General features: G+C 56.5%; 33 protein-coding genes (1 of these 33 cut by a window edge). 24 read left to right on the top strand and 9 right to left on the bottom strand.

The window, feature by feature from the left end; genetic code table 11:
* The 3 genes in view from CKX93_RS09180 to CKX93_RS09190 are tightly spaced (at most 43 nt apart) and all read right to left on the bottom strand, a layout consistent with a single transcriptional unit that may run on beyond the window.
* Positions 1 to 657 carry the 5' end (the start) of a TolC family protein gene (locus tag CKX93_RS09180; protein WP_234982751.1) on the bottom strand. The gene continues 891 nt to the left of window position 1, outside the view, so the window shows 657 of its 1,548 coding nt (coding positions 1-657); the start codon lies at positions 655 to 657; its stop codon lies beyond the left edge, outside the window.
* Positions 658 to 661: 4 nt separating this feature from the next.
* The gene (locus CKX93_RS09185; protein ID WP_076755133.1) at positions 662 to 3,766 is read right to left on the bottom strand and encodes an efflux RND transporter permease subunit; all 3,105 of its coding nucleotides are present in this window, start codon (positions 3,764 to 3,766) and stop codon (positions 662 to 664) included.
* Positions 3,767 to 3,809: 43 nt separating this feature from the next.
* On the bottom strand, positions 3,810 to 4,991 hold the full coding sequence (locus CKX93_RS09190) for an efflux RND transporter periplasmic adaptor subunit (protein WP_234982752.1): 1,182 nt from the start codon (positions 4,989 to 4,991) through the stop codon (positions 3,810 to 3,812).
* 13 nt (positions 4,992 to 5,004) lie between these two features.
* Between CKX93_RS09190 and pabB the strand changes: the two genes are divergently transcribed.
* Positions 5,005 to 6,462: an aminodeoxychorismate synthase component I gene (gene pabB, locus CKX93_RS09195; protein ID WP_076754066.1), complete on the top strand. Its 1,458-nt coding sequence runs from the start codon at positions 5,005 to 5,007 to the stop codon at positions 6,460 to 6,462.
* Between the two features lie 67 nt (positions 6,463 to 6,529).
* Here pabB and imuA read toward each other — a convergent pair whose 3' ends face one another.
* A complete protein-coding gene (gene imuA, locus CKX93_RS09200; protein WP_076754068.1) occupies positions 6,530 to 7,129 on the bottom strand; it encodes a translesion DNA synthesis-associated protein ImuA in 600 nt (199 codons plus the stop codon).
* Positions 7,130 to 7,138: 9 nt separating this feature from the next.
* The gene (gene lexA / locus CKX93_RS09205; protein WP_076755137.1) at positions 7,139 to 7,741 is read right to left on the bottom strand and encodes a transcriptional repressor LexA; all 603 of its coding nucleotides are present in this window, start codon (positions 7,739 to 7,741) and stop codon (positions 7,139 to 7,141) included.
* A 111-nt stretch (positions 7,742 to 7,852) separates the two neighbouring features.
* On the opposite strand from lexA, the gene CKX93_RS09210 reads away from it, so the two are divergent.
* The 4 genes from CKX93_RS09210 to ubiG are packed head-to-tail and all read left to right on the top strand — an operon-like array spanning position 7,853 to position 11,233.
* Complete coding sequence (locus CKX93_RS09210; RefSeq protein WP_076754070.1) at positions 7,853 to 8,623, top strand: ABC transporter ATP-binding protein; 771 nt, start codon at positions 7,853 to 7,855, stop codon at positions 8,621 to 8,623.
* Between the two features lie 5 nt (positions 8,624 to 8,628).
* Positions 8,629 to 9,465 carry an ABC transporter permease gene (locus CKX93_RS09215; RefSeq protein ID WP_076754071.1) on the top strand — a complete coding sequence of 279 codons (837 nt, stop codon included), beginning with the start codon at positions 8,629 to 8,631 and terminating at the stop codon, positions 9,463 to 9,465.
* Between the two features lie 54 nt (positions 9,466 to 9,519).
* Positions 9,520 to 10,410: an NAD(P)-dependent oxidoreductase gene (locus CKX93_RS09220; protein ID WP_234982753.1), complete on the top strand. Its 891-nt coding sequence runs from the start codon at positions 9,520 to 9,522 to the stop codon at positions 10,408 to 10,410.
* Between the two features lie 34 nt (positions 10,411 to 10,444).
* Entirely contained in the window at positions 10,445 to 11,233 is a 789-nt protein-coding gene (gene ubiG / locus CKX93_RS09225; RefSeq protein WP_076754075.1) for a bifunctional 2-polyprenyl-6-hydroxyphenol methylase/3-demethylubiquinol 3-O-methyltransferase UbiG, read from the top strand.
* Here ubiG and CKX93_RS09230 read toward each other — a convergent pair.
* The gene (locus CKX93_RS09230) at positions 11,205 to 12,041 is read right to left on the bottom strand and encodes an ion transporter (protein WP_076754077.1); all 837 of its coding nucleotides are present in this window, start codon (positions 12,039 to 12,041) and stop codon (positions 11,205 to 11,207) included. The genes ubiG and CKX93_RS09230 overlap by 29 nt on opposite strands.
* A 98-nt stretch (positions 12,042 to 12,139) precedes the next feature.
* Complete coding sequence (locus CKX93_RS09235) at positions 12,140 to 12,733, bottom strand: Maf family protein (protein ID WP_076754079.1); 594 nt, start codon at positions 12,731 to 12,733, stop codon at positions 12,140 to 12,142.
* Between the two features lie 158 nt (positions 12,734 to 12,891).
* On the opposite strand from CKX93_RS09235, the gene CKX93_RS09240 reads away from it, so the two are divergent.
* Genes CKX93_RS09240 through pgsA form a run of 8 tightly spaced genes read left to right on the top strand, consistent with a single transcriptional unit; the run spans position 12,892 to position 19,406 of the window.
* Positions 12,892 to 13,440 (top strand): YceD family protein, encoded by a 549-nt coding sequence (locus CKX93_RS09240; RefSeq protein WP_076754080.1) that lies wholly within the window; start codon positions 12,892 to 12,894, stop codon positions 13,438 to 13,440.
* Between the two features lie 20 nt (positions 13,441 to 13,460).
* Positions 13,461 to 13,655, top strand: a complete 195-nt coding sequence (rpmF, locus tag CKX93_RS09245) for a 50S ribosomal protein L32 (protein ID WP_076754082.1) — start codon at positions 13,461 to 13,463, stop codon at positions 13,653 to 13,655.
* Between the two features lie 10 nt (positions 13,656 to 13,665).
* A complete protein-coding gene (plsX, locus tag CKX93_RS09250) occupies positions 13,666 to 14,700 on the top strand; it encodes a phosphate acyltransferase PlsX (protein WP_076754084.1) in 1,035 nt (344 codons plus the stop codon).
* Complete coding sequence (locus CKX93_RS09255; protein ID WP_076754085.1) at positions 14,697 to 15,668, top strand: beta-ketoacyl-ACP synthase III; 972 nt, start codon at positions 14,697 to 14,699, stop codon at positions 15,666 to 15,668. Before plsX ends, CKX93_RS09255 begins: the two co-directional genes overlap by 4 nt.
* A 7-nt stretch (positions 15,669 to 15,675) precedes the next feature.
* Positions 15,676 to 16,332 carry a response regulator gene (locus CKX93_RS09260; protein ID WP_076754087.1) on the top strand — a complete coding sequence of 219 codons (657 nt, stop codon included), beginning with the start codon at positions 15,676 to 15,678 and terminating at the stop codon, positions 16,330 to 16,332.
* A 28-nt stretch (positions 16,333 to 16,360) separates the two neighbouring features.
* Positions 16,361 to 17,029 (top strand): uracil-DNA glycosylase, encoded by a 669-nt coding sequence (locus CKX93_RS09265; protein WP_076755139.1) that lies wholly within the window; start codon positions 16,361 to 16,363, stop codon positions 17,027 to 17,029.
* Positions 17,010 to 18,842 carry an excinuclease ABC subunit UvrC gene (gene uvrC / locus CKX93_RS09270; RefSeq protein WP_076754089.1) on the top strand — a complete coding sequence of 611 codons (1,833 nt, stop codon included), beginning with the start codon at positions 17,010 to 17,012 and terminating at the stop codon, positions 18,840 to 18,842. Before CKX93_RS09265 ends, uvrC begins: the two co-directional genes overlap by 20 nt.
* A gap of 3 nt (positions 18,843 to 18,845) precedes the next feature.
* Complete coding sequence (gene pgsA, locus CKX93_RS09275; RefSeq protein WP_076754091.1) at positions 18,846 to 19,406, top strand: CDP-diacylglycerol--glycerol-3-phosphate 3-phosphatidyltransferase; 561 nt, start codon at positions 18,846 to 18,848, stop codon at positions 19,404 to 19,406.
* Between the two features lie 28 nt (positions 19,407 to 19,434).
* Here pgsA and aceK read toward each other — a convergent pair whose 3' ends face one another.
* Complete coding sequence (gene aceK, locus CKX93_RS09280; RefSeq protein ID WP_076754092.1) at positions 19,435 to 21,192, bottom strand: bifunctional isocitrate dehydrogenase kinase/phosphatase; 1,758 nt, start codon at positions 21,190 to 21,192, stop codon at positions 19,435 to 19,437.
* A 162-nt stretch (positions 21,193 to 21,354) separates the two neighbouring features.
* Between aceK and aceA the strand changes: the two genes are divergently transcribed.
* The 10 genes from aceA to CKX93_RS09330 all read left to right on the top strand — a co-directional run bounded on the left by aceA (position 21,355) and on the right by CKX93_RS09330 (position 49,622).
* Complete coding sequence (aceA, locus tag CKX93_RS09285; RefSeq protein ID WP_076755141.1) at positions 21,355 to 22,668, top strand: isocitrate lyase; 1,314 nt, start codon at positions 21,355 to 21,357, stop codon at positions 22,666 to 22,668.
* Between the two features lie 92 nt (positions 22,669 to 22,760).
* The gene (gene rraA, locus CKX93_RS09290; protein WP_076754094.1) at positions 22,761 to 23,249 is read left to right on the top strand and encodes a ribonuclease E activity regulator RraA; all 489 of its coding nucleotides are present in this window, start codon (positions 22,761 to 22,763) and stop codon (positions 23,247 to 23,249) included.
* 74 nt (positions 23,250 to 23,323) lie between these two features.
* A complete protein-coding gene (gene purU / locus CKX93_RS09295; protein WP_076754096.1) occupies positions 23,324 to 24,181 on the top strand; it encodes a formyltetrahydrofolate deformylase in 858 nt (285 codons plus the stop codon).
* A gap of 111 nt (positions 24,182 to 24,292) precedes the next feature.
* Complete coding sequence (locus CKX93_RS09300) at positions 24,293 to 24,514, top strand: ribbon-helix-helix protein, CopG family (protein WP_076754097.1); 222 nt, start codon at positions 24,293 to 24,295, stop codon at positions 24,512 to 24,514.
* Positions 24,411 to 24,746: a type II toxin-antitoxin system RelE family toxin gene (locus CKX93_RS09305; protein ID WP_234982754.1), complete on the top strand. Its 336-nt coding sequence runs from the start codon at positions 24,411 to 24,413 to the stop codon at positions 24,744 to 24,746. The genes CKX93_RS09300 and CKX93_RS09305 overlap by 104 nt, the downstream gene beginning before the upstream one ends.
* Before the next feature lie 127 nt (positions 24,747 to 24,873).
* Complete coding sequence (locus tag CKX93_RS09310) at positions 24,874 to 26,661, top strand: sensor histidine kinase (protein WP_159435504.1); 1,788 nt, start codon at positions 24,874 to 24,876, stop codon at positions 26,659 to 26,661.
* A gap of 55 nt (positions 26,662 to 26,716) precedes the next feature.
* Positions 26,717 to 27,430 (top strand): response regulator transcription factor, encoded by a 714-nt coding sequence (locus tag CKX93_RS09315; protein ID WP_076754103.1) that lies wholly within the window; start codon positions 26,717 to 26,719, stop codon positions 27,428 to 27,430.
* A gap of 126 nt (positions 27,431 to 27,556) precedes the next feature.
* Positions 27,557 to 27,802, top strand: coding sequence for a type II toxin-antitoxin system ParD family antitoxin (locus tag CKX93_RS09320; RefSeq protein WP_076754104.1), 246 nt, complete (start codon positions 27,557 to 27,559; stop codon positions 27,800 to 27,802).
* Positions 27,795 to 28,085 (top strand): type II toxin-antitoxin system RelE/ParE family toxin, encoded by a 291-nt coding sequence (locus tag CKX93_RS09325; protein WP_076754106.1) that lies wholly within the window; start codon positions 27,795 to 27,797, stop codon positions 28,083 to 28,085. Before CKX93_RS09320 ends, CKX93_RS09325 begins: the two co-directional genes overlap by 8 nt.
* A 183-nt stretch (positions 28,086 to 28,268) precedes the next feature.
* Complete coding sequence (locus CKX93_RS09330) at positions 28,269 to 49,622, top strand: MBG domain-containing protein (RefSeq protein ID WP_076754108.1); 21,354 nt, start codon at positions 28,269 to 28,271, stop codon at positions 49,620 to 49,622.
* Between the two features lie 34 nt (positions 49,623 to 49,656).
* On the opposite strand, the gene CKX93_RS09335 is transcribed toward CKX93_RS09330, so the two are convergent.
* Complete coding sequence (locus CKX93_RS09335; RefSeq protein ID WP_084178563.1) at positions 49,657 to 50,349, bottom strand: response regulator transcription factor; 693 nt, start codon at positions 50,347 to 50,349, stop codon at positions 49,657 to 49,659.
* A 247-nt stretch (positions 50,350 to 50,596) separates the two neighbouring features.
* Between CKX93_RS09335 and CKX93_RS09340 the strand changes: the two genes are divergently transcribed.
* The coding region (locus CKX93_RS09340) for a two-partner secretion domain-containing protein (RefSeq protein WP_240076656.1) at positions 50,597 to 51,249 on the top strand (653 nt) is incomplete at its 3' end.

Below are 51,249 nucleotides of genomic sequence, written 5' to 3' on the forward strand. Positions count from 1 at the left end.
AATCCGCACCCGCTCGCTGGCCAGCACGTAATCCCAATAGGTGGCTTCGACATCGGCCACCAAGTTCTCCACGAAGCCGCGGAATTCATATTCCGATGCCTCAGTATCCAGACGCGCCTGTCTCAGCCGCGCCAGATTGGTGCCCAGTCCCGCACCCTGCAGCAAGGCCTGCGTTAGGCTTAGGCCGCCGCGCGCGGAGAATTGCTCATCGATGCGGGGTAGGGAAGAGTCACTGCGTTGTGTCCGAAAGACCAATTCCAGCTCAGTGCCCGTAGGCAAGGTTTGCCGCAGGCCCAGCTGCAGCTCATCACGTTCGGAACGCACAAAGGTTTGCTCCAAAGCAGCTTGATCAAATTGGCGCAATTCTTCGGTTTCACCAACGCGCAGTTCCCCAAATATCACTGGATCAAAAGCAGCACGCTCGATCGCCGCAAAGGTGCCGGTAATCTGCGGCTGCAGCATCTCCACCGCCAAAGCCCGATTGCGCTCCAACGCCATAAACACCGCATCCTCCACCGACAGCGCCAAAGATGACACAGATGGGGTCTGACCCCATTCGTCCGAAAGCGATGGGGCTATGCCCATGGCGAGGGTTAGGCCCAAGGCCAAGCCGAGGTGGGCGGCTGTGCGCATCGCCTTATCGCGCAACTGTCTCATTGGCTTAAGATGCAGCCGGCGCATGCGCAGCCTCCGTGAGCGGTTTTTGCCGGTGGAAGAGGGTGTACAACACCGGCATCAATAACAGGGTGATCATCGTCGAACTCACCAGTCCGCCAATCAAAGCGCGGGCCATCGGCGCCTGTGCCTCACCACCCTCGCCAAAACCTAAGGCCAGCGGGATCATCGCCAAAATGGTGGTCAGCGAGGTCATCAAAATCGGTCGCAAGCGCCGCCGCGCCGCCTCACGCACTGCGTCAAATACCGGCATTTGTTCACCGCGATGCAGGCGCGCACTTTGATCCACCAGCAAAATCGCGTTATTCACCGAGATCCCCACCAACATGATGGTGCCAATCAGCGATTGCACATTGATCGTTGTGTTCGATAAAAGCAGCATGACGATCACGCCAACAATGCCCAAAGGCACAGCGAACATGACGATAAAGGGATCTTTGAGCGACTCATAGAGACTGGCCATCACCATGTACACCAAGGCGATCGCCACCAGCAGCGCAAAACCGAGCTCAGTGAACGCTCGCTGCTGTTCTTCGACATCGCCGGCAAAGCGAATATCGATATCCCGGGGCAGGGCGATTTGTGCCAACTCAGCGCGCACATCAGCGACGATAGAACCCAAATCCCGACCGGAAATATTGGCATTCACGGTATTGACGCGCTGCTGTTCGATGCGCTGAATTTGCAGCGGCGCAATGCTCGGCTCAAAGCGCACGACATTACCCAGCATGACTGGCCCATCGCGCCCGGGCACGGTCAGCGTCAAAATCTCATCTAGGCTCATGAGCTCAGCATCACGCAGCTGCACCCAAATACGGCTTTCCGTGCTGCGATCTCGAAACTGCCCGGCACTACCGCCGCTGATTGTGGTCTCAAGGCTGCGCGCAATCAGGCTAACACTCACCCCCAAATCCGCCGCTCGGGCCCGATCGATGATCACCTCTTGCTGTTCACGGCCACCCTCACGACCTAGGCGCACATCGGTAATGCCCTCGATACCGGTAATGCGCTGCTGCACTTCCTCGGCGACGGCATCGATCATGCGTAAATCAAAGCCGCGAATCTCCATGGCCAGGCGCTCTTCACTGTCACCGCCGGCGCCCATGCCACCCATCATCATCCCCGAGCTGGCGCGAATCCGCACCGTGGCCCCGGGGATGGCGCCGACATGGCGCCGCAACTCACGCGCGATCTCCTCGGTCGAGCGGCTGCGCTGGGCTTGGGGTACGAGAGAAATGCGCATGCTGGCGGTCGAAGGCGAAGTCGCACGAAAACCTGAGGCGCCGATGCTGCTGATTAACGTGCGCAGCTCTGGCACCCGCTCATCCAAAATGGCTTCCACCTGGCGCACGGTGTCATCCAAGACTTCTAGCCGCGTACCAGGCTCCATCACCACCGTCAGGCGCAGCTCGCCTTCATCGGTGGCGGGCATAAACTCGGTCCCCAAACTGGGTATGAGCAAAAGCGAACCGAGGAAAATCGCCGCGGCACTTGCCACGGTTTTCTTGCGGTGCTCCAGCGCCCCATCCAAAGCCTTGAGGTAGCGCGCCTCGATCTGCGCCACGATTGAGCCGGCCCACTGTCCCACCGAGGCAATGCGCGCTGGGGCAGGGCGAGGCCGGATCATCACCTCACGCCCCATCAGCATCGGCACCAGGGTCAAGGCCACCAATAACGAACAAAAGAGCGCAAAGGCCACCACAAAAGCCAGCTGTTTAAACAACACCCCGGCCAGTTCCTGCGCGAAAAACAGCGGCAAGAAAATCGCTAATGTGGTTAAGGTGCTGGCGGTGATGGCCGCGGCCACATCAGCCGTGCCTTCACGCGCCGCATCTGCAATCTCCAGGCCATCTTGTTGGCGACGCCGGGCGATGTTCTCGATCACCACAATGGCGTTATCTACCATCAGGCCCACGCCCAGCGCTAGGCCGCCCAGAGTCATCAAGTTTAGAGTGAAGCCGCCAAAATAAATTAAACCAAAGGTGGCGATAATCGACACAGGAATCGCCGTGGCAGCCACCAGGGTAAAGCGCAAATGCCGCAAAAAGAACAACAATACCAACACCGCCAGACTGCCGCCATACATCAGTGCCCGGCCGATATTGCTGATGGAGCGTTCGATGAAGCGCGCTGAATCGATGCTGTCATCAATCCCCAGTTGCGGAAACTCCGCCCGCAGGCGTGTGACTTCCTCACGCACTGCCTGGGCCACGCGCACGGTATTGGCATCGGATTGTTTTTGGATCGCTAGGCGCACACCGGGCACGCCGTTAATGCGGATCAGGCGGGTCAGGCGTTGGTGGGTGTCGCGTACCTGCGCCACTTGATGCAGATAAATGGGCGCGCCATCACGCAGTGCAATCACGCTATTGCGCACGTCTTCGATGCGCGTGAATTCACCCGGCGTCTGCAGCCGCATATCCAAGCGCCCCCGCGCTAGCTCGCCCGCCGGCACGATGATGTTGGCTTCTCTGAGCGCTTGGCGAATATCTTCAAGACTCAGCTGCAAGGCCTGAAGCCGCTCAGCATCAACTTCAACGCGAATCTCGCGCTCCAGACCACCCCAGACATCCGCCGCGGCTACCCCAGGCACGCGCTCAAGCCGCGGCCTTAGGCGATCATCAATCAAGCGCCGCAGCTCAATAGGGTCCAGCTCGGCCGCGATGCCAATCAACATGATCGGCGCCGCCGCACTATCAAAACGCCTTACCCGCGGCCGGTCGATATCATCAGGCAGGGCATTGATGATGCGATCCAAGCGATCGCGAATATCGTTGGTCGCCTCATCCAGGTTCGTGCCCCACGTGAACGAGACGCGCACGCTGCTGGTGCCCTCAGACGAGGTGCTGGTCACCTGCTCGACGCCCGGTACCGCCGACACAGCTTCCTCGACGATGCGCGTCACCAGCTGCTCGATCTCCTCTGGTCCGGCGTTCTCATAGGTCGTGGTGATACTGATGGTGGGGAAGGTGAGATCCGGCAACAAATCAATGGGTAGTCGAAACAGCGACATCAGCCCCAAGGTCACGACAATCAGCGTCACCATGCTGGTGAACACCGGACGCGGCACCGTAAAGCGTGCCGGATTGATCATCGGCGCACCTCATCGCTCATGACGCTGCTGATGTAAGCGCTCATCGGCTGACCCTGACGCGGGTGCCGTCGCTCAACAGATGCTGCCCCAAAGTCACCACCCGCCCGGAGAGCTCAGGGCTAACCACCTGCAGCCGGCCAGCTTCTTCGATGCCCGGAGTGATGGCCACAAAACGCGCGCGCAGATCGTCATCATCATCACGCTCCAGCAGATAAACGCCTTGGCGCCCATCGCGGGTGATCAAAGCGTCGATCGGCACGGTCACGGCATCACTCACCGTACGTGTGGCAATACGCACCTCAACAAACATGCCGGGTCTTAGGCGGCCTTGGTCGTTGGGGACTTCAATTTCCACTCGCGCTTGTCTTGAAGCTTCGCGAAACTCCGGCGCAATGCGCTTTACCCGCCCCATGAAATCCTCGTCAGGCCAGGCGATCGTTACGATGCGCGCGCTTTGTCCGCTGCTTAAAAACGCATAATCGCGCTCGGTGACAAACACCTGGGCACGCAGCGGGTTTTGGGTCACCAAGGCCATGACCGGGGTATTGGCCTGCAAAATACTCCCTACATCGACAAAGCGATCCGCCACCTGCCATTCCTGCTCGGTATCGTCGCCATCGGCAATGAGGCGGGTATACGTTAAGCGCGTGCGAGCGTTTTCGAGTGCCGCCTCGCGCTGCGCAATTTGGGAGGCGGCCAGCTGCACGCGTGCCTCTTGCGCCGCCACATCGGTCTCGGCCGTTTCCAGCTCTAGCTGTGCGGCAATGCCTTGGGCTCTGAGCTCGCGCGTGCGCTCCAAAGCCCGTCGAGTCTGAGCCAAGGCGGCTTCCGCTTCCGCTAAATTGGCACGGCTGACATCGCGTTCAGCCTGCGCTTGAGAATATTCTTGGCGATAAATATCGTCTTCTAATTCCGCCAACAGATCGCCGCTGCGTACTGTATCGCCGATATCCACGGCTAGGTGATTCAGCCGTCCGGCCACCCGCGCCGGGATCTCCACGCGCTGCGCTGCCGCCAAAGTGCCGCTGACCCGTAGTTGTTGGGTGATGTCTTGCACCATGACATCGCTGGCCGTGACCGCGACGCTGGCGGCTGCGCGCGTTGGCGCGGTATCCGCCTCATCGCCGCTTTGCAGCCACAAAAATACCAATAATGCGCCGATCGCTCCCAGACCCAGGACCAGCGCTTTCTTTTTGTTTTCAGTGAGTGTCATTGCTTGCATTAGAATGCCGCTTATGTCGATTAGTTCTTATCCCCGCTGTGTCCGGCTCGATTGCCCGTCCGACAGTGCCGCTTTATTCGCCGCATTCGCCGATCGCGATTATGCCATCTGGTTGGACAGCGGTTCAGGCCGTGCACGTTGGGATGTCTTGTGTTTGGTGCCCTGGATCACGCTGGTTAGCCATGCCCACGGCACCGAAATCACTCACTGGGATGGTGGTTTGGATTCCGAGCTGGTGCGGCAAAGTGTCAGCACCTCCATTGAACCACCTTTACACGTGCTGCGGCGCAGCTTAGCCCCCCTGATGTGCCCTACCATTGACGCAAAGCAAGCGCTGCCGTTTTTCGGGGGCGCCGCTGGCTATTGGTCCTATGATCTCGGCCGCAGTCTCGAGTCGCTCCCCACCCAAGCTCGTGATGAACCCAGCATCCCCCTCATGACCCTCGGCATCTACGACTGGGCCATCCTCGTCGACCATCAAGAATCCGCCGTCTGGCTCGTCGGCCAAGGCCACACCCCCGCCACCCGCGACGCCTGGCCCACCCTTGTGGACTACTTCAACCAATGGGGTACGACCCCAACGAGCACCGCTAGTTGGGGTCGTACCCCATCTTTCGCTGAGTGGGGTCGTACCCCATTTCAATCTCGTTCAAAGTTGCGCAGCAACCTCACGGCTGAGCAATATGCTGGCGCTTTCGCGCGTCTGCAGGACTACATCCGCGATGGTGACTGCTATCAAGTGAATCTCGCACAGCGCTTTTGCGCCGAGGTCACCGGCGACCCCTTCGCCGCTTACCTCAAGCTGCGACACGACAGCCCCGCACCCTATGGCGCCTACCTCAAACTCCCGGAGTTCGAGATTCTGAGTAACTCACCAGAGTGTTTTCTGCGGCTAGAGCAGGGCACTGTCACCACCCGACCGATCAAAGGCACGCGGCCGCGTCACCCCGATGCAGAGCAAGATGCACAAGAGGCGAGATGCCTCCAAGAAAGCCTGAAAGACCGCGCCGAAAACCTCATGATCGTTGATCTATTGCGTAACGACCTCGGCCGCTGCTGCACGCCGGGCAGCATCCAAGTGCCGCAGCTGTTCACCTTAGAAAGCTACGCCAACGTGCATCATCTGGTGAGTACCGTCACCGGCCAGCTCGCCCCCGGCAAAGATGCCATAGATCTGCTCGCTGCCAGCTTCCCCGGTGGCTCCATCACTGGCGCCCCCAAACTGCGCGCCATGCAAATCATCGAGGAACTCGAGCCGCATCGCCGCGGCATCTACTGCGGCGCCATCGGCACCCTCGGCTTTGACGGCAACCTCAACACCAACATCGCCATCCGCACCGCGCTCCACAAAAGGGGACAGATTTATTTTGGCTCCGGCGGCGGCATCACCAGCGATTCGGATTGCGCCCAGGAATACCAAGAAACGCTCGACAAAGCCTCAGCCCTGCGCGCCATTCTCACCAATAGCTAATGCCCGCGCCACAACGGCCCGAGAAAAGCCATCCCACGAGCCAATTAACACGAGCCAATTAAGAAGCTCAAGCCACCCCGCGATTTTTCAACACCTCAATGCGTGGCCGACAAGGCTGATCCGGATAAAGCCGCAAGCGCAGCGCCGCCGTCGAAGCGCTTGCCGCCCAGCGACTGTGGCGATAAATAAAGCCGCAACATGCCCCTTGAGCCGCAGCCAGCTGCAAGCGCCGCAACTGCAAAGCCGTCACCCGCTCAGGCCAAAACAGCGCCGCCGCCACACTGCCATCGCGCAAAATCTGCTCACACGCCCACAGTGCCTGTTCCGCGGCGCGTGGTCGAATCACCAACACCCGTTCCAAAGCCAAGCCAGCCGCCACTAAGGCCGGCGCATAAGGAATATAGGGCGGCGCCACCAAAGCGATAATGCGTTGCTGTTGGGTGAGCTGCGCCAAACACGGCGCCAATAGACTGATCTCGCCGATGCCTGGTGCATCCAAGAGCAATTCTGTTAGCTGCCCCATAGGCCAGCCGCCGCCTAAACGCGCATCCAGCCGCGCATCTTCGGTTGATAGACGCGGCTGTTGTTGCCCGCCCGCACTCTCACCGGCCCGCCAGATATCGGAGCGTTGCTCCAGCAGTTGTTTCAGCGCCACCGGATCGCGCATCGCACACACCTACTGTGGCTGCGGGCGAATCACGCCAACGCTAATCCCTTCAATGCACAAAGAGGTCTTGTCCGGATCCAGATCGATAGGCGGGTAGGCGGGGTTCTCAGCGAGCAATTGTAGCCGCTGCCCCTGGCGATGCAGCCGCTTCACCGTCACCTCATCATCCAGGCGCGCCACGACGATTTGGCCAGGCTCTGCCACCTGCGTGCGATGCACCGCCAACAAATCGCCATCATGAATGCCGGCATTGATCATGCTGTCACCCTGCACCCGCAACAGATAATCCGGCGCCGGCTTAAACAAGCGCGCATCAATATGAAAATGATCCTCGATATGCTCCACCGCCAAAATCGGATGCCCGGCTGCCACCCGCCCAATCAGCGGCATACCGCCTGGCTGGGTCAGCTGGATGCCCCGCGAAACCCCCGAGGTCAGGCGCAGCACCCCCTTTTTCTGCAGCGCCCGCAAGTGACACTCCGCCGCATTGGGTGAGCGAAAGCCAAAAGCACGCATAATCTCATCACGCGTTGGCGGCATGCCCCGCTCATTCTGCGCGCTGCGAATAAAATCCAGAATCTGCTGTTGGCGGGGAGTGAGTGCTTTATCCATAATTTTACCTGTATTTATATACAGTACGCCAAAACCCCACCAAGAGACAACCTGCTTGAAACCCACCATCCGCTATGCCAGCATCCCTGCGTCCCCCGATCCGCGTGTGCCATGACCTCTGCTGCCGTCACCTCAAGCCCTCCCGAAGCGGCCATCGCCGAGGCCCGAGGTCTGCTCAAAACCTATGACGGGCGCATCGTCGTCGACCATATCGACCTCGCTGTGCGACCCGGCGAATTTTTCGGCCTGCTCGGGCCCAACGGCGCCGGCAAAACCACCACCTTGCGCATGCTCCTAGGCCACACCCCGCCCGATGCAGGGGAGCTCACGGTCCTGGGCTATCCCGTCCCGGCCATGGCCCGTGAAGCGCGCCAAAATTTAGGGGTCGTACCCCAATTTGATAATCTCGATCCTGACTTCACGGTTTGGGAGAACCTCTACACCTATGCGGAGTACTTTGGTCTGGGTGGGGCAGAGCGCTTGCGCCGCGTCGATGAGTTGCTCATCTTCGCCAACCTGAAAGAGCGCCAGACCGCGCGCATCAGCCAGCTCTCCGGCGGCATGCGTCGGCGCCTGATGCTCGCTCGCGCGCTCATCAATAACCCCGAACTGGTCATCCTCGACGAGCCTAGCACCGGTATGGATCCTCAGGCCCGCCATCACATCTGGCAGCGCCTCAAAGAACTGCAAAAACGGGGTACGACCCTCATTCTCACTACCCATTACATGGAAGAGGCTGAGCGCCTTTGCGATCGCCTGGCCATCATTGATCAGGGTCGAGTCGTTGCTTGCGGCAGCCCCCAAGCCCTGATTCAAGAGCATAAGGCTAAGGATCTGGAAACAGTATTCATCAAACTCACCGGCCACGAGCTGCGCGACTAGAGCCCATGCCCAACGCCCCCACCAAAGCCGCGCCCAAGGCCACAACCCAGTCTCGGCCTAACCCGTTGCGTACCACTCTGCCACGCTTGAGCCTGCGCGCATTGCCCGTTTGGCGGCGAAACCTACGCGTCTGGCGCAAAATCATGCTGCCCTCGATCATGGGTAACTTCGGCGAGCCGGTGCTGTACCTACTGGCCTTTGGCTTTGGCTTTGGCCTTTTGATTGGTGAGGTCGGCGACATCCCCTACATCGTGTTTCTCGCCTCCGGCATCATCTGCTCCAGCGCCATGAACACCTCCAGCTTCGAGGGCATGTACTCGGCCTACACCCGCATGTCCGAACAAAAAACCTGGGATGCCATGCTCGGTGCTCCGCTCAACCTAGACGACATCGTCTTTGGTGAAGTGCTCTGGGCCGCCACCAAAGCCTTATTTGCCGCTAGCGCCATGTTGGTGGTCGCATCAGTGCTTGGCCTAGTCGCCGATGCCCGTGCGTTACTCTCCCTGCCCGTCGTCTTTCTCGCTGGCTTCACCTTTGGTTCCATGGCGATGATCATGACCGCCGTATCGCGTAGCTACGATTTCTTTCTTTACTATTTCACATTAATTTTAACGCCTATGTTATTGCTATCTGGTGTATTTTTTCCCATGGATCAGCTGCCTCCCGTCGTCAGCCAAGTCATGGTCTGGCTGCCGCTGTATCATGTCATCGAGCTCGTACGCCCGCTGATCATCGGGCAATGGCCTACCCAAGTTCTGCTGCACCTTGGCGTTGTCTTGGCATACGGCCTCGCAGCTTTAAGTATCGCCACCGCCCTGTTAAAAAAGCGGCTGCTGTTCTAACGATGGAAACCTGCGCATGACCCCCAAGCGCACCTTAAACATAGGACCTCGCACATGAGCGAAAATCGCATGAAAGTTGGCTGCGTTGGACTGGGTATTATGGGTCGACCCATGAGCCTGCATGTGCAAAACGGTGGCCATGAACTTCATATCTGGGCCCGCCGTCCCGAGTCGCTGGAGCCGCTTAAAGCCGCTGGCGCCAACGCCCATAATAGCCTCACCGAGCTCATCCAAAGCGTCGATGTGCTCATTACCAACGTCTCAGACACCCCCGATGTTGAACAAATCCTGCTCGGACCTAGCGGCGTTAAAGAAACCGCCAGCTCCGGATTCACGGTCATTGACCACAGCACCATTTGTCCGGTGCGCACCCGTTATATGGCTGAGGCGCTGGCGGAAATGGGCATCGACTTTCTTGATGCCCCGGTCTCCGGCGGTGAAGCCGGCGCCATCGCCGGCACGCTCACGGTGATGGTCGGCGGTAAAGCCCCTGTGCTCGAAAAGCTGCGGCCGATCATCGACTGCGTCGCCGGCAAAATCACCCACGTCGGCGATCACGGCGCCGGGCAAATCACCAAGGCCTGCAACCAGCTCATCGTCGCCCAGTCATTGGTTGCCGTCTCCGAAGCTATTTCCTTGGCCGAAGCCGGCGGTGTGGATCCCGCAGCCATGCGCGAGGCGCTGCTCGGCGGTCTGGCTTATTCAAAAGTGCTGGAAGTCCATGGTCAGCGCATGCTCGATCGCGCCTACCCACCGGGCTTCAAAACCCGCTTGCACAGCAAAGACATGGGCATCGTCGTTCAAGCGGCTCAGCAACTCGGCGTGCCGCTGATGGGTGCCTCGCTGGCCGCCCAATGGCTGCACACCATGGCGGAGCAGGGGCGCGGCGAAGAGGATTCCGCTGTCGTCGCCGAACTTCAAAGGAAGCTCGCGGGTCAGAGCTAACGATGATCAGTCCAAAAGATGACGCGTCCCGGCAATGACAAGTCCTAACCGCCAGCAGAGCGCTGACATGGCCAGCTCCATCGATCCCCAAGAAGTCGAGCGCTATACCCAGCTGGCAAAAAGCTGGTGGGATCCCAGCGGGCCGTTCTGGCCATTACACACGCTCAACTGCGTGCGTACCGGCTACATTCGTGACCAGCTCTGCCACTATCTGGGCCGCGATCCGCAACAGCCCCAGCCGCTTACCGGCCTAGAGATTCTCGACATTGGCTGTGGCGGCGGTATTCTCAGCGAGGCGATGGCAGAACTCGGCGCCCGCGTCCATGGCGTTGATGTCACGCCACGCAACATCTTCATCGCCGAGCAGCATGCGCAAAACAGCGGGCTTGACCTGCGCTATGAATGCATCGCTGTCGAAGAGCTGGCCGCCACCGGTGCGCAATATGACGTCGTGCTGAATATGGAAGTGGTGGAGCATGTGGCGGATTTGCCCGGGTTCATGGCCGCCTGCAACCAGCTCGTCAAGCCCGGCGGCTTGGGCTTCATCGCCACCTTAAATCGCACTTGGATCGCCGGTTTCACCGCGATTTTTGGTGCTGAATATGTGCTCGGCTGGCTACCCAAAGGCACTCATCAGTGGCGCCGCTTCGTGCCGCCGAGAACACTAGAGGAGCTGCTCAATCGAGACAGTTTGGAGGTCATCGAGCGCACGGGTGTGCGGGTCAATCCCTTCACTCGCGGTATGTCGCTGACCCCATACATGGGCATCAATTACATGCTCATGTGGCGCCGCCTCAGTTCTGACCGGACTTCAGCTGCTTAATCTCTGCGCGTAAAGCGCTAATCTCCCGATGCAGCGCCTTGAGATCATCATGCAGCTGCTCGCTTTCGTTATGCACCACCTTCTCGATGGTCTCTTGCTCAAACTCCTGCTGTTCCACCGCTAGTGTCTGCATCGTGTTGACGATAATGGCGATAAATAAGTTCAAAATGGTAAAGGTCGCCACCAAAATAAAAGGCACGAAGAACACCCAAGCCCAAGGGAAGGTCTCCATCACTGGCCGCGAAATCCCCATCGACCAGCTCTCGAGCGTCATCACCTGGAATAGCGTGTACATCGAACGCCCCAGATGGCCAAACCACTCCGGGTATTGCTGGCCAAACAGGCCGGTGGCAATCACCGCAAACACGTAAAACAGCAAGATCAATAAACCGAAAATCGACAAAATGCCTGGCACAGCTTTGAGCAGCGCTTCGACGATAAAGCGCAACTTCGGCACCATCGACACCAAGCGCAGCAGCCTGAGGATTCGCAGCACCGCTAGCGGCCCGCTGGTGGGAATTAAGGCGATGCTCACCACCAGAAAATCAAACACATTCCAAGGTTGACGGAAAAACGCCGCGCGCTGCACGAACAGCTTGATTAATATCTCCACCACGAAAACGCTCAGAATCAAGCGATCCGCGCCGATCAGCCAAGGGCCCACCTGATCCATCAGGGCAGGGGAAGTCTCTAGCCCCAAAATCACCCCATTGATCAGAATCAGCGCGATAATCAGGCGCTGAGTTGTGCGGTTCTCGATGAAACCACCCAGCCGGCCCCGAAGACCAGAATCAACAGCAACCGACATAGCTCAGCCTTCCTCCAAAATAAAAATTGGGGACAATAAAAATTGGGGACAGACCCCTTTTTTTTCGAAAAAAGGGGTCTGTCCCCAATTTTTACAATTTAAATAACTGGGTGTCCTGCATCGCGCAGCATCCGCGTCAATCGAATCAAAGGCAGGCCGATCAGCGCCGAGGGATCCTCGCCCTCCAGGCGCTCAAACAGGGCCACCCCCAGACCCTCGGATTTGACGCTGCCAGCACAGTTTAGCGGCTGCTCCAGCGCGATATATCGCTGGATCTCAGCATCGCTTAAGACGCGAAAATGCACCTTAAAATCGACCCGATCCAGCTGCTCATCCCCCGAGTCCCCATCGTAAAGACAAAGCCCGGTATGCAGCGTCACACAACGACCCGACGAGGCGCGCAGCTGTTCCATCGCCTTGTCCTCGGTGCCTGGCTTACCCAGTACTTGCCCATCGAGCACCGCGCACTGATCCGAGCCGATGATCAATGCATCCGGATACTGCGAAGCCAGCGCCGTCGCCACTGCCCGGGCCTTAGCCTGTGACAAACGCAGCACCATCGCTTCGGGGCTCTCCTCAGGCTGCCGAGTCTCATCCACATCCGGCGAGAAACACGTGAAAGGCAGCCGTAAGCGCTCGAGTAATTCGCGGCGATAGGGAGAGCTCGAGGCCAAAATCAGGGGTTTGCTCATAGAATTCTCAGGGCAGCAGGCGACAGTGCAAAATTGCGGGGCGCTAGGGCAGCGTCAAAAAGCCCCGGCAGTATCCTTGATGCCTGCGCGGCTTTTCAAGCAGACACGCCCGTTTTTATTTTGACACCCATGGTCCCAGACCTTAGAATTGCGCGCTTATGTCCGTCGCAGCCTTGCCCCGTCAGGTCAATCCGTTATTACTGGCCAACCGGGGACAGTCACTGCGCGGCAGCTTGCCGGTGAAAAACTTTCCGCGGTTGGCAGAAGCAGTGGTGGATCTGCGTGGGCCAATCGTGGCAGAACTGGAGTTTGTGTTGACGCGCCCCGGGCGCTGCCGAATCCAGGGCAGGGTACAGGCGCCAGTGGCACTCACCTGCCAACGCTGCCTGCAGAGCATGGATTGGGACCTGGTCTCGGACTTTGCTTGGACACCAGTAACCGATGTTTTCAGTCGCGATGCGGCTGGGGGCGAAACGGCAGAAGCCGAGCCGGTAGAGTTAGAGGATGGACAGTTAGATGTGATCGTGGCGTTGGAGGACGAACTGCTCCTAGCGCTGCCAGCCGCGCCGCTGCATGAGGATACGAATTGCGCCGCGGGACTGAAAAAAGAATTTACGGCAGCTGAGCTGCAAGCAGGGCAAAAGCGGTCGGATAATCCCTTTGCCGTGCTGCAAGCACTCAAAGGCCAAGACAAGGGCAAGAATTAGGTTTTTACTGGAGAATCATCATGGCAGTTGCACAAGGTCGTACCACCCCCTCCCGTCGCGGCATGCGTCGTTCCCACGATGCGCTGTCCGGTCCGACGCTGTCGATCGAGCCCACCACGGGTGAACTGCATCGCCGGCATCACATCAGCGCCGATGGCTTTTACCGCGGTCGCCAGGTGATCAAGCCGCGCGAAGAGGCGGCTGACGAGGAATAAGCTGCCGCCGATGGCAGTCTCCTACACTATTGCTCTGGACGCCATGGGGGGTGACCATGGCGTCTCAGTCATCGTGCCAGCGGCCCAACAGGCCCTGCGCGAGTACAATGACCTCGCCTTGATTCTGGTGGGTCAGCCAGCCGCCATCGAGCCCGAACTCAAGGCTTGGAAAGCCAGCGAGCGGGAGCGCATACGCATCCAGCCCGCTAGTGAAGTCGTGGGCATGGATGAGCTGCCCTCTCAGGCCCTGCGTAACAAAAAAGACTCCTCAATGCGCGTTGCTGTGAACCTGGTCAAACAGGGCGAAGCGGCGGCCTGCGTGAGTGCCGGTAACACCGGTGCTCTGATGGCCACGGCCCGCTACGTCTTAAAAACCCTACCGGGTATCGATCGTCCTGCCATCATCACCGCCATACCCGCGATTGACGGTCACACCCATATGTTGGATCTGGGTGCCAACGTCGATTGTAGCGCTGAGCATCTCTACCAATTCGCGGTCATGGGTTCAGAGCTCGCTAGCGCCGTCGACAATATCCCCGCGCCGCGCATTGGCTTACTGAATATCGGTGAAGAAGAGATCAAAGGCAGTGATGCCATCCGCCAAGCCGCGCGCCTATTGGAAAATAGTCACTTGAACTACATCGGCTTCGTTGAAGGCAACGATATTTACGGTGATCGCGTTGATGTCGTGGTTTGTGATGGTTTCATCGGCAATGTCTCGTTAAAAACCAGCGAGGGCGTGGCGCGCATGATCTCGCACTTCGCGCGCACGGAATTCAATCGTAATTGGTTAACCCGCTTATCGGGCCTGTTGGCGATGCCGGTGCTCAAAGCCTTTCGTCGGCGCATTGACCCCGGCCGCTACAATGGCGCCAGCCTTTTGGGCCTGCAGGGTATCGTCATCAAAAGCCACGGCGGTGCTGACGCTGCAGCCTTTGCTAATGCCATCGGGATTGCCCGCATGGAGGCACAAAAGAGCATCCCGCAACGCATCGACAAGCGCTTAGAAGCCCTGCTCAGTCAACAAAAGGCAGCGCCCGCGTGACCCATTCCAAAATCCTCGGCACGGGCGGGTACTTGCCGGAAAAAGTCCTCACCAACCACGACCTCGAGGCCATGGTCGAGACCTCCGATGCCTGGATTCAAGAGCGCACCGGGATTCGCAAGCGCCACATCGTCTCCGATACTGAATCGACTTGTGACTTGGCGGAACAAGCCGCGCGCTGTGCTTTAGATATGGCTGGCTGCCGGCCTGAAGAGATCGACCTCATCATCATCGCCACCACCACGCCCGACCAAATTTTTCCCAGCACGGCCTCCATTCTGCAGCAACGCTTGAGGATTCATAACGCTTGTCCGGTATTTGATATTCAGGCTGTCTGCACGGGATTTGTGTATGCGCTGGGCATTGCTGATCAGTTCATCCGCAATGGCAGCGTCAAGCGCGCTCTGGTCATCGGCGCTGAGAGTTTCTCGCGCATCATTGACTGGACCGACCGCGGCACCTGCGTCTTATTCGGTGATGGCGCCGGTGCTGTGGTGCTAGGAGCCAGTGACGAACAGGGCATCATCGCCACCCATCTGCACGCTGATGGCCGCTATCGTACGCTCTTGCATGTCCCCGGTGGCCCGGGCAAAGCGCCGGCCGATCATGATGCCTGGGATCACCATGTGCACATGAAAGGTAATGAGGTTTTTAAATGGGCAGTCAATACCTTAGGGAAGATTGCTGAGGAAACGCTCGAGGCCAATGGCTTTGCCAAATCGGACCTCGACTGGCTCATCCCTCATCAAGCCAATGTGCGCATTATTCAAGCGACGGCGCGCAAGTTAAAACTCCCCATGGAGCGCGTCGTGGTCACGGTTCAAGATCACGGCAATACCTCAGCGGCCTCCGTACCCTTGGCTTTAGATGTGGCCGTGCGTGATGGCCGTATCCAACCCGGGCAGCTGCTGCTCATGGAAGCCTTTGGCGGTGGTTTTACCTGGGGTTCAGCGCTGGTTCGTTTCTAGTTGCGCGATGGCTAGCGCGCTGCCCATCACGGTATTTTTGGTTGACGACCATGCCCTGGTGCGCACCGCCATCGCCCGCATGCTCGAGAGTATCGAATCGCCCAATGTGACGGTTATTGGTGAGGCGCAAAGCGGTGAAGAGGCGCTGGAAGTGCTGCCGCGGCTGCGTCCTGATGTGGTGCTCATGGACTTGCATATGCCCGGTATGGGCGGTTACGAAGCCAGCCTCCGCCTGCGCGCCATCGATCCCGGGGTTCGCATTATTGTGCTGACCGCGCAAGACGACAGCCCTTATCCCGACTGGTTTCGCGATTGCGGCATTAGCGCCTACGTCACTAAAGACGCCAGCGCCGAGCAGCTTTTGGAAGCGATTTTGGGCGCCATGCAAGGGCAGCGGCAAATCCCCAACACCGATAGCCTGCCGGGCCAGCCGGAGATCGCTACGCGCATGACCCAACTCTCGCCGCGCGAGCGGCAGATGCTGATCCTATTGGTGCGCGGTATGCGGCCCATGGACGTGGCGCGCGAGCTAGATCTCAGCATCAAGACCGTGAGCACCTACAAAGCCCGCCTGCGCCAAAAACTCGACTGCCGCAGCGACATGGACCTGCTGCGCCTGGCGCTGGACTACGGTATCACCCGCCTGGAAAGCCCCCGTGCCTAACCCCGCCCCAAAAAAGGGGTCTGTCCCCATTTTTAAAAATGGGGACAGACCCCTTTTTGATCCTGATTGTCGGCGCTGCCCGCGTTTGGCGGGGTTTTTGGAGGAGGTGCGCAGCCAGCATCCGGGCTATCACGCGGCGCCGGTGCCGGCTTTCGGTGATCCCAAGGCGCGCTGCCTGATCGTCGGTTTGGCGCCTGGGATGCACGGCGCTAACGCCACCGGACGGCCCTTCACCGGCGATTACGCCGGCGTCCTGCTCTATGAAACGCTGCATGCTTTGGGCTTTGCCAATCAAGCCGAAGCGACGCATCGTGATGATGGGCTTAGTCTCAAAGGCATCAGAATCACCAATGCCGTCAAATGCCTGCCGCCACAAAATAAGCCGCTGCCGGCCGAGATCCGCGAGTGCAATGCCTATCTCAAAGCCGAACTTGACGAGCTTCCGCAACCCGCGGTGATCCTCGCCCTAGGCAGCATCGCCCACCAAGCCGTGATCCGCGCTCTGGGGCTGAAACAAGCCGACTATCGTTTTGCTCATGGCGCGGAGCACAGGGTCAGCGAAAGCCGTACCCTGATAGATTCTTACCACTGCAGTCGTTACAACACACAAACCCGGCGCCTGACCGCGGAAATGTTTCATGCGGTCCTAACGCGCGTCCGGGAGCGGGTGGACGCCTATGACCGATCCCACCCCTGAGCCACAAAGCTTTGACGGCAAAGCCTTCGTCCGGCGTCTCAGCCACGCCCCCGGCGTCTACCGCATGCTCGACAAACGGGGTACGACCCTATACGTGGGCAAAGCGCGCGATCTGAAAAAACGCGTCAGCAGCTATTTCCAAAAACAAGTCTCTGGCCCGCGCATTCAGTCCATGGTCACGCAAATCACCGATATTCAGGTGACCGTCACCGCGACCGAAGCCGAAGCCCTGCTGCTGGAAAGCAATCTCATCAAACAGTACCGGCCGCGCTACAACGTGCTGCTGCGCGATGACAAAAGCTATCCGATGATCTTTATCAGCGATCACACCTATCCGCGCATCAGTTTTCATCGCGGCCCGCGGCGGCGCCAAGGCCAGTATTTCGGGCCTTACCCTTCCGCCGGAGCGGTGAGGGAAACACTGCATCTGTTACAAAAAATCTTTCTATTAAGGCCCTGCACCGATAGCTATTTCTCGCATCGCTCCCGGCCTTGTCTGCAATACCAAATCCAGCGCTGCTCAGGGCCCTGCGTGGGCCTAGTGGCACCCGAGGATTACGCCAGTGATGTGGCTCATGCGGTGGATTTTCTGCAGGGGCGCAGTGACCAAGTGATCGCCGCGCGTGTAGAAAAAATGGAAGCCGCCGCTGCGCAACTGGATTTCGAGCAGGCAGCGCGCCTACGTGATCAAATCAGCCAATTGCGCCAGGTCTCGGAGCGCCAATACGTGAGCGGTCAAAGTGGCGATGTCGACATTATCGCTGTGTGTACCGGAGGAGGGCAGGCTTGCGTGCAGGTCTTCTCTATCCGCGCCGGCCTTAACCTCGGCAATAAATCGTTGTTTCCGCGTCTGCCTGAGGAGGCTTCGCCGGAAGCTTTAATGACCACGGTGATCAGCCAGTATTACCTTGGCCATGACGTGCCCAAAGAGATCATCCTCAGCCATGCCCCCGAGGATGAGGCGACGCTTGGGGCCATGCTGGAGTTACGCGCCGGACGCAAGGTGCAGATGAGCCACAAGGTCCGCGGCGAGCGTGCCCGCTGGCTGGAGATGGCGGTGCGCAATGCGCAAATGTCGCTGGACTCTCATCTGGCCACACGCGCTGGGATGCAGCAGCGCCTCGAGGGCCTAAAAAAAGCGCTCAACCTCCCAGCGCCGCCCATGCGTATGGAGTGTTTCGATATCAGCCACTCCCACGGCGAGGCCACGGTCGCTTCTTGTGTGGTGTTCAACGCCGAGGGTCCGGTGAAATCGGACTACCGCCGCTTCAACATCACAGACATTACGCCCGGCGATGATTATGCTGCCATGCATCAGGCGTTGATGCGCCGCTTTCGTCGCCTCAAAAATGGCGAGGGTCGCAGCCCCGACGTGTTATTCATTGATGGCGGCAAAGGTCAGGTCAGCCAAGCGCGTGAGGTACTTGAGACATTGCAGATCACCGACATCAAGATCGTTGGCGTGGCCAAGGGCGAGGGGCGCCGCGCAGGTCTGGAGACCCTCGTATTGAGCGATGCGCAAGGGCCGACTATACTGCCTCACGACTCAGCGGCGCTGCATCTGATCCAACAGATCCGCGATGAAGCCCACCGCTTTGCCATCACCGGCCACCGTCAGCGCCGCGCCAAGGCCCGCAAAACCTCGGTGTTAGAACAAATCGCCGGCATGGGTCCGCGCCGCCGCCAGCAGCTCTTGCAGCATTTCGGCGGATTGCAAGGCGTAGCGCGTGCTGGGGTGGAAGAAATCAGTAAAGTACCCGGCATCAGTCGGAAACTGGCACAGGATATTTTTGATGCGCTGCATGACGACTGACCGATGAATAGCTCTATTCCCAATCTACTGACCTGGATGCGCATAGCCCTGATCCCCTTGATCGTGGTGGCGTTTTATTATCCTTCGCAGTACGCCGGGCCCATCGCCGCGGGGATTTTTGCCTTGGCTGGCCTTACCGATTGGCTGGATGGCTATTTGGCGCGCAAGCTCGACCAAACTTCACGCTTTGGCGCTTTTCTTGATCCCGTTGCTGATAAGCTTATGGTCGCCACTGCGCTAGTGCTGCTGGTCGACCAGCTCGGTGGCTTGCTTTTGACCTTGGCTGCCGCTGTCATTATCGGCCGCGAAATCGCCATCTCCGCCTTGCGCGAGTGGATGGCCGAGCTGGGTCAGTCCGGCATCGTCGCCGTCTCGTGGATCGGTAAAGTCAAAACCACCGCGCAGATGATCGCCATCTTCCTGCTGCTTTGGGGCCTGCCAGTCGTGGGCCTGCCGCTGCTCTACGCCGCCGCCGGCCTCACGCTCTGGTCCATGTTCCTCTACCTGCGCGCTGCAAAAAAGGGGTTAAAAAAGGGGACGGATTTATTTTCCGGAAGAAAATAAATCCGTCCCCTTTTTTACGTCCCCTTTTTTAACCGCCGCCGCCTTCGACCTCAGGATGCTGCGCCGCTGTCTTGGTGAAGCGCACAGCCCGCGGATAGGGGAAGACATCGCCATGAATGCCTTGGTTGACGTCGTCTTGGCGCGCGCGCCAGTACTGATAATCCCAAAGATCCGGGTGCAGCTTCATCAATAGGCGTCGAATCCTCGGATCCGTGCTCAAAAAGGTCGGAAACTCCTCGGGGAAAATCTCATTCGGTCCCGCTGAGTACCAAGCATCTGAGCTCAACTCATCCTCAGGGAAAGGCGAGGGCGGGATCTTGCGAAAATGACACTCGGTGAGATAACAAATCTCGTCATAATCATAAAACACCACCTTACCCGAGTCCGTCACCCCAAAGTTTTTAAACAGCAAATCACCCGGGAAAATGTTCACCGCCATCAACTGCTTAATCGCCAAACCCCAATCATCCAAAGCAGACTGCGTCGCCGGCTCATCGGCATCGGTAAGATAGACATCCAGCGGCAGCATGCGCTTCTCGATATAGACGTGATCGATGTACAGATTGCCCTGATCAATCTCCAGCTGACTTCCCACTTCTTTATGCAAAATCTCCAACAGCGCCGGATCGAAACGATCCAACGGAAAGGCCACCTTCGAGAACTCTAAGGTATCGGCCATACGACCCACTCGGTCATGCATCTTCACCTGCAGATAACGCCGCTTCACCAGCTCATGGGTGACTTCTTTTTGCGGCGGGAAACGATCCTTAATGACCTTAAATACGTAAGGGAAGGTGGGCAGCGTAAACACCACCATCACCAAGCCCGGCGTGCCGGCGGCCACGACAAGGTGGTCCTGGCTGATTGCGAGATGATTGAGAAAGTCGCGATAAAACTCGTTCTTCGCCTGCTTGTGAAAGCCAATGCTCATATACAGCTCAGCAGCGGGCTTATGCGGCATGATGTCCTGTAAAAATGCGATGGTCGCCGCCGGCACCGGGGTCTTCACCAAGAAATATGCCCGCGCAAAACTAAATACAGACTCCGCTTCTTCTTCAGTGGTCAACAAGGCATCGGCCACTAGGCCACCTCGTTCGTTATTGATCACCGGGATAATCAATGGGTGGCTTTGCCCGTCACAGACCACACGGCCGATCAAATAAGCCGCTTTGTTCCTAAAAAATGGAAACTCCAAAACATCAATACGGGCATCACTCAAAGCCTCTTGGCTAAAGCAGGAACGGGCCGCCAGAGCTTCTGCGATATTTTTCACATCATGCGCGAGGTCTGCATAAGGCGTGCGGAAATAAAACGCCGAGAGCACCTCCCAAGCGCAAGTCTCCAGCCCACCATCATGCGTGTAAAATGAGAGATAGCCGCGATGCCGCTCCGCCAAATCCTGACGATTGGCCACAGACTCCAAAAAGATATTGTCGTTATTGAAATAAGCGCGATCGAACATGCGACAAAACACCGAGTTATAAAACGTCTCGGCCAGTTCTGGTCGCGAATGATGCGCCAACAACTCGATGTAACATTGCTTGACGCGCCGCCATAAGGGCTCATTCAGATCGTCAATGCCAAAGGTGGCGCGAACCTTATCCACGGCTTCATTAACGCGGCGGTCATAGGAGCTGATGCGATCCACAGCCGCCGCTCGCACCGCTTCCCACTCCGCTTTCTCGAAATGATCGCGGGCGCTGCTGGTGATCTCTTGAAAAAACGAGAAGTGCCGCTCAAAGCCGGTGAGGATGGATCGGGCAATTTGTCGGGCACTATCGATCATCTAGCGAATCCGTCATGACTCAAGATCACGGTTTTTCAGGCTTGCAATTTTGCAGGGCATTAAATAAGGTTGCCAGACCGTAATGTTGCGATGCACAAAGTCGGTGCAACTATAGCCCCTTTGCCGGGCGATAACAATTCCATATCAGAGGAAAATGGCAAGATGACGAGCAGAGACGAGCAAATCAAGGCCCTGGAGAAAGATTGGGCGGAAAATCCCCGCTGGAAGAACGTAAAGCGCGGTTACAGCGCTGCTGACGTCGTGCGTCTGCGCGGCTCGGTTCAGCCCGAATATACCCTGGCGCGCCATGGCGCAGAGAAACTCTGGGACCGTGTCAACGGTTCTGCCAAGAAAGGCTATGTGAATGCTTTTGGTGCCATCACTGCTGGCCAGGCCATGCAGCAGGCCAAAGCGGGCCTTGAAGCTGTGTATCTCTCCGGCTGGCAGGTCGCTGCCGACGGCAACACCTCCGAAACCATGTATCCCGACCAGTCCTTGTACGCCTATGACTCGGTTCCGACCATGGTTCGCCGCATCAACAATACCTTCAAGCGCGCCGATGAAATCCAGTGGTCACGCGACATTAACCCCGGTGATGAAGGCTACGTAGACTACTTCCTGCCCATCGTTGCTGATGCTGAAGCCGGTTTTGGTGGCGTCTTGAACGCTTTTGAGCTGATGAAGAACATGATCTCTGCGGGCGCTGCTGGCGTGCACTTTGAAGATCAGCTCGCCGCTGTGAAGAAATGCGGTCACATGGGCGGTAAGGTGTTGGTACCGACCCAGGAAGCGGTGGAAAAACTCATCGCCGCGCGTTTTGCTGCCGACGTGATGAACGTGCCGACCATCGTTTTGGCGCGCACCGACGCGGAAGCTGCCAACCTGTTGACTTCCGATCACGACGCCAACGACAAGGCCTTCCTCACCGGTGAGCGCACCCAGGAAGGCTTCTACCGCGTCAAGAATGGTTTGGAGCAGGCCATCAGCCGTGGCATCGCTTACGCCCCTTACGCCGACTTGGTGTGGTGTGAGACCGGCACGCCGGATCTGGGCTTTGCCCGTGAGTTCGCTCAGGCCGTGCAGCAGGCGTGCCCCGGTCAGCTCTTGGCCTACAACTGCTCGCCGTCGTTCAACTGGAAGAAGAACCTGGACGATGCCACCATCGCTAAGTTCCAGGAAGAGCTTTCCGCCATGGGCTACAAGTACCAGTTCATCACCTTGGCCGGTATCCACGTCAACTGGTACAACACCTTCAACTTCGCCTACAACTACGCTCGCGGCGAGGGCATGAAGCACTATGTGAACATGGTGCAGCAGCCTGAGTTTGATGCTCGCGAACGTGGTTATACCTTCGTCTCGCACCAGCAGGAAGTGGGTGCCGGTTACTTCGACGATGTCACCACTGTGATCCAGGGTGGCGCCTCTTCAGTAACCGCCTTGACGGGTTCCACCGAGGAAGAACAATTCCACGGTTAATCCCCGTTAAGTAAGACCTGATGCCGGTGTTCTGATAAAAGCGGAGCACCGGCATTTTTTTAAGGCAACATGAATTTGAGGAAGACAGCATCATGATGGCATCGACCCTGAAATTCTCGGGTACGGCAGATTTATGCGATGAACACGGCGATGAGATCCGCATCTGTGAGCCGATCTTTCGCGACTTTGGCGGCGATAAAGCCTTCTCTGGCCATATCCACACCGTCAAATGCTTTGAGGACAACTCGCTGGTGCGCCAGGCACTCAGCCAAGACGGCCGCGGCCGGGTGTTGGTGGTGGATGCCGGCGGCTCATTGCGTTGCGCTATGCTCGGCGATCAGCTTGCATTATTGGCCGTGAAAAATGGCTGGGCGGGCGTGGTCATGTATGGCTGCATCCGCGATGCATTGGCTTGCAGCCAGGAGCCCCTAGGCATCAAAGCCCTCACCACGCACCCCAAGAAAAGCGAGAAGCGCGGCATCGGTGAAGAAAACATCCCGCTGCACTTCGCTGGCGTCGACTTCATCCCCGGCGACCGCCTCTTCGCCGACGAAGACGGCATCGTCCTCCTACCCGGGTAAAAAAAACGAAAAAAACGGGGACAGATTTATTTTTTCGTGAAAAAATAAATCTGTCCCCGTTTTTTGATGACGCCATGACCCCAAACCGATTGCGACTGATAGTTTCATGCCCTGACCAAGTGGGGATCGTTGCCGCGGTCAGCGGTTTTCTGGCAGAGCAGGGCGGCTCGATTACCGAGGCCAGCCAGCACTGTGATCCGGTGACCGGCCAGTTCTTCATGCGTTATGAGATTGATGCCGCCTCGCTGCCCTTCGGCAGCGCCGAGCTTCGCGCCCAGTTCACCCCCATCGCTGAGCGCTTTGCCATGCAGTGGCAAGTGCACGATGCCAGCCGACCCCGCCGAGTCGTACCTTTGGTCAGCCGCATGGAGCACTGCCTCGGCGATATTCTTGCCCGCTGGCGCAGTGGCGAGCTGGTGATGGACATCCCCTGCATCATCTCCAACCACGAAGACATGCGGGATCTCGTGGAGTGGCATGGCATCACGTTTCATCATGTGCCGGTAGATCCACAAAACAAAGCTAAGGCCTTTGCGCGCCTCAATGAGCTATTGGACGCGCATCAAGCCGAGGTCGTGGTCTTGGCGCGCTATATGCAGATCCTGCCCCCTGACCTATGCCAGGCCTATGCCGGCCGCGTGATCAATATTCACCACAGCTTCCTGCCGTCGTTTGTCGGCGCCAAGCCTTACCAGCGCGCCTTTGATCGCGGTGTGAAGCTTATCGGCGCGACTTGTCATTACGTCACCGATCAGCTCGACGAAGGCCCGATTATCGAACAGGATGTTATCCGCGTTCGCCACGATCACAGCGTTGACGATTTGGTGCGCTTAGGCCGAGATGTCGAGCGCACTGTCCTGTCCCGCGGCCTGCGCTACCACCTTGAAGACCGCGTCCTCATCCACGCCAACAAAACCGTCGTCTTCGCCTAATCGCGTCTCAAAAAACGGGGTCTGACCCCTGTGGATAAGTTGAGGTTGACCACGAACCCGTGACAGCCTATCGTGATCACTTGACATTACATGACATTAAACGGGTGCGCCATGAGCCAAATTACAGCACGACTGCCCGATGAAATCGTCGCATCGTTAGACGCTGCGGCGGCACGTTTGCATCGTTCGCGAGCGGATATAATCCGACGGGCCATTGAATATTACCTCGATGACTTCGAGGATATCGCCTGTGCAATTAGCGTGTTGCAAGACCCAGCAGACGCTTCCTTGGATTGGGATAAGGCGAAGGGTGATTTACTCGGTCTCGATTAAACAGAGCGCATTCAAGGCTCTGGCGCGTGTTCCGCGAGTGGAGCGGCTGCGCATAGCCGAGAACATTGAGCTGTTGAAAACGCGCCCGAATGCAGGGTCTGTTCTCAAAGGAGAGCTGAACGGCTTGAGGCGCATCCGAGTCGGCAATTACCGAATTGTCTATGAGGTTCAAGACCAGAAACTTACCGTGCTCGTCGTGCGGATCGGACACCGTCGTGACATCTACCGGTAACCACGCGAGTGTCATGACCACGGCCTGCCCCAGAAAAAGGGGTCTGTCCCCATTTCTTAAAAAAAGGGGTCTGTCCCGATTTTTTATTTTGTTGTTGTGCATCGCGCCATCAGCTGCCGCCGCAGATATGAGCTGGCAGGCGTTTTTCTGCCCGCAAGACTACGTGCTCGAGCCGCATGATGCGCGGCAGCAGTGCGATCTCAAGGAGCGCCCCGAAGCCAACCGCTTTGATCTTAAAGCCCCGCAACAGTGGATTCGGCTACAAGTCGACCGCCCGGACGCAACGCCCATAGACGCTCAACTCAGCATCGGGCCGTTCTACCTGGCCGGCATCGAGGTCTACGCGCTACAAGCCAACGAGATAAGCTTCATCGGTCGAGCCGGAGCAGAGCAACGTGCCAGTCGCGCGCAGCTATCGCTAGGCGCCTATGTCTTCCCCGTGCACCTAAAAGAATCCAGATCAACAGATCTGTTAGTGCGCATCACCGCCCCCAGCGTTGCCCATTGGCACGTCACGCTCGAGCCCATGACTGCCGCTCACGAAACCCAAGAGCGGCAGATGCTGATCGCACTGCATTTGGGGATGCTGGTCGCCCTGGCGCTGATCGCGGTCATCGGCTTTGCGCTGCGCCGTTCATCCGTCAACTTCCGCTTAGCCCTTTTTAACGTCGCCATCTTGCTCACCGTTGCCACTGGGAGCGGCTTTGCAGCGCTGTACTGGCCGCAATGGCCCACCGACATCGCCGCCATGGCATTTGTCACCATGGTTGTCTTGCGCACTGCCATCTGGGGCTGGCTCTATCAAGGCCTCATCCGCCCGCATTTGCAGAGTCAGCTCTATCAAATCGCTTGTTATGCCAGCTATGGATTAGCCGCCATCGCCATTGCACTGTACTGGCTGGATATGGGTGGCTGGGCGCGCTTTTTGACTCTGATCTTGGTCCTCGCGATCCCCATCCTGCATACCATTGCCGCGCTAGCCACCCGAGGCATGGCGTCTTCATTAAAAACCATCCTGGTCGGCTCATTGCTGGTCTATCACGCGTTGCACATCTTTGCCTTGGTGCTGGTCACCCAGTACAGCGGCCAAAGCGATGCGCCCATCACCATCACGCGGATTTTGGACCTTGCTATCCCGCTATTGGCGATGGCAACCGTCTTTTTGCGCAATCGCGCCACCGATCAGATGCTTCAAGAAGCCGAACAAGCCTTGATGCAAAAACAGGCGCAACTGGACTATGAAAGCCGTTTGCATGAGGAAAAGCGCTTACTCATCGACATGTTGGGCCATGAGATTAAGAACCCCTTAGCCGCCATCAGTATGGCCAGCAACAACCTGCAGAACCTCGTCGTTACAGAAAACCCCAGCGCTCAGAGGCGCCTCGCCAATATCAAGCGCGCCGCTAATGACATCGATGAGGTGATGGAGCGCTGCAATCTCGCCAATCGCCTAGAGTCGGAGGCGCTGACGGCGCAGATCACTAATGTCCTGCTTAAGCCAATGTGGCAGGAACTGATTCAAGAATCCGGTCAGGCCGAGCGCTTTATATTTGCCGCGCTTACCCCGGTTGAGATCCAAGCAGACGCGCAGCTGGTTAAAACCGTCGCCCGCAATCTTTTGGAAAATGCGCTCAAGTACGGTCTTCCGCAAAAGCCAATTAGCATCGAGCTACTGCCCGCAGACTTAGAGAGCGGTATACAAGGCGGTTTTGCTGTCAGCAACGATATCGAACCCAACCTACGCCCCGACCCAGACAAGCTCTTCAGCCGCTATTACCGCCAAGAGGGGCAGGGAAGTCGCCGTGGCACGGGGCTAGGCCTTAGCCTTTGTCGTCAGCTGGTCGAACTCATGCACGGCAGCATAAACTACGAGCTCACACCCAACGCCATCCGCTTTACCGTCACTTTTAAGTAATGGGGTCAGACCCCAACTGGGGTCGTACCCCATTCCTTGAGCATCAGGTTATACAATGAATCAGCCCGCCCAAAAATCCATCGCCATCGTCGAAGACGACCGCGGCCTGCGCGAAGAGCTCGCTTGTTTCTTTGAAGACCATGGCTACACCGCCCATGAGGCCATCAGCCTCGAAGGACTCATGGAGATTCTCCAATTGTCCAACCCCGAAGTGGTCATTCTCGATCTTAACCTACCCGGCAAAAGCGGCCTTGAGATCGCCCGCGAGCTGCGCCAGCGCGTCCCCAGTATCGGCATCATCATGCTCACCGCCCGCAACCAGCTCAATGATCGCATCAAGGGTTACGACACCGGCGCTGACATCTACCTCACCAAGCCCACTGATCCCGAAGAACTGCTTGCCGCGGTGACCAGCCTATCCCGACGCGTTCAAGGCACCAACAACGCGGCATGGAACCTAGACATCAAACAGCATGCATTAAGCGATGAACAAGAGGCGATAGTCATCGAGCTCACCCAAGTGGAAACAGCGATCCTCAAGGCTTTGGTTCTGGCTCCCAATGGGCTTATGGATGCCGGCGAACTCTTGGGTATGATCGAGGAGCAATTCCCGGACCGAGCAGGCACCCGCCGATCACTGGAAAACATCATCAGTCGCCTGCGCAAAAAAACCACCGAAGCCAGCCCAGATATCTCCCGCCAAGCCCCCATCAAGGCGCATCGCAACGCCGGCTACCAGCTCACCATCCCCCTGCAAATCAAACCTTAATGTAAAAACGGGGACTAAAAACGGGGACAGATTTATTTTTTCATGAAGAAAAATAAATCTGTCCCCGTTTTTGCACTAATAGTATGCTATTATATACTCTTAGTATGATAATGATGGAGCGATTAGATGAGCACTGTACGTAAGACAATTACGCTCACCGACACGCAAGATGCGTGGATAAGGGCGCAGGTGGCCAGTGGCGGTTACACAAATGACAGCGAATATGTCCGGCATCTCATCCGACAGGAACAAGAAAAACTAAGCCTGTTGAGAGCTGCGATCGACGACGGACTGGCGAGTGGTGTCAGTAGCCGGTCTTTGGATGAGATTTGGCATGAGGTCGAAAGCCGATATCGCGTAGCCGATGAGTGAATATCGATTTACGAAGCTGGCTGCTCGAGATCTTGAGGGCATTGCCAAATTTACTATTGAACGCTTCGGGCTAGATCAGGCGAGACGCTATCGCGACGAACTGAGGTTATGCTTTGAAAAGCTGGCTGAACATCCCCGCCTCGGACAGCGCGCCGAACACCTTGGAGTAGGCCTGCGTCGTCACGAACATGGCTCACATATCGTGTTCTATAAATCTACCGGAATAGGCGTACTGATTGCGCGTATTTTGCACCGACGTATGGATGCTCGAGGCCGACTATAGAAAAGTCACTCAAAATGGGGTCGTACTAAAAACGGGGACAGATTTATTTTTCTTCATGAAAATAAATCTGTCCCCGTTTTTAGTCCCCGTTTTTGAGAGGGAGTGAGAAGTTCAGCGAAACGGCTGTGAAATAATCCGAACGTGATTATCCACTAGGAAGTTTTCACAAGGGTCGTCAACGGTTTGAACAAGACCTTCCGCTTAATCTGGAACGCCGCCGCGGGCTGCTGGAACGTAGCCTCAGAGCTCGTTCGCTCCAAAGGCAAGACCAAGGCCCGCACCATTGGCACCATCGCTGCGGGTCTACTCACTTCTGGCGCAGCCCTAGCCGAACTGCCCACAGGCGGTCAGATCATCGCCGGCTCCGGCAGCATCAACCAAAACGGCAACACCCTAACGGTTACCCAAGACACCCAGCGCATGGCCGCTAATTGGAATAGCTTTTCCATCGGCCAAAACAACACCGTTGAATTCATCCAACCCAGCTCAAGCTCAGTTGCATTAAACCGCGTTACGGGTATTGAAGCCTCGATCCTTCAAGGCAACATGAATGCCAATGGTCATGTCATCTTGGTCAACCCCAATGGCATCCACATCACCAATACCGCCCAAATCAACGTGGGCGGCATCATTGCTTCTACTTTAGACATCACCACTGAAGATTTCATGGCCGGGAACTACAGCTTCTCGGGCATGAGTCCCGGCCAGATCATTAACCAAGGCAATATCCAAACCCCCGACGGTGGCACCGTTGCCTTTATTGCCGCCAAAATCACCAACACCGGCACCATTCATACCCCAAGAGGCAACACGCTCATGGGCGCCGGTAGCCAGGTCACACTAGATCTAGGCGGTCCCCTCAAACTCCGAGTTGATCAAGCCGCCGTGGATGCGCTGATTGAATCGGGCGGGGCTATTCGCGCCGATGGCGGCTATATCCTGATCGAAGCCCGAGCCGCCGGTGATCTCAAAAGCACCGTTATCAACCACACCGGTATTCTTGAAGCCAAGACCCTGGGCACCGACGACCAAGGCCGCATTGCCCTAAAAGGCGACAGTGCCATTGAAGTTAGCGGCACCCTCACCACCCAAGCCCCCCAAGGCACTGGCGGCACCATCACGGTCGAAGCAGAACACATCCACCTCACCGACACCGCCAGCATCGATGCCACGGGCGCCACTGGCGGCGGCAATGTGCTCATCGGTGGCGACTGGCAAGGCGGCGCCAATGCAGAGCGACGGGTGTTTGACGACCCTGATGCACTAAAACAAGCCACCACTGTCGTGATGGAGCAGGGCGCGGTCATTGATGCCAGTGCCACTGACAATGGTGATGGCGGCACGGTGGTGTTGTGGTCAGATATCAGCAACCCGAACTCGGTCACGGCTGCCCATGGCACCCTCTATGCCAAGGGCGGCAAAGCCGGCGGCGATGGTGGTCAGATTGAGACCTCTGGCGCGAGGTTGGTCATTGATGGTGTGATCGGATCGACTGCTGCACGCAGTAAAGCTGGTCAAACCGGTCAGTGGTTGTTTGACCCGTATAACATTGAGATCAGTTCTTCTGCCGATAGCAACATGACATCGACAGGTGGCCCTGACGGTTTTGATGCCAGTGGCATACCATCGATCCTGAATGTACAGACGCTTGTTAATGCCCTGCAAAACAGCAACGTCACGGTGAGCACCGGCAGTGGGGGCAGTCAAACTGGCAACATCACCGTCAGTGCCACCATCGATGGTGGTGCGTCGATCCATCTTTTGAAGCTCGAGGCTGCTGGTTCGGTGATTTTTAACCAGAGTGTGGTCTCTGATGGTGACATGCGCCTGCACGTAGAGGCTGGGGGATTCATCATTCAGGGCGGCAACGGGGCACTGGGCACGCAGAGCAAGCCGCTTAAGGCGGTCTGGCTGCAGGCTGGCACCAGCGCGACTGATGCGAGTCTTGGCAACATCTATACCGACAGGCTCGAAGTCAACAGTGCGGGCATTGATATGGAGCAACAAGCCAACACGGTCATACGCGCCAATGACTTTATTTTGAAAGGCCAAGGTGGTGCGACTTTTACGTTCGATCAGAGAAATCAAATCGGACGGATCGCTGGTGATATCAATGGCGACCTGGTTCTGCATAACAGCCGTGATTTAACGATTACTCACGCCAAAGGTGCCATCTCGGGTGTGAACTATAACGAGTTGCTCAGCCGGGGCGCCGACATCACTATCCGCTCGGACGCTGATGTGTCTGGTGTGCTCGTGAACACACGCAGTAATCCAACTGAAGCTTCCCAAGGCAGCGGCAACTTCACTGTGGTCTACACCGGATCGGGCAGATCTCTCGTTTTGGGTAACCCTGCTGCACACAACGGCGCTTGGGATATGGCGATCGGTGGCGGCTTACAACATATCAAAGCTGAGGGTGGAACGGTTAGTTTTAAGACGACGGCCAGTGACAGTGACATCATTATTGATGGGGTGACCAGCACTCATACCCAAAGCATGGGTAATGTCGAGCTGGTGGCTGGGCGGGACGTGCGGTTTCTGGGCGCGGCCAGTACTTTTGCCACGCCGCAAGGCGAATCGACTGTCACGATCAGGGCTGCGCGCGACGTGATACTCAACCGCGCGTTGCGCGATGACGGTGCACCCGAATCGACGTTGAATATCAACATCGGTGCCGGTCGTCATGTGCAGATGATTCAGTCATTAAATGTCGATGGGTTTGTCCGTGTCGATGCTGCAGGCATATGGGCAACCGCACATGGCGCAACAATCACCGCAGACAATGGCATCACCAGGGTCGCCGGTGGTGGCTTGACCTCCCTTGGTGGCAGTCTCACCACCAATGGCGCGGACATTGCTATTCATGGCGATCTGCTTATTCGCCAAGACCTCACATTTACCACAGGCGGTGGTGATGTGGTTCTGGGCGGCCGTGTTGACAGCATTAAGACCACCGCTCAGACGCTGACTGGCAGTGGCAGTTTTAATCAGGATGTGGGTTTTGTGGAAGTGCTGTTGGTCGGTGGTGGTGGCGCTGGCGGCTGGGGCAATGGCAGTGGCGGCGGCGGTGGCGGGGGCGTGGTTTATGCCGTTAACCATGATGTTTCTGGGCCTGTCACATACAGCGTGGGCGCTGGCGGCCAAGCGCTGACCTCTGGTTCTGCTGCTGATGACACCAGTAATGGTGGTGATACTCAGTTTGGCACACTAGCTGCAATCGGCGGCGGGCGCGGTGCATCGACGACCTCGCAGTTAGGCACAGTCAGTAATTTTGTGGCGACCGCAGGGGGCTCAGGTGGCGGTGGTGTAACGGAACCCGGGGTAGACGGCACGCCTGGTGCGAGCACTGATGGGCAAGGCAATCGAGGCGGTACAGGCACGAATATCAATGCCGGTGGTGGCGGTGGCGGCGGCGGTGGTGGCGCCGGTGGGCTAGGCGCCAACGCCACCTCGACAGCGGCTGGCGGTGGCGGCGATGGACTGGCCTTTGACATATCGGGTTCATCGATCACGTACGCCACCGGTGGTGGCGGCTCACAGCGTGGCGGCTCAACGGCTGGTCAAGGTGGGTCAGGGGGCATCCACAGCAACAGTTCGAACGCCACTGGTTTAGCCACGGCAGGCACGGGTGCTGGTGGTGCCGCCAAAATTTCAAGCGCCCCGGGCAGTCAAGCCGGTGCATCGGGCACGATTGTGGTGCGCTATCAGGTCGATGGTTCTTCAGCCTTGACGATTAACGCGGGGACCGGTGATTTCGTAGCCGAGCGTGCGATTGGCGGTCAGTCTGAACTCAAAAGCCTTACTGTCGATGCGCAAAATATTGAAGTCAATGGTGAGATCACCTGGTCAAGTGGTCAGAACGTCTCGCTCAATGCTGGGCGAGACATTGCCATCAATGGTTTGGTTGACGCGAGCCAAGGCGATGGTGGCAAGCTCGTTCTCAATTATGGTCAGTCCACAGCCAATGGTATATCAGGTGGCGTTGCTGCCAGTTATCAGATCAATGCGCCAGTCAGATTGCAGGCTGGGCAAAACTTCACCACCAAACTCGGCAGCAGCGGTAGTCCGATTAACTACACGGTGATCACGTCGCTTGGCACGCAGGGTAGTAACACAGCTAATGATCTTCAGGGTATGCGTGGCAATTTAGCCAAGAACTACGCATTGGGTGCCAATATTGATGCGTCTGCCACAAAGAACTGGAATGATGGTGCAGGATTCGCGCCGATTGGGCAATCACTGAACGATTCGTTTACTGGGACCTTCAATGGATTAGGTAATCAAATTACCGGACTGCATATCAATCGACCCAATTCCAAGCTCGCAGGCCTGATTGGCGTACTTCATGAATCCGGTGTTGTGCGTAACTTGGGTGTGGTGGATGCAGGCATTTTTGGGTCTAACGAGCACGCAACCCCGGCGGGTACTCAAGGTATCGGTATCTTAGTAGGCGACAACTACGGGCTGATTACCGATAGTTATGCCAAGGGTGCTGTTAATGGTCGGTTCGTTGTGGGGGGCCTCGTCGGACAAAACCGCGCTAGCGGGTTCATTACTCATTCCTACGTTATCAGTCGGTTACCTACTTTGGTGAGATCAAGCGGTGGTTTCGTCGGAATAAATCACGGTACGATTGCTGACAGTTATGCTGTGGCCGATATTGAGCAAGCTCGCTGGGAGGTTGGTGGGTTTGTTGGGAAAAATAGTAGTACAGGCTCGATTAAAGATAGCTATGCTGCCAGTGTTGTTACTCCTTGGTTGGGGCTAAATGACCAGTTAATTGGAGGCTTTTTTGCCTCCAATGAAGGAACGCTGACAAACACCTTTGGTCGCGGCGGGCAAGACCGTTATTTCCAGTCAACCTATGGCACCCAAACCGATGGGGCCTGGACTGGCTTTGACTTCGACAATACGTGGTTCATGATCGATGGCCAAACGCGGCCGATGCTGCGCATGGAGCGCAGCACCCAGATCACCAATGCCAATCAACTACAGTTAATCGCTGCCGCACCGCATCTGGACTATACGCTCGCTAACGACATCAATTTTGCAGACGAAGTCGACCGAAACCTCGGTTTATGGCGTGATGGGTTCGTGCCAGTGGGTGACCAGGCAGGGTATGGTGCTTTTAGTGGCGCTTTAGATGGTAATGGCCAAACCATTACTGGAATTGACATCACCGCTGATCGAAGTGTGACCGATGGTTTGTTTGGTGATGTCTCTAATGCCCGCATATTTGACTTAACCCTAAGTGACACGCGCATTGTTGCGAGCAATAGTAACGGGGGCGGCAATCGCAATATCAGTTCGGGTGTCACCATGACCGGTAACGTGACGCTTGATGCGGGCGCGGCCAATGTAACGGTGCTTGGCACCATCGGAGAGTCGGCTGATAAAGCCGCCACCGTGAACATAGAAGGTACCCAAGTCAAGTTATCAGATGTGCTCAGTACTGGCGCTCAAACCATCATCGGCAGCCAAGGTGTTGAGCTCAATGGCAATCTAAGCTCTAGCGGTCAAACCATCTCTGTTCAAGGGCCTGTTACGCTCAATGCTAATGTCACGATTGACACCACAGCAGCAGGCACCACAGCAGCGGGTGCTTTGATTGACTTTACTGGCACGGTTAATAGTGATGTTGGTCACGCGCGCAACCTTAATCTGATTGCAGGTGCCGCAGAAATCGACTTGCCAGGCGCAGTCGGTGCCCAGCAGGCCCTCGGCGCAGTCACGATTGAATCAGCTGGTGATATCACGTTCGGTGACACGGTTCGATCAGCGTCCTTTGTGCAAACCACAAAAAGCACGGGACTTTTGACGCTTGGTGGTGAGCTCACTGCGCTTGCCGGCAATATCACAATCAACACCAACACCATTGATATCAACGCACCGATTGTTAGCCAGTCAAACGGCAATATTTCAATGACTGCGAACGATATCCGCTTTCCCGGTGTTATTCAGACCAAGGGCGGCAACATTACGCTAACCGCGCTCAATGGCGGTATCACCGCTATTGATGACGGCAACGGCGGTTTGGCTAGCATCATTACCCAAGCTGCGGCCAATAGCGGCATCGCATCGGGAAATATTGTTCTGGATGCAGATAACAGCAATGGCAATGGCACGGTTTCAGTGGGCATTCTGGAGGCCTCAGGTGCAAACAACCATTCAGGCGCCGGCAGCCACGGCGGTGACATCACGATTCGTTCAGATGGCGCTATTAGTTACAGCCGCGTTTTAGTTAAGGGCGGCAATGGCTCGGGTGGTCCGGGTGGTAACTCGGGTGACATCAAGATTGTCACAGACTCACCAACAGGGCTTACGCTGTCATCACCGTTGGTCGCGCGCGGTGGCACGGGTACGACGGCTGGGCTTGGTGGGACGGTAACGCTTGAGGCTCGGGGCGATCAAGGTGTCACCCAAGCGCAAAGCGGTGCCGAAGTCGATGCTAAACGCCTGGTCCTCAGAAGCGGGACGGGTCGGTTTCAGAACCCATCAGCACCGATCACTGGGGGCGAGGTTTCACTAACCGACTCTGCAAATGCGGTAGACGAACTTGCGGTTCAGTTGTTTGGCGATGGCAACGGGGGTCCGTCGCAGGATCTGACCTTTGTCAACAGTACTGATCTCACACTGGTTAGTGGTGGGTCTAGCCGAGGGTTTTATACCGAGGGTTCGGTTGATATTGATATTGGCAACAATTCGCTGCTCGTTGATACCTCAGTCACTTTGGAGACTCCCGGCGGCTTAAAAATTCGAGCTGGTGATTTAACGACTCTCCACCAGATGGATGTTCGCGGCGGTGCTGACTTAAGCCAAGTCAGTGGTGATATCGATATTCAAGAACGCATATCTTCGGGTGGCGGTGATGTAGTGTTGGGTAATGGACAGGGCATCATCACAGTTCAGGCTGGTATAGAGGTTAATGGTGGTTATGACTTCAAAGCCTACGGAACATACTTTCAGCTTGGTATTGTTAACGGGGATATAGGAACTGACTACTACGACGCGTTAAGAACCAACGGCGGTGATATTGATCTCAGAGGTATCACGGGGGAGGTTTACATCGATGAAAACGTCGACACTGGCGGTGGTGACTTTCTGAGTGCAGGGACGCAGCTGAGTCTCGGCTTCTACGGCAGCCCTCTTGAATTCGAGACGCTTAGGACCCACGGCGGCAAGGTCGATATTTCCGGACATGAAAGTTTCATCATCACGTTCCACCATCAGATCGTGACCGGTGGCGGAGACTTCCTTGCAACGGGGCTCGCGAATTTCAGTACCGCAATAACACATGGCCTGCCCGTCATCGATACGAGTGGGGCTAGTGGCGGCGGGTCGATCACTATTCAGGCCAGCGGTGATGTCAGCATTCAATCCGCGCGTTCCAGTGGTGGGGTCGGTGCGTCTGGTGGCGATATTGATTTAAGGTCAAACTCGAAGCTTGTTGTTAGCGCGCTTAATGCAGAGGGCGGCAATGCAGCGCTTGGTTCGTCAACGGGTGCGGCCGGTGGAACCGTTACGCTAGAGGCGCCCACCATCTCTTTGTCTAACTTCAGATCAGTTTCACTTAATCTAGATTTGCCGGCCATTAATACAGGCGGTGGTACAGGTGCCAGTCAAGGCACAGGTGGCGATATACATATTTATGGATCAGCTGTGATTACACCTGGTTCAACTGAGAATTTACCGACTTCCATCACCACGGGTTCAAGCGGCGGCCATATCACGTTTCATGAAACGCTAAATCGTGGCAGTGCCCCGACCGATGTCATTTTGAATGCCGGTACTGGTGCAATAACCTTCTCTGGCGCTGTGGGGCAGGGCAATCGGCTAAATGGTATCAAGATTCTAGGCGCTGGCTCGGTCACAGCAAACGCCGCATTCTTGGCAGCCGACCTCGGTATACGTGCCTCGGGCAACGTGACTTTTAACTCGGCAGGTAATGATGTAGATCGATTTGCAGTCGATTTACAAAACGCCGCTGATCTAGTTTTAAGAGACGTTGACGGCTTGCAGATCGCAACGATTGGTAGTGGCGAACAAGCTATTTCTGGTTTGACCGGCACGACAGCAGGTGATCAAGCCAGCGAGATATCACTGTTTGTAGGCGGTGCCTTAACCCAAGCCTCGAGTGCAGTGATTAACACCCCGGGTTCACTGGCGATCAACACCACCGCATTTGCTGCTGATGATGTAACTATTCGCAACATATCGACAGACGGCACCTTGCTTGGTAATTCGCTGGTAGCCGGTACGCTCACCGTTGACTCCACCCAAGGTACGGTCAAGCAAGCTGAGGATCAGTACCTACGAGTGGGTGATGGTCTGGTTGTAACTGGATCAGAGTTTGATCTGGACTTGCGAGCCGATCACTATTTGCCTGGCGGGGTGACCGCTTCAGGGCTGACGTACTTTTACGCCGATGATGCGATCACGGTCTCCCAAAGCGGTGACACGGCCACTGCAACAGCAACGTTTCAGCGTTTAGAACAAACGTTTGATCTCACATCTTCCGACACTTTTGCGGTGGTCAGCGGTGATGGCAGTCGTTCGATATCGAGTGTGACTAATGGCCAGGCCGTCAACTTGAATCAAGACAACGTCATTGGTGGGGCGATCACAATCACCACAGCTGGAACGTACAGTGTGGGGGCACCAACTGCCACCGAAAGCGATATCACTGTTGAGCCGCTTGATGGCGCATCAAACTTAATGCTTGGCTCAGTCCGGGATATCTTGATTGACTCGGGTTTAAACCTGTCTGGCAAGCTAGTCGGCAACGCCACTCGACATGTTCGGTTAAGAGCCGCTTCAGACACACAGATTGATATTGACAGTGATATCCGTCTCACAGCAGGCCGTACGCTTGAGGTAGAGGCTGGCGTGCAGCTGATCAGTAATGGTAGTTCGATTGAGATGGTGGCCCAAGCTATTAAGATTGGCCCTGATAGCGATCTTATCGCTGATGGCGATCACATTGTTGATGGCGGTAATATTCGCCTAGAAAGTACGGGTCTTATAGACGAGAGTGGCCCTGGCATTGAGATCGTTCCGAGTGCCGCTGGCAGCGGCAACTTAGATTTAAGTGGTACCACTACGATTACGACCACGGGTATGGGCACAATTACGCTCATCGGTGTGGGTGGTCAAGTGTCGAGTTCCGGGAATCGAGGCGTTGTTGTGGGCTCCTCATCCGATGGTGATCGCAACAGCATTCTTATTCAGAGTGCATCAGGTGCAATTGACATCACCGGGACTGGGGGTGTGTTTGACGCTGATGCAGCCGAGGATGAAACAAACAGACGTGCCATGGGTTTGCGTCTGAGCAGCCTGACGCTGCAGACCACCGCGGGCGGAGATATTTCAGCAACGGGCACTGGTGCCATCAGTACAACAAGCACCGTTGGCGACCGTGATGGCATCACCATTGCTAACGATGTGTTGATCAATACCTTTATCTCGAGCAGCGCACCGTCTAACCCCTACGGCGCAATCACCTTAATTGGCGATGCCTACGGTAGGGGTGAAGGCGTTGACATGGACGATACAACGGATGTGGAAATCGTGGCGGCCACAGGCGGCTTGTTCATTACTGGGCGGGTGTTGGGAGAGGGCGCCAATGCCAGTGCGATTACCACCGATGGCACCATCCTCAATGCACGCGGTGGTGAGATCGTCATTATGGGCACAGCAGGTCAGGCCGGTGGCGATGGTATTGATTTCGATAACACCACGCTGGGCTCAGCTGAAACCACTGCAATGACCCTAAATGGTGTGTCTCGAAATGTTGCAAACAGCGATGACGGTATTCGAATTCGTAATAGTCGCGTTACAGCAGATGGGCTAATTATTTTTGAAAGCCATATGCCGCAAGCAGGAGGCAGTGGGGTTCAAGTCAGTGATACCGAGATTGTTGCCGGTGAATTCAGCGCGTCGGTGGTATCTTTGAGTAACGCATTTTGGCTATATCGCAACAGTAGCCTTGTAACCACCAATGGCGCCATAACCATTTCGGCCGAATCTAAAAATGCTGATGCGGTGCGGCTTTACGACTCAACATTGGCCTCACACTCCAATATCACGGTCCGAGGTCTGAAAAAAGACGGCGAGCAAGACTTGTTCGCGCGCAGCTTCGGTGATGATGGTCTGGATGCCGAGAATATGAAAATTCTCGCCAACGGCGATATCGTCATCCGCGCAGCAACGAACGATGATCACGGCATTGAATTCAATGGTGCTGCTTCAGTCATCGGCTCTGGGTCTTTTGATAGCGTTAGTTATACCGCTGCCTCAATCACCATGGAGGGGCAAGGTGGCAGCGATACTGGGATTGAATTCCATGGGTCTGGAACTCACCTCTTGTCGGCAACGGGGGCCATTACTCTCGTCGGCAGCTCTAGCAGTGGTCAAGATCTGGAGTTGCGAGATGTCACTGCCCGAACCGAAACTGGCGCTATTGCCATAACGGGCAATATTGATGCCGATGGTGTTCTAACTTTTGAGTCCGATTCTGGCTCGATCACGCTTCTCGGAGCAAATAACCAGTTCGCACAGCATGTGGATTTTGCAAGCTCGGCTGCGGTTACGCTGGGTAATGTTGTTGATGGGGATGGCAGCAACGTATTCGCTTTCGATCAAGGCGTCAGTTTCTCGGGTAACCCGAACGTCACCCTGGCAGGCACCGTACGCACCCCATCGCAGAGCATGGATTTTGGCACGGGTGCGGTCACACTGGCTACCAACATCATCCTCGATAGCACAAATGACGGCGTATCTTCTGCTGGCGCCAGTATCACCATTGGTGGCACGATAGACGCAAGCGCCAGCGGTGCGCAAGGGTTGCGACTGATTGGTGGTGAAGCAGGTTCAGTCAACCTGCAAGGCAATGCCGGTGTGAGCACGCCACTAGGCGTATTTGAGATTTCATCGGCGGCACAAGCCGATCTTGCCCAAGTGGTTGCAGCATCCATTGAAGTCATAGCCGACAACATCGACTTAAATGCGAACACCTATAACGCCACCATCGGCACAATCAATCTGACGGGTGCAATCAATCTTAGCGGTGGCACTGTTACGGTGAGCACCTCAAACAACGACATTACGATTAAGGGATCGATTGATGACGCTGAGTCGGGCGTGACGGCTTTGACGCTAGATGCAGGCTCGGCGCAGATCAATGTCGATGGTGGACTTGGTCAATCAGTTGGGCTGGGAAATATTGAGCTAGTAGGCGGGCGGGTTCAAACGAATGCCATCGGGCTGGGTGACGATCGAACGCTCACCGTTGAAGTGAGTGACATAAATCAAACATCGGCAATCACTGGCGCTGTCTCAGGCAATGGGGTCACACTGGTCAAAGAGGGTTTCGCCCCATTACAGATCAATGCAGCTTTGACTGGCGACACGGCCCTGACAATCAACGCGGGTCAATTGACCTTATTTGCTGGTAATACCAATACGGGCAATATCTCCGTCAACAACAATAGCCGCCTGCAAGTAGGTGCAGGCGGTGAAACAGCTCGACTCGGGCTTGGACCGGTGGCGATTGATACCAATGCGCTAGTCAGGGTCTTTCTACGTAGCACGGAAGTCGAACTTGGGAACGCGTTCTCCGGGCAGGGAACGCTGAGCCTATGGGGCACAGGCTCAGCGGGTCAAAGCACGTACAGCATCACCAATGCGGGCAGCTTCGCCGGTGAGGTGGTTGTGAATCGTGCATTACTGACGGTATCGGATCCTGCGGCCATGGGCACTTCAAGCATAAGCGTGCGAAACGCGGCCACCCTGTCATTGGATCTAGGCGGCGTTGCAATGAACAACGACCTGACTTTGTCGGGCCTCGGGTGGCTCGCGGCAGATCAAACACACAAACCGGCGCTTGAGTTTGTTGGTGCATTAGACAATCAATATAGTGGCGCCATCATCCTAACCGATGCGGCAACGATTGGCACTCAAGCAACCACGACGCTAAGTGGCACCATTGATGCGCGCTTAATGAATGGTGCGTCAGCACTAACCTTGATCAACGTGGCTCAGGGGGATGGTGGTTTTGTGTTGTCTGGTGGCGTTGGGCAGACAAATCCCATTACTAGCTTGACTGCTCAGGCACCTGTGAACTTGGCAGGAAACATTACGACCACGGGTGCCCAAACATTTGAGCAGGCCGTGACCTTAACGGCTAACACAGCATTGACCAGCCAAGCCAATGGGCTAACGTTTAGTGGCACCCTTGATGGCGCGCATGATTTGACGCTGACTGCGGGCCCAGGAGACATTACGTTCACAGGCCTAGCTGGTCACGGTCAACGCCTCGGTACAGTCGCTATCCGTGAGGTCAAAGACGTCACGATTTCCGCTGGCCTCAAAGCGGGCGCTTTTGAGCAGCGTCTCACAGACGAGAGTGACTTCGCAGGTTCAGGTGAGTTCACACTCAATGGTGCTTTAAGCGTCAATGCGGGCTGGACAACCATCTCAAGTGAAGCCGTGGATCTAAACGCCAGCATCGTGTCTCAATCGGGGGATGGCAACGGCCAACTGTTTATTGATGCAGGTCTGGGTGGTGTCACATTGGCTGCAGGTCAATCGATCACCACAACTGAGGCACAAGGGGTTGATTCAGGTTTGATCTTTATAGAAGCAGAAGGCTCGATTTTGTTGGCGGGCGATTTGGTTTCGGCTGGCTCGATAGGGGCTCATGGGGCTGACGTTCAAGTGCACGCGTTCTCGCCTGAGGCGAAGGTGGCCGTTCATGGCATCAATACCAGAGGCGGCCAAGCCAATAGTGACTCGGCCGGTTTTGATGCGGGTTGGATCGATCTCGCTGTCGACGCCAGCGGTGTCATTGAGCTCAATGATGCTCGCCTTGTTGCGGTGGGCAGTCAAGGCGATGCCGGGCCGGGGCAAGATGGCCGAGTCGATATCTTTGCCGACGCCATTGTGTTGTCCGGTGATGTTGTGATCGACGCAGGCAAGGCCGCGGGCGTCATCCATGTCCAAGGTGAGGTGAACGGCAAAGACGCCGGCCAGGGCAGCCTGAGCCTGAGCAGCGACCTGATCGAATTTAGTGACGCGATTGGTATGAATGTTCGCGTAGGTCATATTGACATTATCAGTGCGGTAGATGCGTATTTTTATGGGGCAGTAACTGCTGCTGGGTTCGAGCAGCAATCGGGCAGCGGTGATACTGGCCTGTATGGCGGGCTAGATACCAATACGTCAGCGGGCGTGCAGATTACGACAGCCGATATCATTATAGAAGAAGGCATCGTTACCACCAATGGCGGTGGTGTCATGATTGATGCCAGCAGCTCGATTGATATTGATGGCATTACGGCTGACGGGCCAGTGAGTTTGAAGGCCGGCGACTTGATTTCAATCGGTGGCGACATCACCACTGCGGGCGAAAACGTTACATTCGAGGGCAACACGGAACTGTTCAGCAGTATTGCCATTAGCACGGGCGGTGGTGAAGGCACCGTTCGATTTAAGTCGATGGTGAATAATGAAGGCGCGACTGGGCCGAACGATCTAACAATCACAGCGGGTAGCGGTGATATTTTATTTGATCAAACAGTTGGCCTCGACAAAGAGTTTTACGGACCGTTGGGCGCGGTGACATTGGTGTCAGCCAGACATGTGGCGGTCGCAGTTGGTGCTGAGTTTAACGCGACAACGATTAGACAGTTATCAGGCTCAGGCACAACCACTTTTGGTGGTGCTGTTAACACCACAGGGCAAATAGACCCTGAGGCAGAGACACCCAACCGTAATGGCATTGAAATTAACGCCCCGGGAGTTGATCTGCGCTTTGATGGCGGGCTTACCCTGCGCGATGGCGCCAGCTTAAACATCTCTGTGGGTTTGGCTGGCACGGGCGCCGGCAATGGAACAGTGGTGTTTGGCAACGATGTCACCCTGCTGGGTGAGGGCGGCGATATCACCATCAATGCCAACGCAATTAAAGGCGGCAATGCGGCCGGCACGGGTAGCCTGAGTTTTGTGATGGGTGGCGGTGGGATGACTGTCACGGGCCCTCCAACCATCACTGCCAAAAACATGGCGGTGACCGGCGCAAGCAAAATCAACCTCGCCGGGGTGATTCACAAGGTCAGTGACAGCATCCTACTGGAAACCGATGCGCTGACACTGGGCCTATTCGACCCCAACACCGACGCTGTTGAGTTGACCATTCGCACGGCCAGCGCCGCCCGCAATATTCAAATCGGCGGGGGTACTGATCTGCCTGACGCGCTGACGCTGACCGATGATGAACTGTTCGATATTTTTGCTGTTGGCCAGCTCCGGGTTGGGCATGTTGTTGAGGATGGCGGTGCATGGGTGCTGGATACTGAAGCCACCGGAACGGTGACCGTTGATGTTGGTGCTTTCGACCCGTTTGAGGAAAACACCACCATCTATGCGACTGATTTGGTGCTGAATACTGTCAACGCACGCAAAGGTCTGGCGCTGATCACTAATCAAGCGCTGGCACTGAGTAATGTTGATGTTAAGGGTGGTTTAACCGTCCAAGCCGATGGCGCCATCACGCAGGCGGCAAACACCACGATCGAGGTTAACGGTCTGGCTGAGTTCTCAACCACCAGTGGCGACATTACATTGGGTGCAGCCACGGGCCAGAGTTTCAGTGCTGGCAGCGTCCGTTTTGATCAGGCGCCTGGCAATGTGACCATCGACAGCATCGGCTTGATGCGCTTGTCGGGACAAAATCGGGTTGCAGGCGATCTGGCATTATCCGATGCGACGGGCATCACCGCACTCTCCGACAGTTGGCTCGAGGTGACGGGTCATACCACCTTGGATGCCGACGAAATCACGCTCAGCCATGCCAATAACCGCTTTGAGGGCGATCTATCACTCCAGGGCAGTCAGGCAGCCATTAATAGTAGCCAAGCGCTCACACTCGACACCGTCAATCTGAGCGGCAATCTGACCCTGACCGTAGCGGGCCTGCTAGATCGCTCCAGCGATGGCAGTTTGAACGTTGGCGAATTGGCACATCTCACCACAACCACTGCTGCCGGCCACATCGTGCTGCGCGAAACCGGCAGCAATCAGTGGCGCGCCGGCAGCTTGCGTCTCAACGCATCGGGTGATGTGGATCTGCTGTTCGGCGGTTCATCGGCAGTGGCACTTTCGGGCGCAAGCACAGTCGCTGGCACTCTGGATCTGGTTGCCAGCGGTGGCCTTACCGGTGCTGGCACGCTGGAGGTGACCGGCGCGGCCCGCCTGGGCGCCTCTGCCACCACCGACATCACGCTGACTGGCGAGCACAGTTTCTCGGGGGGGCTGGAGATCCTCACCAGCCGCAATGTCAGCCTGAAAACAGCTGGGGTATTGGAATTACGGGGTGCCGACGTGCGCGGCAATCTTGCATTAGAGGTGGGTGGCGCGCTGACGCAGAGCGCGGCTTCGACCGGCGCTATTTCTGTGGCGGGCAGCACTACCTTGGAAAGCACCAACGCCATCACCCTAATCAACGCGAACAATGCGCTGACGGGCGCGATCACGATCACGACTGCCAGCGATTTCACCTTCGTTAACAATCGTAGGATTGTGTTGGGCGATATCACCCTCACGGGCGAGCTAGACGTTAGCGCTATGGCCGGCGATATCACTCAGAGCGATGCGCTCGCTGTGGCAGGTTTTGCTCGCTTTGATGCCGATGAGGCGTTGACGTTGAATAATGCGGGTAACAATTTCGGCGGCCCGGTGGGGCTGGAAAACAGGGGTAACCACAATGTGTCTATCCGGCAAGGTGGTACTTCTGCGCTAGTAATCGATGTGGCAAGGCTGGGCAGTGGCACCCTCACTGTGACGGCTGGCGGAGACATTACACAAAACGGTGCCATCACCGCTGCTGGGCTTGCTTTGCAAGGCCCAGGCCACTTTACGCTCACCAACACGAATAACTCGGTGACGACGTTGGCCGGTGGCAACAGCACCACCAAACTGGCAAGCCTGTCGTTTGTTAACTCGGCCGGATTAGCGATTGGTTCAGTCAACCCAAAAGGCATTACCGCTTCGGGTGATGTGTTCATCGCCACGGTTATGGGTGACCTGAGGATTAATGAAGCTATCAGCACTGACAGCGACTCTATTAGTGCGATTGTCTTAGCGGCCGGCACCCGTGCCGGTGCAGGTGGCGACGGCACCCCGGCTGATGGCAATATTCTGATTAACGGTTCACCAGATCTAACCGCAGGTTCAGGCGGCACGATTGCTTTATATAGTGGTGACGTCAACGGCAGCACCGGATTAACCGACTTGGTTGGTTCGGGCTCAGGAAATTTCCGCTACAACACCAGCATCAATGCATCAGGCGAGGTTACAGCAGGCTATAGCAAGACATTGGCGACCAACGTCATTAATGCGCTCTATCGCCAACAGCCTAGTATTTCAGGCAGCATTTCGTCGCCCACCATCACCTATGGCGACCCAACGCCTAGTTTTACGCTCACTGGCGGGCTTGCGCCAGTCAATGACGATCAGCCTTTTGCCATCGCCGGGGCCGCTGACTCTGGCGCGGGCAAACTCAAAGCGGGCAGCTACACCGTCGATGCGTCAGCTGCAAGTGACTTGGGTTACAGCGTCACTGGCGTCAATAACGGTACGCTGACAGTCAGCGCCAAGGCTTTGGATATCAGCGGTTTATCTGCATCCAATAAAATCTATGACGCGCTTCTTGCGGCAAGCTTAAGCGGCAGTGCAGCGCTGACCGACGGCGCCACACATCGCGATGACGGCTTGTATATCACCGGTGATAGGGTGGAATTGACGGGCACCGCAGTCGGTGCGTTTGACACAGCAAATGTTGGTGATAACAAAATAGTCACCGTCACGGGGTTGCGCTTAACGGGCGAGGATGCCGATAACTATGTGCTCAATTATTATGAGCTTGCCGCAGATATTACCCCACGCCCAATCATCCTAACTGCGAATGCGGCGACCAAGGTTTACGGCAACGACGATCCGGCCTTCACATATGGAGTCGAGGCGCGGGGCGCAAGCCGTGGTCTGGTTGGCAATGACACTTTCAGCGGCAGTGCGGTTCGCGTTGCCGGCGAGGATGTTGGCGACTACACCATTGAACAAGGCAGCGTTGAGAACACCAACTACACCATTACTTGGGTTGAGCAAGATCTGAGTATCACGCCACGCGCCATCACGTTGAGCGCCGACAGCGCGACTAAGATCTACGGCGATCTCGATCCCACCCTGTCCGTATCTATTGTGGCTGGCAGCTTGGGCAGCCAGACGGTGAGCGACACGATTGATGAGGTCACGGGTACCTTGAGCCGTGCTGCTGGTGCGGATGTTGGCCGCTATGATGTCTTGCTAGGTACGGGTAGCCGGGCCGGCAACTACACGATCACGTTTGAAGCCAACAATCAGGCGTTTTCTATTACGCCGCGCGAGGTCACGCTGACTGCCGATGCGGCGACCAAGGTCTACGGAGAGGCTGACCCGACATTGACATTCACGCCAGAAGCTTTTACGGCTGGTCGAGGGCTTGTAGCTGGCGATACGTTTACCGGCAGCGCTGCTCGCGTTGCCGGCGAGGATGTTGGCGACTACACCATTGAACAAGGCAGCGTTGAGAACACCAACTACACCATCGCCTGGATTGAGCGGGATCTGACGATCACGCCACGTCCGATCACGCTGATAGCCAACAGTGCAACCAAGATTTATGGTGATCTCGATCCCACCCTGTCGGTATCCATTACAGCGGGCAGCTTGGGCAGCCAGACGGTTAGCGATTCGATTGATGACATCACGGGTGTCTTGAGTCGTGAGTCGGGGGCTAACGTTGGTCCGTACGACATTCTCTTGGGTACAGGTTCTCGTGCTAGTAACTACACGATCACGTTTGAGGCCAACAATCAGGCGTTTTTTATTACGCCACGCCCGATCACGCTGACTGCCGATGCAGCCACCAAGATATACGGAGAGGCTGACCCGACATTGACATTCACGCCAGAAGCTTTTTCGGCTGGTCGAGGGCTTGTAGCTGGCGACCAGTTTGTCGGTAGTATTGCACGGGCATCGGGCGAGAACGTTGGCGGCTATGCCATTAATCAAGGGACTTTAGCCAACAACAACTATGACATCACCTGGGTTGGGCGGAATCTGACGATCACGCCACGCGCCATCACCTTGGCAGCAGATGCCGCGACCAAGGTCTATGGTGACCTGGACCCAACCCTGTCGGTGTCGATTGCCGGTGGGTCGCTTGCAGATAACCTCGGAGATACCCTGGTCGATGTGACCGGAGAGGTGACTCGAGAGTCCGGCCAGAACGCGGGCCTCTATAACATTTTGCTGGGCACCGGAGCGGCCAGTGGCAACTACGCCATCGCCTTTGAGGCAAACAACAACGCCTTTGAGATTACCCCGGCACGGCTGGTGGCCACAGGCACCAAGGTCTATGACGGCAGCGTTCTCTTTGCGGGTCGTGATTTAACGATCGTTGGGGTCAACGGAGAGCAATTTACAGCTGCGGGTACTGGCGTGATGGACACCAAGCACGTCAAGTCAGACCAGGCGTTGGTGAGCGTGGCGGGCTTGAGCTTGAGCGCGCAAGGTGATGCACTATTGAGCAACTACGAGCTTCTGGACGTGTCAGACACCACAGTTTCGGTCACCCCGCGCCCAGTGACCCTCTCGGCCACAGGCGTGACCAAGATCTATGACGCGACCCTACTTTACGACATGAGTGACGAGGATCTGGCCGCGCTGTCGACCCAGTTGGTTGGTGGCGACAATGTGGTGGCTGCCGAGCTGGTATTTGATAGCGCCAATGTCAGCCGTGATGCCAATGGCAACATTTTGGCCAACCGTGTGGTGACGCTGAACAATGTCCAAATTGATGACGGCAACCTGGGGGCTAACTACATTGTCTCGACGACGGATGCTACCGACGGGCGCATTGACCCGGCGGCATTGAGCATTACCGCCGTCGATGATGCGAAGTTTGTGACCCAGGCCGACCCCAACGGCTACTCAGGAGTTATCTACAACGGCTTTGTCGGTGGTGACGACGCCACGGTGGCCGGGCTCTTTAGCCAGACGGGGTCGGTCAGTCGCACCAATACGGACCAGGCTGCCCAGACCTACGAGGGCGTGCTGATGCCCTCGGGCTGGCAGGCCAATAACTACGAGATCACCTTTGAGGCGGGCGACTTCACGATCGTGCCCGCTGACACCCTTTTGGTGCGGGTGCCCGGTAGTCTAGTCAAGACCTATGGTGATGCCTTGCCCCAGGCCCAAGACATCACCGCCCAGTATCTCGATGACAGCGACAAACAAATCAAGAACCTGGTGGTGAGCTTTGATGGTGTGGCTGGCTTATACAGTATTGATGACGGTGCGGGCGCCAAGGTCGTCTTTGGGCTGGATGCACACAATGCGAATCGCAGTGGTGCCGGGCTGATTCGTGCTGGGGGCTACAACATAGCGCCCACCGAGGCGCAGGTCTCGGGTGCAAACTTCCAGAGCCTGGTGTTAGTCGGCGCGCTCACAGTTGCGCCCAAGACACTGAACAATGACCTGGGAATTACCGAGGTCAGCAAGGTTTATGACGGCAACCGCTCGATCACGGGACTCGATTTAAACTTTGATGAGATCATCGCAGGGGTCATCGGTGGTGATGCAGTTAGCCTGGTAGGACAGGGCGTGTTTGCAGACCGCCATGTGGGCTCTAACAAGTTGGTGACACTGGGCTTGGCCTTGCGTGGTGAAGATGCCAGTAGTTACCGTTTGTCGACCAATAACGTCTCTGACAATCTTGGCACCATCACGCAACGCGAGTCGGTCACCTGGGTGGGTGCTGATGGAGACAACTGGTCGGATGCGCGCAACTGGCAAGACGGCGCCTTGCCCGATCGCGACAACGTGGCCACGGTGGTGATCCCTGAGAGTATGCAAGTGACCTATGACAGCGACCAAGTTGGAGTGACCTCAAGCGCAATTGCCAACGCTGGCACAATTCGATTCACCTCGGCCGATGCCTTTAGCTTCACCAACGCGGTGTCGGGAAGCGGTTCGATTGAACAGCGCGGCACGGGCATGCTGAGTGTGGGCGGTAACAACAGCGCATTCACAGGCAGCTTGGATATTGCGAATTACGCTGTGACCTTGGCAAGCGCCAATGCCTTGGGGCAGGGCAGTTTGGTGTCGGATGGTGGCCGCTTGGCATTGGCTAACGGCATGACGCTGCAGTCTTTAACGGTTGATGGCGACATCACCACGACCACTGCCATTCGTACTCTGGGCAATCAAACCTATAACGACGGCCTGACCTTCCTGTTCTCGGGCACACCTGCCAGTAATGGCACCGCTGCAGTAGCCAACTTCAGCACTACCAACGGCAATATCGTGTTCAATACGGTCAGTGCCGGTGCGGGCTCCAAAGACGCTGAGCGCTCTTTGGTGGTTGCGGCCAATAACGGCACCGTGACTTTTAGCGACCAGGTGGGCTATAGCCTTTTGGCTTCGCAAGACCCTTGGTCGATGATGAGCTGGTCCGATTACCAGGCCCTTAATCTGAATCATACCAACCCCTCGGCGTTGGAGGTTTCAGCCGAACAAATAAACGTATTGGCCGATATCACCACCTTTGTAGCCCAGACCTTCAATGGCCCTGTCGTAGTCGGTAACAATGGCACCAATGGCACAACTCGCTTGTTGCTCTCGATGAACCCCACAATTACCTTTAACGACACCATTGATGACGTGGACGGCACTCACACCCTTATTGCGAGAGCCATTAGCGTGGCCGATCAAGATGACCCTGTGGTGGAGATGTTGGGCGAAGTCGGCGGCGCCCAGCCACTGCAGAATTTGATCATTGAAGCAGGGCGCCAAAATGGCGCAGGCAGCGTTGGCGATATCGATACCTCAGACCGTGCCCGACGCAGTAATGATTTCATCGGTGAAGTGAGCTTCGCAAGCGACGTGACCGTGATTCAAGATATCAGCGTGACCTCGCGCCTGGCGAGCTTTGGCTCTGAGTCTTCCCCGGAGGTAACTCTGACCTTTGGCGGTACTTTGTCCATTTTGACAGGGTTGCCATCGCTCGATGGTATTCCAGTAAGCGATCAGGATGTGCATAACAATCAGCAGGCAGGGTTTGCTGGTTTAAATGTAGTTTTTGGTAGTGGGAATGCGCAGATCGGCTCAGAAACCCTTGGAATCCCTGCATTTGAGAGTTCCGGGGCTTCCAGTCTTATTACGCTTTTCCAAAGTGAAAGCTTTGGGGAAACAGTTGCTGATGGGGTGGCCCCGGGTTTGCCTGAATTCATAGAGGATACTCTCGGTAACCTAAATCTTGGCGCCACCCTAACTTTAACTGATGCCCAATTAGCTCAATCAAGTCTTGTCACACCGCTATTGGGAGATGTCGTCATCGGAGGCGCTGAGGGTAGGGAGGTTTCTGGCGAGGAATGCACAGAGAATGACGATCGCCAAGAATGCGTGGATGATCAAAGCGCAACGGATCGCGAGTCATGAAGCCGAGCGCCGCACAGTATTACGGGGGGTAAGTCTAGGGCTTCCCCACAGAAGCGCCTGCTATCTTACAAGGCGCGGTAAACGCATACCCCACGCCATGAACCGTCGTCAGCGGCAACTTCTCGTTAAAAGCCGACTCGGCCTTGGCGCGCAGACGCCGTATCAAAGTCTCTAACCGTCGATAATCGTAGATCTCTGGGTTTTCTCCGATCGCGAGACACAGGGCCTCGCGAGGCACAGGCGCCCCCGATTGATCTGTCAGCGTCACAAAAATCACCGCCTCAAGATGCGTTAACTTCACCTTCTCGCCCCGCGGATGAGTGAGTATCCACTGCAAGGCATCGTACTGCCATGGCGGTAACTCCAGTTTATTTAAACGCGATAAGAGGTTACGCACCGTCGCCGCCAACTCCGGAAGGGTGAACGGCTTGACCACATAATCATCAGCACCGGCTTCTCGCCCGGCCAAGCGACTTTTCGAGTCGCCAAATCCCGTTGCTAGGACCACTCCGCACTCGGAAGGGATCTCTGAAATCAGTCCTAGGCCATCGGCATCTGGCAGGCCAATATCCAGCACCACCAAATCGCAACCATGATCCGCCATGAAAGACCGAAAACCCGCGGCATTACGAGCACCGGTCACTTCATAACCCTGAAGCCCCAAATAGCCCACCATTTCCTCTCGCAGCTCATCCTCATCCTCAACTACCAAAACGCTCAATGACATTCCCAGAGTCCCCTTCGACAACTCATCACAAATTCAATGTGCCATAAAAACTAGCGCGGGAATACCCACCTTAAATAGCGGGAATAACCACCTAAAATAAATGTCAGAATTGGTCAGTATTTATCAGGAAAGTTGCGGGAGTTTTAGGATTCAAGGCTGTAGTCTTGCTAGGTCAACAGGAAAAGTAGGGTACGCAGTAGGTGTCTTGCCGAAGACGTGCTGGGCCCTTACCTAGAGATGGTGATCCATGAACAAGACCTTCCGCTTAATCTGGAACGCCGCCGCGGGCTGCTGGAACGTAGCCTCAGAGCTCGTTCGCTCCAAAGGCAAGACCAAGGCCCGCACCATTGGCACCATCGCTGCGGGTCTACTCACTTCTGGCGCAGCCCTAGCCGAACTGCCCACAGGCGGTCAGATCATCGCCGGCTCCGGCAGCATCAACCAAAACGGCAACACCCTAACGGTTACCCAAGACACCCAGCGCATGGCCGCTAATTGGAATAGCTTTTCCATCGGCCAAAACAACACCGTTGAATTCATCCAACCCAGCTCAAGCTCAGTTGCATTAAACCGCGTTACGGGTATTGAAGCCTCGATCCTTCAAGGCAACATGAATGCCAATGGTCATGTCATCTTGGTCAACCCCAATGGCATCCACATCACCAATACCGCCCAAATCAACGTGGGCGGCATCATTGCTTCTACTTTAGACATCACCACTGAAGATTTCATGGCCGGGAACTACAGCTTCTCGGGCATGAGTCCCGGCCAGATCATTAACCAAGGCAATATCCAAACCCCCGACGGTGGCACCGTTGCCTTTATTGCCGCCAAAATCACCAACACCGGCACCATTCATACCCCAAGAGGCAACACGCTCATGGGCGCCGGTAGCCAGGT

This window comes from Ectothiorhodosinus mongolicus (assembly GCF_022406875.1).
Lineage (GTDB): Bacteria > Pseudomonadota > Gammaproteobacteria > Ectothiorhodospirales > Ectothiorhodospiraceae > Ectothiorhodospira > Ectothiorhodospira mongolica.

Excerpts from the sequence above, each read along its gene's own strand:
- CKX93_RS09190 (WP_234982752.1), bottom strand. The coding sequence starts at position 4,991 with ATGCAAGCAATGACACTCACTGAAAACAAAAAGAAAGCGCTGGTCCTG.
- pabB (WP_076754066.1), top strand. The coding sequence starts at position 5,005 with ATGTCGATTAGTTCTTATCCCCGCTGTGTCCGGCTCGATTGCCCGTCC.
- imuA (WP_076754068.1), bottom strand. The coding sequence starts at position 7,129 with ATGCGCGATCCGGTGGCGCTGAAACAACTGCTGGAGCAACGCTCCGAT.
- lexA (WP_076755137.1), bottom strand. The coding sequence starts at position 7,741 with ATGGATAAAGCACTCACTCCCCGCCAACAGCAGATTCTGGATTTTATT.
- CKX93_RS09210 (WP_076754070.1), top strand. The coding sequence starts at position 7,853 with ATGACCTCTGCTGCCGTCACCTCAAGCCCTCCCGAAGCGGCCATCGCC.
- CKX93_RS09215 (WP_076754071.1), top strand. The coding sequence starts at position 8,629 with ATGCCCAACGCCCCCACCAAAGCCGCGCCCAAGGCCACAACCCAGTCT.
- CKX93_RS09220 (WP_234982753.1), top strand. The coding sequence starts at position 9,520 with ATGAGCGAAAATCGCATGAAAGTTGGCTGCGTTGGACTGGGTATTATG.
- ubiG (WP_076754075.1), top strand. The coding sequence starts at position 10,445 with ATGACAAGTCCTAACCGCCAGCAGAGCGCTGACATGGCCAGCTCCATC.
- CKX93_RS09230 (WP_076754077.1), bottom strand. The coding sequence starts at position 12,041 with ATGTCGGTTGCTGTTGATTCTGGTCTTCGGGGCCGGCTGGGTGGTTTC.
- CKX93_RS09235 (WP_076754079.1), bottom strand. The coding sequence starts at position 12,733 with ATGAGCAAACCCCTGATTTTGGCCTCGAGCTCTCCCTATCGCCGCGAA.
- CKX93_RS09240 (WP_076754080.1), top strand. The coding sequence starts at position 12,892 with ATGTCCGTCGCAGCCTTGCCCCGTCAGGTCAATCCGTTATTACTGGCC.
- rpmF (WP_076754082.1), top strand. The coding sequence starts at position 13,461 with ATGGCAGTTGCACAAGGTCGTACCACCCCCTCCCGTCGCGGCATGCGT.
- plsX (WP_076754084.1), top strand. The coding sequence starts at position 13,666 with ATGGCAGTCTCCTACACTATTGCTCTGGACGCCATGGGGGGTGACCAT.
- CKX93_RS09260 (WP_076754087.1), top strand. The coding sequence starts at position 15,676 with ATGGCTAGCGCGCTGCCCATCACGGTATTTTTGGTTGACGACCATGCC.
- uvrC (WP_076754089.1), top strand. The coding sequence starts at position 17,010 with ATGACCGATCCCACCCCTGAGCCACAAAGCTTTGACGGCAAAGCCTTC.
- pgsA (WP_076754091.1), top strand. The coding sequence starts at position 18,846 with ATGAATAGCTCTATTCCCAATCTACTGACCTGGATGCGCATAGCCCTG.
- aceK (WP_076754092.1), bottom strand. The coding sequence starts at position 21,192 with ATGATCGATAGTGCCCGACAAATTGCCCGATCCATCCTCACCGGCTTT.
- aceA (WP_076755141.1), top strand. The coding sequence starts at position 21,355 with ATGACGAGCAGAGACGAGCAAATCAAGGCCCTGGAGAAAGATTGGGCG.
- rraA (WP_076754094.1), top strand. The coding sequence starts at position 22,761 with ATGATGGCATCGACCCTGAAATTCTCGGGTACGGCAGATTTATGCGAT.
- purU (WP_076754096.1), top strand. The coding sequence starts at position 23,324 with ATGACCCCAAACCGATTGCGACTGATAGTTTCATGCCCTGACCAAGTG.
- CKX93_RS09300 (WP_076754097.1), top strand. The coding sequence starts at position 24,293 with ATGAGCCAAATTACAGCACGACTGCCCGATGAAATCGTCGCATCGTTA.
- CKX93_RS09305 (WP_234982754.1), top strand. The coding sequence starts at position 24,411 with ATGACTTCGAGGATATCGCCTGTGCAATTAGCGTGTTGCAAGACCCAG.
- CKX93_RS09310 (WP_159435504.1), top strand. The coding sequence starts at position 24,874 with ATGAGCTGGCAGGCGTTTTTCTGCCCGCAAGACTACGTGCTCGAGCCG.
- CKX93_RS09315 (WP_076754103.1), top strand. The coding sequence starts at position 26,717 with ATGAATCAGCCCGCCCAAAAATCCATCGCCATCGTCGAAGACGACCGC.
- CKX93_RS09320 (WP_076754104.1), top strand. The coding sequence starts at position 27,557 with ATGAGCACTGTACGTAAGACAATTACGCTCACCGACACGCAAGATGCG.
- CKX93_RS09325 (WP_076754106.1), top strand. The coding sequence starts at position 27,795 with ATGAGTGAATATCGATTTACGAAGCTGGCTGCTCGAGATCTTGAGGGC.
- CKX93_RS09335 (WP_084178563.1), bottom strand. The coding sequence starts at position 50,349 with ATGTCATTGAGCGTTTTGGTAGTTGAGGATGAGGATGAGCTGCGAGAG.